We start from the raw sequence: 55,129 nt of genomic DNA, 5'->3' as shown, positions 1-55,129 counted from the left end.
TTGTGCGCGCTCGCGTCCAACTTGGCCTCCTGCGCCTACCACTTCTCGGGGTTGCATCAAAATCGCAAATTGCTGCGCCGTATTGATCACGCCGCGATTTATCCCAGCATTTGTGGGACGTTCACACCATTTTTCGTGCTGGCCGGGACAACATGGACGATGACCTTGCTTTGGGTGTGTTGGGGTCTGACCGCAGTGGCCGTGTGGAACAAAATCACAAACGAAACGGTTAAATCCCGGTGGTCGACGGCTTCATATCTTGGGCTGGGGGCAATCGGATTGAGTGCGATACCCGATCTTACAAGCGTACCCATCGCCACATTGTGGTGTATCGTGGGTGGGGCGGCCTGTTATGTCATTGGCACGGTATTCTACGCCCAAAAGGCTTTACCTTTCCGGTATGCGATATGGCACACTTGGGTGAATTTTGGCGGAATAATGATGTTTGCAGGCATTTGGATGGCCCTGTTCACACAAGGATAGAGCCACCCAAGCGGAGAGAGCTTTGCGCCATCTCCAATGCGACGGGCTTCAAAGCAGCCCTTCGCCTCGCAACAGTTCAAGCATGTTTGCCTCGGGGCGTGGTCCGATGTGGCTGATGACTTCGCGGGCACAGACATTGCCGATGCGCGCGCAAGTCTCGTAGTCCCGGCCTGTGGCCATACCAAACAAAAACCCGGCGGCGAATTGATCACCGGCACCTGTTGCATCCACTGGCACAACTTTTTCTACTGGAACGTCGATACGGCTACCTTTGCTTAGAACGGTCACACCATCGCCCGATCGGGTGCACACGATCAGCGGACAAATCTCGGCCGTTTTGGCCAATGCCTCTTCCAGGTCGTCGGTTTCAAACAGCGATTTGATCTCGGCCTCGTTGCCAATCACAAAATCCAATTCGTTTTCGATCAGCAGCAGGAAATCGACCCGGTGGCGTTCCACACAAAACGGATCGGAAATGGCGATCCCGGCCTTGCCACCGCCCTTATGGCAGTTGCGGGCCGCTTCAAGGAATGCGGCTTTGCCCTTTTCCTTGTCGAACAGATAGCCCTCAAGGAACATGATCTGGCTGTTGCCCGCCACGTCACTGGAAACGTCTTTCGAGGAAAGCTCGGACGAGATCCCCAAATAGGTGTTCATCGAACGCTCACCATCGGGCGACACAAAGATCATCGACCGGGATGTGGGCAATTCTCCACCCGGTACCGGAGGGTTGACGAAATCCACGCCATCTTCGTTCATCGCGTCGGCGTAAAACCGGCCCAGCGCGTCATCATGCACGCGCCCGATAAACGCGGCGTCCAGACCCAATGCACCCGCACCTGCAATCGTATTGGCGACAGACCCACCGGGTGTCTGAACCCGGGTTTCCATCGCGGCATACAGAACTTCACCGCGATCCCGTTCGATCAGCTGCATGATGCCCTTTTCAATGCCCATCAATTCAAGAAAACTGTCATCAGCCTGAGAAATAACGTCCACAACGGCATTTCCGATGCCTGTCAGTTGGTAGGTTTTCATAGAGTTTTGTCCTCAAATTCGCAGAGATCGCGGATGATACAGGTGGGGCATTGCGGCTTGCGCGCTTTGCAGTGATAGCGGCCATGTAGGATCAGCCAGTGATGCGCGTGCAGCTGAAAATCGGCCGGGATGTTGTCTTCGATGGCCCGTTCGACGGTGTCAACGTCTTTGCCCGGGCAAATTCCGGTGCGATTGCCGACGCGGAAAATATGGGTGTCCACCGCCTGTGCCGGCTGTCGCCACCACATATTTAGAACCACATTCGCAGTTTTCCGTCCGACACCCGGTAACGATTGCAGTGCGGCGCGGGAATTGGGGACCTCGCCGCCATAGTCTTCGACCAGAATACGGCTCAGCTTGATCACGTTTTTGGCCTTTTGGCGAAACAGGCCGATGGTCTTGATATGTTCGATCAGGCCCTCTTCGCCCAGGTCCAGCATCTTTTGCGGTGTATCGGCGACTTTGAACAGGTCGCGCGTGGCTTTATTGACGCCTGCGTCCGTAGCCTGCGCCGACAAGGCAACGGCCACAACCAGCGTATACACATTCACATGCTCCAGCTCACCCTTGGGTTCCGGGTCGGCGTCGTGGAAACGTGTAAAGATCTCGCGGATCGTGTGGTAGTCGAGTTGCTTTGCCATCCGGCCCTTAATGCCGCCGGTCTGGCCTTGGCACAAGCCCAAAGGCTTTGCGCAAGTTCCGGGTCGCGAGGTCGTGGCCTGCGCGCTATTGTTGTTTTAACGAGTGAGGTAAGTCATGAACATTCAGAATCCCGAGACCGGCTATCACTACAACGTCATGCGGCGGGCGATCGAGTTGATCGATCAAGGGGGCGAAACCCTGAGCCTTGAAGATCTCGCCCGCCAGATGGATATGAGCCCTGCACATTTTCAGCGGCTATTCTCACGCTGGACCGGCGTGTCGCCAAAGCGGTATCAGCAATATCTGACGCTGGGCCACGCCAAGGCGTTGCTGCGAGAGAGATTCACAACACTGGAAACGGCCCACAATGTCGGGCTGTCCGGCAGCGGCCGTTTGCACGATTTGTTCCTGAAATGGGAATCCATGAGCCCGGGCGAATATGCTCGCAAAGGTGCCGACCTGACCATCTATTGGGGGTGGTTCGAAAGCCCGTTCGGTCCGGCGTTGGTCATGGGGACAGACAAGGGCATCTGTGGTGTGGCCTTTGGTGCCGAGACCGGCGAAGAAAACGCGATGGAGGACATGTTGTCCCGCTGGCCAATGGCGGCATTTGTCGAAGACCCAATGCGTCTGCGGCCCTGGGCTCTTGGCGCCTTTGGCTCGGCCAGCGATCGGTTAGAACTCACACCGCTTTATCTGATCGGCTCACCCTTGCAGATCAAAGTGTGGGAGGCCCTGATGCATATCCCGTCGGGTCAGGTCACGACATATTCCGAGATCGCACAACGGGTTGGATCGCCGCAGGCGGTTCGCGCTGTGGGCACGGCTGTTGGGCGAAACCCTGTGAGCTGGCTGATCCCCTGCCACCGCGCCCTGCGCAAATCCGGTGGATTGGGCGGGTACCATTGGGGTCTGCCGGTCAAACGCGCCATGCTGGCCTATGAAGCGGCGCAGGTTGACGCTTAGGGCGAGAAAAGGTTTGGGCTTTCTAGGTCGGTTCATGTGATACTCGGCTGTTAATGACGCAAGATTCCTGGCCGACACCCCAAACATTTGCCGCATGGACCATTCCGGTATCCGTTGCCGTTCTGACATTAAAGCTTCTGGCCTGGTGGTTGACCGGGTCCGTTGCATTACTGTCGGATGCGTTGGAATCAATCGTCAATGTTGCTGCGGCTTCACTGGCCTACTTCGCCGTTTGGATTTCATCGAAACCACCCGACAAGAAACACCCGTTTGGCCACAAAAAGGCTGAATATCTGTCCGCCGTCGTCGAAGGCGTCCTGATCGTTCTGGCCGCAGTTCTGATCATCCGCGAGGCCATTTCGGCGTTGCCCAATCCACATCTGGATGATTCCCCTTTTCTTGGGCTGGCGATCAACATGCTGGCCACTTGCCTGAATGGCGCCTGGGCTTTTGTTCTTCTTCGGGTCGGGCGACGCGAGAAATCGCCGGCTCTGCAAGCCAGTGCCCGTCATATCTTCACGGATATTCTGACTTCGGTTGGCGTTGTCGCTGGATTGTTGTTTGCCATGGCAAGTGGATGGCTGATCCTGGACCCGATCATTGCGATTCTGGTCGCCCTGAACATCCTGTGGGAGGGGTGGAAGGTCATCCGGCACTCGGTCGACGGGTTGATGGATGTCTCTTTGTCTGATGCTGAATTACAGGCTGTTCGCAATGGTATTGAGGCAAATCTGGGCCCGGCGCTGCAATATCACGACCTGCGCGGTCGCCGGTCTGCAAATATGATTTTTGCTGAGTTTCATCTGGTGGTCGACGGCAAAATGTCCGTCGCTGCGGCGCATGATATCTGCGACGATATCGAAGCCGCCCTTCTGAGTGAGTTCCCGGGGTCGGTATTCGTTATCCATCTTGAGCCAGACAGTGAGTTGAAAAGCGCAAGCACTTGATTGACAGGACGTTCAACCGATGACAATACACCGCGCAGGTTCGGGTATCCTGCCGTTCGCGGTCAATTGGCCATGGTGAAACCCGAGTTTCCTGACATCTGTTGCCCAATCTCCCGGCGCACGGATGGAAATGCGAACCCCGTCCAGAATTCGCGCCCGTTCAAGGAAACGAGGCAAGACATGAAGACATCAGACATCGCTCGGATTGACGAGCTGAAAGCCCAGGCGAAACGATTGCGGGAAGACCTGCGACATGAGGGCGTTGAGATTTCACATAGCAGGGCGCTGGAATTGCTGGCCCATCAGCACGGCGTTCGCGATTGGAACACGTTGCACGCAATGGCCGGAAACCGGATGCGTTTGCGCGTTGGCGACCGGGTTTCCGGGCGCTATCTAGGGCAGCCATTTACTGCGGAAATCCGTGGAATGACCATGCTGGGTGACGGAGGACATCGCCGCGTTACTCTGCATTTCGACGCGCCCGTGGACGTTGTGCAGTTCGACAGCTTTTCGGCCTTTCGGCAGCGCGTCACCGGAGAGATTGGATGGGATGGTCGATCCAAGCGACATACGTCAAACGGCGAGCCGCAATTGGTGGTGCACCCGGTTTGATCGAATAAGGCGAGGGGCGAAAGGCCCTTCGCCAACCAAACACTGACCATTCCGACCCGTTTCCTGCGCAATCTTAACTTCGTAATCGCTTCGAGCAGTATCCGGGTCGCGGGATCATCGGGCGGTGTTTTATCGGTTCTCCTGCCAATAAACAGGAGACTTGGAATGGATTTTGCAGATCAGACACTCATTGTCACCGGAGCGAACAGCGGCATCGGCAAGGCCGCCGCTGAGGTGCTGGCGAAACAGGGTGCGCGACTTGTCCTTGGCGCCCGCCGATCCGAGCCGTTGGACAGCGTCGCACACGAGATTGAAAAAAAAGGTGGCCATGCGATCGCCGTGGCCGGGGATATCGGCGACCCAGACTACGCGGCAAAGCTGGTCAAGGCAGCTGAAGATCACTTCGGATCCCTGAACGGTGCCTTCAACAATGCGGGCATTGTTGGAGATCTGGCGGCGGCAGAAAACATGTCTTTGTCGACCTGGGAAGACGTCCTACGCACCAACCTGACCAGCGCCTTTCTGGCAGCGAAGGTGCAAATCCCGGCCCTGAAACGCGCGGGCAGCGGCACATTGCTGTTTACGTCGTCATTCGTTGGTTACTCAAACGGTGGCTTGCCGGGAATGGGGGCCTATGCTGCGTCAAAGGCTGGCTTGATCGGTTTGGTACAGTCGTTGGCCGCGGATCATGGCAAAGACAATATCAGGGTCAACGCAATCCTGCCCGGTGGTACCATGACCCCTATGGCCGGAGATGACCCGGATATTCATACCTATATCTCGGGCAAGCACGCGCTGGGGCGTTTGGCGCAGCCCGCGGAAATAGCGCGGACGGCGCTGTTCCTGTTATCTCAAAACGCCAGTTTCGTGACCGGCTGCGCGATGCTGGCCGATGGTGGCGTGTCCGTGCGTTTCGATTGAACAGTTTTGGCCGCCTGAATGAGGCGGCCAAAGTCCAACCTGCCGGTTATTCGGTGGCCCAGCCGCCAACTGCTTTGACCTCAAGGAAATCCTCCAGACCCCAGACGCCGCCTTCGCGGCCGTTGCCGGATTGCTTCATGCCGCCAAAGGGTGAACCCGCACTGCGCGACTTGCCGTTCATCTCGACCATCCCGGATCTCAGCACGCGCGCCATGCGATTGGCGCGGTCGCCGTCCTGCGTCTGGACATAGTTGGTCAGGCCGTAAGGCGTGTCGTTGGCGATCTCGACGGCCTCTTCTTCGGTTTCGAACGGGATCATGGTCAGCACTGGGCCAAAGATCTCCTCGCGGGCGATGGTCATCTGGTTGTTGGCGTCAGCAAAGACTGTGGGGCGCATGTAGTACCCCTTGTTCAGGCCCTCTGGCCGTCCAGTGCCGCCAGCAACAAGGCGGGCACCTTCGTCGATGCCTTTCTGGATCAGGTCCTGGATCTTGCCCCACTGAAGCTCGTTCACAACCGGGCCGATATGGCGACCTTCTTCCGACGCCGGTCCAACTGAAACCTTGTTGGCCACCTCTGCTGCCGTCTCTACGGCCTGATCATAGATCGGGCGCTGCACCAACATCCGGCTGGGGGCGTTACAGCTTTGACCGGTGTTGTTCATCATATGCAAAACGCCGCGTTTGACGGCCTTTTCATCGGCATCCGCAAAGACGACATTCGCGCCTTTGCCACCCAGTTCCAGATGCACCTTTTTCAACGTATCGGCGGCGGCTTTGGAAATCGCCGTTCCTGCACGGGTCGAGCCGGTAAAGCTGACCATATCCACATCCGGATGCGCCGAGAGTTGCGAACCAACACCCGCACCGTCCCCGTTCACCAGATTGAACACACCGGGCGGGAAGCCTGCCTCATCCATCATCTCGGCGAAGATCATCGCGTTCAACGGGCTTTGTTCGGACGGCTTCAGAACCATCGTGCAGCCCGCAATCGCCGCCGCACCAACTTTTAGCGTGACTTGATTCATCGGCCAGTTCCATGGCGTGATCAACGCTGCGACTCCAACGGCCTCATAGATGATCCGGTCATTGGGGGCATGCTCGCCCAGTGGGCGTTCAAACTCAAACGCTTTGGCGGCACGAACAAAACCATCAAGATGCCAGGACCCGGCCCCGACCTGTTGACTGCGCGCCATGTCAATTGGCGCGCCCATCTCCTGCGACATGGCTTGTGCCAGATCCTCAGTGCGGGTCTGGTAAATGCTGATCAGTTTTTCAACCAACGCAATACGATCAGCGGCGGGGGTTGCCATCCAGCCGGGCAGGGCCGCCTTGGCTGCAGCAACGGCCGCGTTGGTATCTGCTTCGGACCCCAGTGAAATCACCGCACACGGATCTTCGGTCGATGGGTTGATCACCTCGAAGTCATTCGCCGCAGATGGGGCAGCCCACTGTCCGTTGATATAGAAATTGCGTTTTTCGATCATGGCACGTCCTCCTGACCATACAGCCACTGGGGCAGTTTCGCGGCCACTCTGTCATCGGTATGCAGGGCGGGCAAGAGGGAGAAATCGAAATTTGATCAAATTATTTTGGGCGAAACAGAGCTAAATAAATTCGGCGGCTCCAAACGGATGGTTTAACCTGCGCGCAAAGTGTTTAGGTTTACAGCAACCGACTCGGTTTTTAACAGGAAAGGAGATGCCCCATGGGTTTGCGCATCAACGATACGGTTCCGAATTTCACGGCAGAAACGGATCACGGCACTATTCAGTTTCATGACTGGATTGGCGACAGCTGGGCCATCCTGTTCTCACACCCGAAAGACTTCACGCCTGTCTGCACCACCGAGTTCTCGGCCGTTGCCCAGTTGAACGACGAATGGGCCGCCCGGAACACCAAGGTGATCGGCGTGTCTGTGGATGGCGTTGAAGATCACAAAAAGTGGAAAAAGGACATCGAGGAATACGGCAAAGCCAATGCCGGATTTCCGATCATCGCCGACGACGGCCTGGCCGTGTCTAAAGCCTTCGATATGCTGCCCGCCGAAGCTTATCTACCCGACGGCCGCACGCCAGCCGACAGCGCCACGGTGCGCTCGGTTTTTATCATCGGGCCTGACAAGCAGCTGAAGCTTTCGATGACATATCCGATGACAGTTGGTCGGAACTTCGCCGAGATCCTGCGTGCGCTGGATGGTCTTCAGATGAGCTCAAAGGGTGTTGCGACGCCAGCAAATTGGGTGCCGGGTGAAGATGTCATTATCCCACCCAGCGTTTCGAACGAAGATGCCAAGGCGAAATTTGGCGAGTTCGAAACGATCTTCCCTTATCTGCGCAAAACCAAAGCGCCATCGTAATATGGAAGGGGGCCGCTGGCCCCCTGATCCTCGTTAGGCGCATTCCAAGTTTGGTGACATCGGCGGGAGTTGCGGATGTAGGTGCAGTTTTGTCCGGTACGCAGCACGTTTGAACTCGCGGGTCATCTTGTCACTGACAGGTGGATTCGATTGAATTGTCGAACCGCCGATTTCACCGCCACTTCCTGATTTCCGCTGCCCGATGGGGTTTGTAGCGAAGTTTCGCGCTGTTTGACCGGTATCTGGACATAGTGATCGGGCGTTGCAATCGGCCGCAGAATCTTCAGAACCTGCTTTATGCTGTCCAGGTCTACGCGTAGGCCTGCTTTGGCGATGATCGCGAGGCCGATCCGCTCTTCCATCATTTTTTGCCATATCTGGCGGTGGCTTTGAAAGGCCCCGATTTCTGCAGGTCGCAAAGCGAACGGAGAGTGGCGACGGTGCAGTTTACCGCGATGGATCCGGATACCCGCGACCTGATCCGTGTCCCGCCCATCTACAGCCTACAAGAGCTTGGCATTGGGCAAGTTTCTGTAAAGCTGTTCGGCATTGGGCCGTCGCGCTGTGCCGGTAGACATGTGGATGATAAAGGACCGCATGCCCACTGAGCTAGTTGGGGAAACGAAATCGGGGGTAAACACTGCCAGTTGATTGGGCCAAAAGCCATAGCGTCGGTCTAAACGGATACGGATCGTTCTAAGTTTGTTGTGGGCGAACCCGAGCGCCACGCCGACTGAGGTGCCCTGTGCCCAGCGGAACAGAAAAATCCCGTTTCAATAAACGCGCCTCGTACGGTTTCATTACAGGCAAAGCCGTCTCCCCATACCCAGCGTCCGTGGTCATCAGTTTAGGAAACAGGTCGTATAGTTCGCGCTTGGTCTCTGCGGCCAGCGCGCCGAGCGTAACGGCGCCGGGGAAGAAAGATTCAGACCAGATGCCTTCGACGTTCACCAACTCATGCTGGTCAAACAGGATGTGAATATATTCAACACCCCGGTCGGGCGGTTCTTGTGTGATTGTCGTACCATCAATCAGCCCCTTGGCCGGGGCGAGCATGACCGGATCCGCGTAGTAGAGCTCCATGCTAACGGACGAGACTGCAATCCGGTGTTGGGGTGAGACCAGAAGGTCGCGGCTTGGGCAGTCCTTTCCGAAACTGCCCTTCCTGATCCGAACGGGGCATAGATGTGGGTCCTGTTTCAACTCGGCCGCCGAGAGGCGCCGCCGCCCGATCCAGCGGACCGGTTTCACGCTGCCGTCGCCAACATATACCGGATCACCAGGATGAAGCGTCTCAATCCGACGCATGCCTGTTGCCGTCTGGATCAGTGAGCCTGCGGTGAAGCAAACAAATGTCGGTAGTGTATCGTAGTCAACAGGTGGGGCGGTTATGATTGAATTGTTGGTGCCCGCAATGACGTTGCCCACTTGCACCTGGCCTGAGGTAACGACAATGTACTGCGGGTTGGAGAATTGCAGCAAAGTAAACGTGACCGGATTTCCGCCCACATTTCCGCTATAGGTTTCGAAGGTCTGGAAGTTTGTGGAATTGCCGATAAATCCGGGAACGCCGCTGACATCAATCTGCTGGCCCCCGTCCGCATCAGGGTCTTCCAGCGCATCGTCACCGTCGACAATCGCAACCTGAAATGACTGCAGAACCGTGACATTTGTACTGCTTAGCGGGTCGTTATTGATCTCGTAGATCGTAATGAACTTCATGGCTGAAATACGCCTCAGGAAAACTCAAAAGTTTAAATGCTCCTACACTTATACACGCGTAACGTGCATACGCCTAGCGTTGTTCAGGACTATCAGCAGGTCAGGTATTGTGCCGTCGCAAAAGACAAGGCGTCGTGCATTGAGCTTGCAACGCCCTCCGCCGTCATGCTTGACGTTTGAAATCTACTGCGCGCAACAAAAAAAGACCCCGGTCAAAACCGGGGTCTTCCGCGTTTAAAAAGGAAGGACAGATTACTCTGCGCCTTCTTCTTTCTTTTCTTTCTTCTCAGGAGCGATCTCTTCGCCGGTTTCCTGATCAACGATTTTCATAGACAGGCGAACCTTGCCGCGATCGTCAAAGCCCAGCAGCTTGACTTTCACTTCCTGACCTTCCTTCAGAACGTCCGACGGATGGTTCAGGCGGCGGTTTTCGATCTGGGACACGTGAACCAGACCGTCGCGTTTGCCAAAGAAGTTCACGAAGGCACCGAAGTCGACGATTTTGACCACCTTACCTGTGTAGATCTGACCTTCTTCCGGCTCGGCGACGATCGAATGGATCATCTCATAGGCCTTCTTGATCGATTCACCATCGGGCGAGGCGATCTTGATGACGCCGTCGTCATTGATGTCGACCTTGGCACCCGAAACCTCAACGATTTCGCGGATGACTTTACCGCCCGAACCGATCACTTCACGGATCTTGTCGGTTGGGATGTTCATGGTCTCGATGCGCGGGGCGTGGACCGAGAATTCGTTGGTCTCGGACAGGGCTTTGCCCATCTCGCCCAGGATGTGCATCCGGCCGTCCTTGGCTTGCGCCAGCGCTTTCTCCATGATCTCGGGCGTGATACCCGCGACCTTGATGTCCATCTGCAGCGAGGTGATACCGTTTTCGGTACCAGCGACCTTGAAGTCCATGTCGCCCAGGTGGTCTTCGTCACCCAGAATGTCTGACAGGATGGCGTATTCGCCGTCATCTTCCAGGATCAGACCCATGGCCACACCGGCAACTGCCGATTTCAGCGGAACGCCTGCATCCATCATCGACAGCGAACCGCCGCAGACCGACGCCATCGAGCTGGAGCCGTTGGATTCAGTGATCTCCGACACGATACGGATCGTGTAGGGGAAGTCGGTTGCCGCAGGCAGAACCGCCTGAAGTGCGCGCCATGCCAGTTTGCCATGACCAATCTCACGACGTCCCGGAGGGCCCACACGACCAGCTTCACCAACCGAGTAGGGAGGGAAGTTGTAATGCAGGAGGAAGTTCGATTTGAAGTTGCCATGCAGCGCGTCGATGAACTGTTCATCGTCACCGGTGCCAAGCGTGGTCACGGCCAGTGCCTGCGTTTCACCGCGGGTGAACAGCGCGGAGCCATGGGTCCGTGGCAGCATCGAGGTTTCTGCGACGATCGAGCGGATGTCGGTGGTAGACCGACCGTCGATCCGCTTGCCACCTTTGACGACGTCGCCGCGCAGAATGCCAGCTTCCAGCTTCTTCATTGCGGAACCGAGGTTGCCGTCTTCCAACTGCTCTTCGGTCAGGGCTGCCATGATTGCTTCACGGGCCGCGGCAACAGCGGCGGTGCGCTCTTGCTTGTCGGTGATCGCGAAGGCTGCGCGCATCTGCTCTTCACCTGCGGCCTTAACGGCAGCGGACAGCTCAGAATAGTCGGGCGCCTGGAAGTCAAACGGCTCTTTCGCGGCGTCTTCGGCCAGTGAGATGATCAGGTCGATCACCGGCTGAATCTGCTCGTGTGCGAATTTGACAGCACCCAGCATCTCGGCCTCGGACAACTCGTAAGCTTCCGATTCAACCATCATCACGGCGTCTTTGGTGCCGGCAACAACCAGATCCAGTCGCTGTTCAGGGTTCAGGCGCAGGTCCTGCATGTCGTCAACGGTCGGGTTCAGGACGTAATCGCCATCCTCGAAACCCACGCGGCAACCGGCGATCGGGCCCCTGAACGGTGCGCCGGAAATGGTCAGCGCGGCAGAGGCTGCGATCATCGCCACCATGTCGGGGTCGTTGACCAGATCGTGGCTCAGCACGGTGCACATCACCAGAACTTCGTTCTTGAAGCCGTCAACGAACAGCGGGCGGATCGGCCGGTCGATCAGACGCGCGGTCAGCGTCTCCTTTTCAGTCGGGCGCGCCTCGCGCTTGAAGAAGCCACCCGGAACTTTACCGGCGGCATAGTATTTCTCTTGATAGTGGACGGTCAGCGGGAAAAAGTCCTGACCGGGTTTTTGCTTCCGCGCAAAGGTCACGTTTGCCATCACGCTGGTCTCGCCCAGCGTGGCAATCACGCTGCCGTCCGCCTGACGGGCAACCTTGCCGGTTTCCAGTGTCAGCGTCTCTTCGCCCCACTGAATTGATTTCTTTGTTACATCAAACATTTGCGTATCCTAGAAGGGAGCACTCCCGCCCCTGCGGGTCTCCCGTTTTGCATGGCGACCCCATTGCCGCCGACCCCATTTTAGCTTTCGTCTGAGTGCCGGGGTCAGGGCACAACGTCTCAGATGCAGCGCGCATACATGAGAATGGGCCGGATTGAAAGAGGTGTCACTTTCGTTAGCGACCATTGGTCTGGGTAAGTCTGGCTTGAACCGCGAAGGTCCCCAAGCTCAGAATGATCGCTCGCGAGATTTGCGCAGCCCCCGGATGTCGGTTGCCGTTTCCGTCTCGGGAGATGAGACCGGCGCGCGCGGGGTTTCATTGCCGTCAAATCTCAGCAGCGCAAGTGCAGCCACTGACCAAATCCACGAATTGAGCCAAAGAAGGGCGGTGCCCGAAGCTATCCCTTTCAGAATGGTGTCGAGATCGAAACTCGGCAACGACTGCGTGAGTACAAGAGACACAACCGACAGAATGAGGGGGAAGATCGCAAACAAAGAGGTAAAAACGTCGAAAAAGAACTGCAGGAAGATTGAAACGAAGAAGACGCAGAACAATGGAATGAAACTACGTCCGAACCCATTGAAAAAGCCTTTGCTTGGCGCACCTTGGCCTGATCCTCGGGCTGCGCTTGCCATTGGTACGGCCATGACGGCATAGGCAACCGCCAACAGAATGTATGCCACGACAACTTTGACGCCCACAGCGAGAAATGCGAACGAAATCTTGATGGGTTCTGCAGCATCCCTGAGCGCAGTCAGGGATATTGGCTCGCCTAACGTCCATAGGGAAAACAGCACAGCTACGATATTTGCAAAAACGGCTAAGCCACCTAATGCGACCATAAAGAAGACCCCGTACAGGAGTGAGTTCAATGCCAGCGTCGTTAGATCTGTGCGGCGTAAATCACCTTTGATTGCCAAGGCTACACGAATTCCGAACAGGCTGATGAACACCGCTGTGACCGGCCCGCTGATGTAGCCCGCCAACCCAAGGGTGACGATATTCAGAATAACCGACACAACCATAGAGGCGACGCTGATTAGAATGACTGGGAAAATCATGCGCACAAAAACACTGAATGAAAGGGGGATCGATTTGAGGATAATCGTCATGAAAAGAGCCTGTAAATATTGGGTTGTGTTTGCGCAAGGCGGGACTTTCGACCCGTCTGACAGAGTTCCGGGTTTAGGATAATACCTTGAGTCATTGAAAATTTTGCTTTGCAAGCATCTACCTACAGTAGATTTATTTGCAATAGGTCGGCGTAGGTATTTAAGCAGTTTCCCGACGTCAGCTCTCGCTGGTGTAGATTAGCCTCTTGTCTGGAAAGAGAGGCGACCGCTGTCTGCGCGACTGATCGTCCTACCAGGATTGTGACTATTTTCTGGATGGACGCGCTCGTCATTCGACTTAGGATCGTTGCCTGTGTAACATGCGCTGATTGCCCGAGGACGCCATGACCTTCCGCCTGCAGTTCATTACCTGGACCTTACTGGCCCTTTGGGGAGTTACAGCGGTGAATGCGTCGCCCGTGTCAGTTGGATGGCCCGATCTGCCGGATCCGGCGATGCAGGAGTTCGACGATCCCTACCGTGATCTCAGCCCGGAACAGTTCGACGATGTCCTTTTTGTGGTTCGCCTGCGCGGCAGGTTGCAGCAGGATGTCGGCACCGAGGAAGAACGACAAACGTGGCAGGAACTGCTTTTGGAAACCGAGGATGCGCTGACCTCGGACGACATAGATGTCGACTGGCTTCTCGAACAGGTTCCGGTCGTCACCGAACGCCGGGAACGGGCTGGCGCGGCCGGCAATCCGCAATTCGATGGCCAGACTGTCACGCTGAGCGGCTTTGCCATTCCGGCACCGCCAGAGGCAGATGGCCAGGAGGTTGCATATTTGGTGCCCCAGTTTGGAATGTGCAGTCACATGCCGCCGCCGCCGCCAAACCAGATGATCCGCGTGCCGTTGGATGGCACCTGGACCCCGGGTTACGCCCATGTTCCGGTTCGTGTAACCGGAACGCTGTCTATTGATCCGTCTGATCGTGAATTTGTCGTGGTAGATGGCTTGGTGCCGATGCGGGCGACGTTCAAACTGGACGTGACAGAGATTGAGGATTTGAGTGAGGCGGGCGATGCGCCCGGGGCGCAACTCAGCCTAACGGACCGAATTCGGGCAGCGGCGCACAAAAAAACAGGCGGTGGAAAAGCAACCGACTAGGGTTGTCAGCTAATGTGTTCGCCTCGGTCCGATCCGCTTGGAACCGGGCCGAGGTAGAGATGTCACAGGATCGCATGAGCCAGGACCATCACAACGCCGCAGCCCAACGCATAACCGGCATCGACCGTGATCGCGAAACTGCTTTTCTGCGCCCAAGCGCCAACCGAGACCGCCTGTGCTGCCACCGCAAGGATCGCCAGCAGGGCAACACTCAGACTGTTGGTGGTTTCGGTCACTGCAATCACCGCTGCCAGCAAGATCAGGAACACAATTTGCGCGGCCATTGCTGCCAGTGGTGGTGTGTCAGGCGGTGTTGGGTCAATCCGTGTGCCCTCGGCCCAGCGCTTTTGAAAACCGAGCGGTCCATAAACCAGATAACCCAACAAAAATGCCGCGATTACCCCTGTTGCAAGCGCGAACCAGTTGATCACAGCGCGTCCTCCAGCGCCACCAATATTGCGGTCCAGCCACCTTCGTGGTTGTCCCGGCTTTCCTGCGACGGGAACCGGATGTGATGCAGGCGCAACTGCGTACCTTTGTCAGTTGGGGTGAAATCCAGCGTCACGGTGGAATCATCCTGACTGTAAGGAGAGTTCCAGGTGAATTGCAGCCGGTTCGGGCGGTCGATGACCTTGTATTCGCCTTCATGCGGCAGATCACCGGCCTCGGGGGCGCGCATGACGATTTTGAACCGACCGCCGACCTTGGCGTCGGATTGCGCCTCGGACACCGTCATTCCTGGCCCGGGCAACATGAATTTGGCCAGCATTTCCGGGTTCAGCCACGCATCGAATACCTTGTCGGGCGGATGCGGGATGGCGCGTGTTATTTCAAGTGACAGATCCGTCATCTTCTGGGTCCTCCAATGCAGTTTCCAAGGCGTCCAGCCGAAGCGCCCAAATCGAACGCAACCCGGCAAACCAAGAATCAACGGCTGACAAGGGGGCCATCTGAACCTCGATCAGATGCTCACGCCATTCTGTCCTGCGCCGCACCAACTCGGCGTTTTCCAGCACCTTGATGTGCTTGGACACCGAATTGAGGCTCATATCAAACTGCCGCGCGATGTCCGTCACCCTCAAAGGTCCCTGTTGCGCAAGCATCGTCAGGATTGCGCGGCGGGTTGGGTCAGACGCGGCCTTCAATATCGCGTTGAGGTCATATCGACTCTCTCGTTCAACCATTTGGATGAATTACAACCTTATTCTGCTTCAGTCAACCACTTGGGTGAATAACACATCACCCGAACGCCTGGCCAGTCAATGTTGCGAATTGCTGCCACTGGATGTCGATGGCCGGTTGGCCTTGCCCTGATTGGCGCTCGGCACAGATGTTCCAGGTGACGGGCGACATGGTTTCGATCAGTTTGACCACCCTTTCGGCGACCTGCTCGGCGAAGGTCTTGAGACCCCCCCAAAACACAAACATCGCATCGATCAGCAGTGAGGCCAGAAAGGCATAGTCGCTTTCCACCTGCGGCATCGATCTGCCGACTTTCGAGCATCTCGATCAGGGCCTGCCGGTCGCTGAACACCATATTGCCGCGCGTTTGCGGTGAATCCTCCCATGCGCTCCGAAGTACCGGAGCGACAAGAGTTCGCGTCGTCAGGGACCCGAAACCGATATGCACCGCTTGTTCAGTTTCCGATCGAATGCGTTTGATCCGGCAGTGTTAGGCCGCAAACTCAGCCTGCGATTTCTGGGCAGTGGCCAGGGGCTTTTCGGATGACAGCTGTTGCTTCGCCTGGTTTGCACGGCTTGAAGATCCCGAAATAACCTCTCGTTGAAGACCAGTGGTGAACGTGAGGGTTGGCTATCGCTAACATAACAAAAAATGAATGCATTTTGTGAAATTTTGATGACAGTGTAGGCTGTTACCACTCAACCCGCGGTCGAAATGACGGAAACACGCCAAGGGGGTTACAATCTCATTCCCGTCCGTCGGCCGAATACCTTGGCGCTTGCACTTAGCGAACAAAGGGCAGTCGAATGGTACAAACGAAGAAAATGTTGGATCCGGATCCACGGATTTACGACTTCGAAACGGAATACGAATTGGGGCAGGACAACGTCCGACCGTTCGGTCTGGACATCCACAATCCGGTCTTTTTGATCTCGAGCATCCTGATTTTTGCGTTCGTTCTGATCGCTCTGGCAAACCAGGAAGCCGCCGCCACGTTTTTTGGATGGCTCAGGCCCTGGCTCACCAGCACATTTGACTGGTTTTTGGTTCTGTCTGTTGATGCAATCACCTTGTTTTGCCTGGCTCTTATTATCCTGCCGGTGGGTAAGGTTCGTATCGGCGGAAAGGATGCTAAGCCAGACTATTCCTATGCTGGATGGATCGCGATGATGTTCGCGGCTGGCATTGGTATTGGTCTGCTGTTCTTTGGCGTGATGGAGCCGGTTTACTACAACTTTGCCGAAGATGGTGGTGCCAGCCCCTTGGGTATCGATATCGCGGTACCAGGCAATGAATATGCCGGTATCGTCGGAACGATCCACCATTGGGGCCTGGAAGGCTGGGCGATCTATGCTGCTGTGGGCCTGAGTTTGGCGATCTTCAGCTACAATCTCGGGTTGCCACTGACGCTGCGATCCGCCTTTTACCCGATCCTGGGCGAACGTGTCTGGGGCTGGTGGGGTCATATGATCGACACACTGGCGGTGTTTGCGACGTTGTTTGGCCTGACAACCTCTTTGGGTCTGGGCGCGCAACAAGTCGCGGCGGGTCTCAATGAGGTCTTCGGCATCGAACCTAGCCCGACAGTCACCGTATTGCTAATCATCGGTATCACACTGATCGCTTTGGGATCGGTTCTGATGGGCATGGACGCAGGCGTCAAACGGCTGAGCGAGATCAATATGGTCATGGCCGTGGGTCTGTTCCTCTTTGTCATTGCTGTTACCGGCATTGGCACTGCGATTTCACGCTACTTCAGCGTGATGACGGACTATGTCACGCACTTGCCCGCCCTTTCGAACCCGTTCGGTCGAGAAGACACCAGTTACTTCCACGGCTGGACAACCTTCTATTGGGCCTGGTGGATTGCATGGTCACCTTTCGTAGGCATGTTCATCGCCCGCATCTCGAGGGGCCGTACGGTGCGTGAGTTCATCATTTGCGCCTTGCTGGCACCGACCGCAGTCTGTGCGCTGTGGATGTCCACCTTTGGTGGCGCAGCCATCGACATGCTGAACGCTGGTGGTGCAGAAGGTGTCCGCGCCACAGTGATCGACAGCTATGCCCCAGAAGGCGCGCTGTTCGGTTTCCTGAAGGAACTGCCGCTCTACGGTATCGTGGCCCCCATTTCGCTGGTCCTGATTGTGATCTTCTTTGTCACATCGTCAGATTCCGGTTCGCTTGTGATCGACACGATCACCGCGGGTGGCAAGATGGACGCGCCTGTGGTGCAGCGCGTGTTCTGGTGCACACTCGAAGGGCTGGTGGCCATTGCACTCTTGCTTGGCGGTGGCCTGTCGGCGCTTCAGGGTGCAGCGGTGTCAACGGGCATACCGTTTACGTTGGTGGTTTTGATGATGTGCTACTGTTTGTGGCTGGCGCTGAAATCGGAACGCGCAAAGATCTAAACCGTAGTTTCGAAACACATGAAACGCCCGCCAACCCGGCGGGCGTTTTCACGTGTGGGTGCGTGTTGGTCAAAGGGTTGCTTGCTTTACAGAGCGATGGCCCGACCTGTCAACGCCATCTTGAAAAGCGTACCCTATTCGGCCGGAGCAAACCCCGTAATCAGCTGACGCAGCCCAATGGCGGCCCCTGCGAAGATTGCGATAAAGGCAATTGGTGCGCTGAAGGCAAGCACCGAAAACGCAGAGATTCCCTGGCCAACGCTGCAGCCCACCGCAAGAATTGCGCCAGGGCCCATGATAGCGGCGCCTAGTAACTGGCGCCGCAATTCACGGGGGTCTTCACACGCTTCCCATCGGAAATGGCCCTTGGAATATGACCCCAAAACGGCCCCGATGACGACACCCACGACCGATCCGACGCTAAACGACAAGGCATTGCCCGAAGCGGTCATCCCATAGATGATGGTGTCTCCGATCGGGGCTGCGAAGGTGTGTGTTTCAATTGGCTCGGCATCAAACCCGGTTGTCGCGATCCAATAGGTGCCCACCCAGCCAGATACCACGGCAAGACCAACCACAGATGCCCAAAAGACTTGTTTGTACGATGGGCGCGTTTCGGCACGTGCGATGGCAAGCACAACAAGCCCGGTTCCGATGACGAGGCCGGTGACCAAAGGGGCCACACCGTAAACTTCAAACAACTGCGCGAACCCCTGAGGAGAAGTGGCACCCGTCACTTCGGGGAACAACCAAACGCGGGCATGAGCCAGCGGTCCGGACATCACGAAATAGGCGGATAACGCCATCACAACGACGATGACAAAAGACCGCAAGTCGCCTCCCCCCAGACGCGCCAAAGCGCCGTAGCCGCAATTTCCGCTCAGCGCCATGCCATAGCCGAACATCAGACCGCCGATGATGGTGCCAAGCGGGTTCCATACGCGATCAAGATAAGCGGTTTCCGACCCGTCAAGCATGCCGAACCCAATTGCCAGATGCGCCCCGACAATGGCGACACCGATGGCAATGGCCCACATTTTCAAGCGACGGTTGTCGGCCCCGTAAAGCGCGTCTTCGATTGCACCAAGCGTACAAAACCGCCCGATTCTGGCGGCAAGGCCAAGTGCGATCCCACCGATCAAACCGATCAGTGCGGCAGTGTTTGCTTCTCCGAGTGTCTCCAGCACCTGGGTCCTCCCCCGACCAAATACCAGTTCCCTATCCGGTCAGTCTGTACGACAGAACAGATCGTACACGACTTCCATGATTTGTCTTGGTCGGTCGTCCGCCAGGCTGTAGTAGATGGCCTTGCCTTCGCGCCTTGGCACAACGAGCCCCTCATAGCGAAGGCGCGACAATTGCTGTGAAACAGCGGCTTGTCGGGCGGAGAGCAGCTCCTCAAGCTCAGTCACCGATTTCTCGCCCGATGCCAGATGGCACATAATCATCAACCGGCCTTCGTGGCTGATGGCCTTCAGAAAGTTGGATGCGCGTTGCGCATTTTCCATCATGCGCTGCATGTCTTCTGCACAGATGTTCTTGTCGAACACCGGCAGACGCGAAACAGTTTGAGGTGTGCTTTCAGTGTTGTAGGTCACAAAAAGGTTTCCTTTACCCGGTTTGTTTCAAGTCTATTCCTGCGCGTTCGAACATCATGGCCAGCAGGCCCCAGAAAAAGTCTTCCCCCGGGTATCCCTCAATTCGCCCGACTTCACGACCATTTTCAACCAGAATAAATGTTGGAGTAAAGTGAACCCTGCGATCGAACGCAACGTCGGGTGCTTCGCTGTGCACGTCATAACGCTGCAACGGGGCGGTGCGCCCTTCTGCGGTTTTCGGATAGATATGTGCGATTTCCTCGTTCCATTTGGCGCACCAATAGCACCCCTGTTCCTCTGCCATCAGCAGATAGGGGTCAGCTGTTGCCGAAACCGGCAACATCAGAGCTAAACAGGCGATCAACGCCTTTATCATTTTCAGACGTCCTAAATTGACGAGCACTGGTTCTTTCATCATAATTATATTTTTGAATATCTCAAGCTGTGAGGCCAGAGCGACATGTTTGACGTGACGATTATGGGTGCAATTGTCGCCGGGCTGCTGTCCTTTCTGTCGCCTTGTATCTTACCCATCGTGCCTTTCTACCTGAGCTATCTTGCCGGCGTTGGGATGAACCAGATTTCGGCAAAGGCTGAAATTTCGCAAGCGGTGCGGGTCAGGGCTGTTCTGGCCGCGTGTTGTTTCGCGTTGGGCGTCGTTACGGTTTTTGTGGGACTTGGTGCAACCGCGACCGTGTTCGGCGGCCTGCTGAGAGAGTACTTTGATCTACTGCGCTGGGTTGCGGCCGCCATCATCATTGCGATGGGCCTGCATTTCCTTGGGGTGATCAAGATCGGCTTTCTGTACCGCCAATTCCGCGCCGATGCTGGCGACACCTCGAATGTTGGCCTGTTGGGGGCCTACGTCATCGGGTTGGCATTTGCCTTTGGTTGGACGCCCTGTGTTGGGCCGGTTCTGGCGGCAATCCTGTTTACGGCTGCGGGGCAAGACACTGCCGATCAAGGGGCGCTGCTGCTATTGGCATATGGGCTGGGCATGACCTTGCCCTTCGTCGTTGCCGCCTTGTTCATCGGGCCATTCATGTCCTGGATGGGCCGGTTTCGAAAACACCTTGGCTTGATCGAGAAACTGATGGGGGCGTTCTTGATCCTTTTTGGCATTCTGATCGCTACCAACTCGATCAACTACATTGCTCAATGGATGCTGGAACATGTGCCTTGGTTCAGTGCGATTGGATAAATCCCAGGAGGAGATCATGAAAAGACTAGTCCTAACGTTGGTTTTGATGCTGATGGTTCCGGCTGCCCTTGCGGCCGAGCTTGGCGATGATGGCCTGCACAAGGCGCCCTGGATGCGCGATACATTCATGGATTTGCGCGAAGACCTGGCCGAGGCTAATGCGGAAGGTAAGCGCCTGATGATCATCATCGAGCAGCGCGGCTGCATCTATTGCAAGAAGATGCATGAAGAGGTGTTTGTCATCCCGGAAATCGAACAATTCATCGAAGACAACTATTTTGTTCTACAGATCAACATGTTCGGGGATGTCGAGGTGACCGATTTCGATGGCACTGTGCTGCCCGAAAAGGACATGGTCAAACGCTGGGGCGCCTTGTTTACACCCAGCATCTATTTCTTTCCATCTGCGGTGGGCGATGACCTGACTGCTCCGCAAGCTGCAGTGGCCAACATGCCCGGTGCCTTTGGTCGGTGGACAACCTTCAATATGCTGAACTGGGTTGTCGAAAAAGGATATGAAGGGGACGAGCCGTTCCAAAAATATCATGCCCGCAAGTTTGAAGAGCAAAACGGCTGATGATCCGTTGGCTTTGAAATTTTAGTGCGAAATTTTCTGCATCAGCAAAGTAATTGAAAAATTCATCTAAATGAATTTATTGTTGCGAACTGCCGAATGTGTGCATTAGTGTGCAGAAAACGACCGACAAGAATCGTCTTTGGGAGGAGGCATGAGAAACGCGTTGAAGCTAGGCTTTGCCATGATGCTATGTGCATCAACCGCCACAGCGGGTGAACTGAAACCGATGGACGTGTCCTTTACGGATGGCGCGGTTGAAACATCCTTGACCGGCGTCGCCGGTGATCCAACAACGGGCAGGGCGGTTTTTGCAAACCGCAAAGAGGGTAACTGCCTCGCCTGCCATACGAACTCGGAAATACCCGAAGAAGGCTTCCACGGCGAAGTTGGCCCACCAATGGACGGCGTAGCGGATCGTTGGACCGAAGCTGAACTCCGCGGGATCGTTTCGAACTCGAAGAATATGTTCGAAGGGACGATCATGCCCGCTTTCTACATCGACAGCGGCTATGAGCGGCCACTGGATGATTTCGCAGGCCAGAGCATTTTGACCGCGCAGCAGGTCGAAGATGTCGTGGCCTACCTGATGACGCTGAAAGAACAGTAATCCACGAAATTTGGAGCATGATATGGAACTGACACGGCGAAAAATCCTCGCGATCGGCTCCGGTACGCTTGCCCTGGCAAGCTTTACCGGTCTTCCGGCGTTTGCCAGCCTGACGGACGAAGCGATCGCAGCCCTGACCGGGGGCGCTGACATTGGGGAAGGTGTGGTTGTACTGACCGCGCCGGAAATCGCAGAGAACGGTAATACCGTACCCGTCAAGGTCGAAGCACCCGGTGCCGTTTCGATCACGCTGTACGCAGACGGCAACCCGGTGCCGAACGTCGCAACGTTCAACTTTGGCCCGCTCAGCGCGTCACGCAGTGCATCAACGCGTATCCGCCTTGCCGCAACACAGAACGTTGTTGCCATCGCCAAGATGGAAGACGGTTCATTCCAGATGGCGAAAGCCAATGTCAAAGTAACAATCGGCGGTTGCGGCGGCTGAACTCACGAAACGCAAGGAGAGACACTATGGCATCTGGTGTAAAACCCCGGGTCAAAGTCCCAAAAACGGCGGCAGCAGGTGAGACGATCACCATCAAGACCCTGATCAGCCACAAGATGGAAAGCGGGCAGCGTAAAGACGATGATGGCAACATCATCCCACGCTCGATCATCAATCGCTTCACCGCTGAATTCAATGGCCAGAACGTGATCGATGTGACGTTGGAACCGGCGATTTCAACCAACCCCTATTTCCAGTTCGAAGCTGTTGTCCCGGAAACCGGTGAGTTCAAGTTCACCTGGTATGACGATGACGGGTCCGTCTACGAGGAAAGCAAAAAAATATCGGTCTCGTAAGAAGACAAGGGTGCAGAGCCAGGGAGGTAGCCACATGCGCGCGACATTATGGATTACGGCAGCAGCGATTGGGTTGGCCGGCGCCGCGACTGCTCAGGACAGCAATTCGCTGAGCATTGACGGTGAGGCAATGATCACTGAGGTGGCAGCGCCGGATCATTTGGAAAACATCGACACGATCTATTCCGGATGGCGGTTTCGTTCGCCGGAAACTCAGGCCCTGGAAGTGGACGACTTTGACAACCCGGCATTTGTGTTCGTTGAGCAAGCCGAGGATCTGTGGGAGCAGGTCGATGGGTCAGCCGAGAAATCATGCGCGTCCTGCCATGAGAGTGTTGAAGAGTTCGCAGGGCTACGAGCTCAGCTACCACGTGTTGAAAACGGCGAACTTGTTACGCTGGAGGATCTGATCAACCGCAGCCGCGTCGAACATATGGGTGCCGAGCCCTGGAAATGGTCGGGCGGCCAGATGACGGCGATGACCGCGCTTATTGGCGTGCAATCACGTGGTATGCCTGTCGAAGTTGCCATCGACGGCGATGCCGCGCCTTTCTGGGAAAAAGGAAAGGACCTGTACTATACGCGTGTCGGTCAGCTGGACATGGCCTGCTCGAATTGTCACGAAGACAATTATGGCGTCATGATCCGGGCGGACCACCTGTCCCAGGGCCAGGTCAATGGCTTTCCCACCTATCGTTTAAAGAACGCAAAGCTGAATTCCATCCACGGGCGCTTCAAAGGGTGCATGAAGAACATTCGGGCCACACCCTTCAAAGAAGGCGGTGAAGAGTTCAAAGCGCTGGAGCTTTACATAGCGTCGCGCGGCCAGGGCCTGTCGGTCGAGACGCCTTCTGTAAGAAACTGATGATCTGACTGGCCCCGTGTCATGCACGGGGCCATTGCACTAACTTAAAATTCAAACATGCGCATGTGTTTACGGGAGCAGGCAACTATGATTTCGCGTCGGGACTTTTTGCAGGTCGGGATGGCAGCCTCAGCCATTGTCGGCGCGTCCGGTTTCGGGAATTGGGCGCGGCTTGCAGCACAACAGTCTCTTACACAGGACCAGTTGTTAGAGTTCGACACGTTCGGCAATGTTTCCCTGATCCATGTCACGGATATTCATGGACAGCTGAAACCGATCTATTTCCGCGAGCCGTCAACAAATATTGGCGTCGGCGGCAACAAGGGCGTTGTACCACATGTGACGGGTGCTGACTTCCGGAAACTCTATGGCATCGCCGATGGCAGCCCCAGCCACTATGCGCTGAGTTCCGGGGATTTTTCATCGCTTGCACAGACCTATGGGCGTGTTGGCGGGCTTGATCGGGTTGCAACTGTGATCAAGGCGATCCGCGCAGATCGTCCAGACGCCATTCTTCTGGATGGCGGCGATACCTGGCACGGTTCTTACACCTGTCTGAAGACGCAGGGCCAGGACATGGTCAATGTGATGAACGCCCTGGCGCCGGACGCCATGACATTTCACTGGGAATTCACCTTAGGCAGTGATCGCGTCGCCGAGTTGGTTGAACAGCTGCCCTTTGCGGCCTTGGGGCAGAATATCTTTGACGCGGAATGGGACGAACCGACCGAGCTGTTCCCCCCCTACAAAATGTTTGAACGCGGCGGCACAAAGGTTGCGGTCATTGGGCAGGCGTTTCCGTACATGCCCATCGCAAATCCCGGCTGGATGTTCCCTGAATATGCCTTTGGCATTCGTGACGAACACATGGCCGCGATGGTGGAAAAGGTGCGCGCCGCCGGGGCGGAATGTGTCGTCGTGCTGAGCCATAATGGTTTCGACGTTGATAAGAAGATGGCGAGCGTTGTCCCCGGAATCGACGTCATCCTGTCTGGCCATACGCACGACGCCCTGCCCGAGCCGGTACAGGTTGGTGAAACCATCATCGTGCCGTCAGGCTCGAACGGAAAATTCGTAAGCCGTGTCGATCTTGATATCCGTGACGGTCGGATGATGGGGTATCGGACGAAACTGATCCCAATCTTCTCGGATGTGATAACTCCGGACGCCGAAGTGGCCGCCCTGATCGACGAACAGCGCGCGCCCTATCTGGCCGAGATGTCCGAAGTCATCGGGCAGACCGACAGCCTTTTGTATCGGCGCGGGAATTTCAATGGCACCTGGGACGACCTGATCTGCGACGCACTGCTCAGCGAGCGTGACGCGGAAATCGCGCTCAGCCCCGGTGTACGCTGGGGCCCGTCGCTGGTGCCCGGTCAGGATATCACCCGCGAAGATATCTTTGGCGTGACTTCGATGTCTTATGGTGAAGCCTATCGCACCGAGATGACAGGGGATTTCCTGAAAGTCGTGCTGGAAGATATTGCTGACAACATCTTCAACCCGGATCCCTATTACCAACAAGGCGGCGATATGGTGCGCACTGGTGGGCTTGGCTATCGGATCGACGTGTCCAAGCCGCAGGGCGAACGTATCTCGAACATGACGCTTGTGAACACGGGCGAGGCGATCGATCCGGCCAAATCCTATGTGGTTGCCGGATGGGCGTCGGTTAATGAAGACACCGAAGGTCCGCAGATCTGGGATGTCGTCGAAAGCCACATTCGAAAGCTGGGTACCGTGACGGTACAGGATAACACCAATGTCGACGTTGTCGGCGTTTAAATAAAACTGGAGACTTGAGACATGGATGAGATGTTCAAGCCGTCCCGCCGAGCCTTCCTGAGAGGCGGCGCCGCGATCGCGGCCGGCTCGGTTGCTGGCTCGGTTGCCGCCCAATCCGCTGACCCGTTGATCACCGAGCTGCAGGACTGGGCCTCGTACACCGGCGCAGGCGTTGACGAAACGCCCTATGGCCTTCCGATTCACTTCGAAAGCGATGTGGTACGTCGGAACGTGGAATGGTTGACGGCTTCGCCGATATCATCGATCAACTTCACGCCGATTCATGCGCTTGACGGGACGATTACGCCTCAGGGATGCGCATTCGAACGGCACCATTCCGGCGCGATCGAACTGAGCAAAGGTGACTATCGCCTGATGATCAACGGGTTGGTCGATCAGCCGCTGGTCTTCACCTATGACGATCTTCAGCGGTTCCCGCGCGAAAACCATGTCTATTTCTGTGAATGCGCCGCCAATACCGGCATGGAATGGGCAGGTGCACAGCTGAATGGTGTGCAATTCACCCATGGCATGATTCACAACATGGAGTATACCGGTGTGCCGCTGCGCCTGTTGCTGCAAGAGGCCGGTTTGGATGCGGCCGGGGACTTTGCGGACAAATGGGTCTATGTCGAAGGCGCGGATGCGTCGTCCAACGGCCGGTCGATCCCAATGGAAAAAGCGCTGGATGACGTTTTGGTCGCGTTCAAGGCCAACGGCGAGGCGCTGCGGATGGAGCATGGCTATCCTGTGCGTCTGGTCGTGCCCGGCTGGGAAGGCAACATGTGGGTCAAATGGCTCCGTCGGGTTGAGGTGACGGATGCAGCCGTGGAAAGCCGCGAAGAAACGTCGAAATACACGGATGTGTATGAAAACGGAGTTGCGCGGAAATGGACTTGGGTCATGGACGCGAAATCGGTCATTACCTCTCCCAGCCCTCAGATGCCGATCAAACATGGCCAAGGCCCGTTGATCATTTCCGGTCTTGCATGGTCCGGCCACGGTCAGATCACCAGGGTCGACGTCTCCAAAGACGGAGGCATTACCTGGGACACGGCGCGGCTGGGGAAACAGGGTGACACAAAGGCCCTGACTCGGTTCTATCTGGATACGGACTGGGACGGCGCGCCGATGCTGCTGCAAAGCCGGGCGATGGATGAAACCGGATATGTCCAACCGACCAAGGAACAGCTGCGTGAAAAGCGCGGCGAAAACTCTGTCTATCATAACAATTGTATCCAGACCTGGTACGTGAATGGAGAAGGGATCGCCGAGAGTGTCGAAGTCTCTTAGTAGTATCTATCTTCCTGTATTTGGTGGCATCGCGCTGGTTTCCAGCCTCGCTGTGGCGGTTGCAAATCGCGGGTATGGCGACGGCCAGATTGACACGCTGAAGACACGGCTGTCGCAGGTCGAGACCCATGAGGCCGCAGCGCGGGCATTGGCGGACGAAAATGCGGCGCGGGTTGCCGAACTGGAAACGCAATTGCAGGAGGTGCAGGCCAATAGCAGCCCGGCCCCTGCCAGTATGGGCGTTTCAGAACAGGCGCCCGCACATGACGGGAAACTTGGGGTTGGACGTGAAGCTCTGCCCGCAGAGATCGCTGCATGGGATGTAGATGTTCTTCCGGATGGGCGTGGTCTGCCGGAAGGTTCAGGCGATGTGTTCACGGGGGAAGAGGTCTTTGCCGATAAATGCGCCTCCTGCCACGGAGATTTTGCCGAAGGCGTCGACAATTGGCCGGTTCTTGCTGGCGGTTTTGACACGTTGGCCGACAAGGATCCGGTTAAAACCGTCGGCTCGTACTGGCCGCATTTGTCTACGGTCTGGGACTACGTGAACCGCTCGATGCCTTTTGGCGAGGCCGGAACGCTAAGCGCTGACGAAACCTATGCAATCGTTGCATATATTCTGTACTCCAACGATTTGGTGGATGATGAGTTCGAGTTGACCCAGGACAATTTCTCAGCGTTCGAGATGTACAATAAGGACGGCTTTGTCATCGATGATCGGCCTGATCTGGAATACGCCGAATGGTCCGTCGAGCCCTGTATGGAGAACTGCAAAGACAGCGTGGAAATCACCATGCGGGCCACGTTCCTGGACGTAACGCCGGAAGAGGGCGGAGAGTCGGTGATGAATGACGCAACCACGTCCGATACGCCGACGTTCACTGCGACCTCGACGTCATCCGCTGACACCGAAACACCCGCAGTTTCCGTAGATGGCACTGCCAGCATCGCCGGAATAGACCCTGAATTGGTCGCGGCGGGCAAAAAAGTCTACAAGAAGTGCAAGGCCTGCCATGCTGTCGGGGAAGGGGCCACCAACAAGGTGGGCCCGCAGTTGAACGCTTTGATCGGACGGGAATTCGGTGCTGTTGATGGGTTCAGTTACTCGTCTGTCTTCAAAGCGGCACATGACGAAGGCCGTGTTTGGGACGAGGTTACGCTGGACGAATTCCTGGCAAAGCCAAAGGCCTATATGAAAGGCACCAAGATGAGCTTTGCCGGGTTGAAGAAAGAGCAAGACCGGGCCGCAATAACAGCGTATCTCAAATCAATCGGTGAATAGTAGATGGTGCCATTTTTGCGACTTTATTTCTCAGTTCTCGCCATGACGGTTTCTACGGTCGCGGCGGCGAATACGCTCGGGGATCCCGAGGCTGGAGAGAAGGTTTTCGCAAAATGCAAAGGCTGCCATCAGGTCGGCGAAGGCGCGCGGAACCGTATTGGACCGCATCTGAACGGCTTGTTCGGCCGCCCCGCCGCCGGGTTGAAAGAGTTTACCTATTCCAAAAGCATTCAGCGCGCTGGATCCAGTGGGCTGGAATGGCATGCTGAAACCCTGGATGCGTTCTTGGAAAACCCACGGTCTTACGCGTCTGGAACGCGGATGAGCTTTCGTGGGCTAAAAAACCCTGAAGACCGGCACAATGTCATCGCGTATCTGCGGTTGTTTTCGGATGACCCCGCAAACATTCCCGAAGCGGACCCTACTGCAACGGCAACCGATCATGACATCGATCAGGCCATTTTGACAATTCAGGGCGATCCCGAATATGGAGCGTATCTGAGCAGTGAATGCACAACCTGCCATCAGGCGGACGGAGGGGATGCGGGCATCCCATCAATCGTACTATGGCCGGAAGACGAATTTGTTGTCGCCATGCATGCCTACAAGACCAAGCAACGCAACCATCCTGTCATGCAAATGATAGCAGGACGGCTCAACGATGAAGAAATCGCCGCCTTGGCGGCGTATTTCAACAGCCTCGAAAACTGAGGCAAAACAGGGAGGAGACTGCAATGAAGATGAACAGGAGGATTTTTCTGGGCAAAACCGCCGTGGCGACGGCCGCCGTGGCAGCGCCAATGGTTTTGGCGGATGGCCATGCCAAACCACGCGTCGTCGTTGTCGGAGGGGGTGCAGGTGGTGCGACCGCAGCCCGCTATATCGCCAAAGACAGCAAAGGCGAGATCGACGTAACACTTATCGAGCCGACGCGGACCTATTACACCTGCTTCTTTTCAAACCTCTATCTTGGAGGCTTCAAAGAGATCGAGGATATCGGCCATTCATATGGCGGCCTTGCAGCCGGTGGTGTAAATGTCGTGCATGACTGGGCCGTAGGCGTCGACCGAGATGCCAAGACAGTATCGCTTGCCGGTGGTGGCAGCGTGAAATACGACAAGCTGATTATCAGCCCCGGTATTGATTTCGTCGACATGGCCGTCCCCGGTTGGGACATCTCGGCACAAAATGCGATGCCCCACGCGTATAAGGCCGGATCACAAACCGAACTGCTGAAAGCGCAACTGATGGCGATGCCCGAAGGCGGCACATTTGCAATGGTGGCCCCGACAAACCCGTATCGTTGCCCGCCCGGCCCGTATGAGAGGGTCTCGATGGTCGCGCATTATTTGAAAGCCAATAACCCGACTGCCAAAATCATCGTTGCGGACCCCAAGCCAAAATTCTCGAAAATGGCGCTGTTCCAGGAAGGTTGGGCGAACCATTACGAAGGGATGATCGACTGGATCGGTGAGGATTTCGGTGGCGGCAATGTCAGTGTGGACCCGGCTGCAATGACTGTGACGATTGATGGTGAAGAAACCAAGGTTGATGTCTGCAATGTTATCCCGGCCATGAAAGCCGGTCGTATTGCCGAGATTGCGGGTGTGACCGATGGCAACTGGGCTCCGGTCAACGCGGCGGACATGTCCACCAAGGCCGATCCCGACATCTATGTGCTGGGGGATGCCTCGCAACAAGGGGACATGCCCAAATCGGGGTTCTCGGCCAACAGCCAGGCCAAGGTGTGCGCCAATGCCGTGCGTGGTGCGTTGACCGGATCCAAAGTGTTCCCGGCCAAGTTCTCGAACACCTGCTGGTCCCTCATCGAAACCAATGATGGCGTCAAAGTTGGCGCTACTTACGAGGCGACACCCGAAAAGATCGCCAAGGTGGATGGGTTCATTTCCCAAACAGGCGAAAGTGCTGATTTGCGTAAAGCCACCTACGAAGAATCTGAGGGTTGGTATTCAGGAATTACCGCCGACATGTTCGGTTGAGGCGATTGGACGTCCTTTTTGCGCATCAGGCATCAAGGGCGTCTCTTTGAACTCTCCGGATAACGTTTAAAGGCCCCGGCCGCAGATCTGACGGCGCTGAACGAAGAAGGAGCTGCAATATGAAGACGACACTCTTGGCACTTGCCCTGACCGCTGGTGCAGCCGCCGCCGAGCCAATACTGGTGCCATTTGATGGCAGCTTCGATGACGCAACCTTTGCCGTCGAAAGCGCGATTGTCGGCAAAGGGCTGGTGATCGATTCCGTCAGCCATGTTGGTGACATGCTGAACCGCACAGGTCAGGATGTGGGCAGCGAAGTGACGATTTTCGACGATGCCGATATATTCCTGTTCTGCTCGGCCGTCATCTCGCGCGAGGTGATGGAAGCGGACCCGATGAATATCGAGTTTTGTCCTTATGGTATCTTTGTCACAGATCGGGAAGGCCAGGTCATGGTAGGGTATCGATCATACCCAGATGGGCCGATGCAGAAAGTGCAAGCCCTTCTCACTGACATTGTTGCTGAGGCAGCGGGGAACTAATGAACTACCAAGGCTTCTTCCGATCCAAACTGACGCGCTTGCGTGATGAAGGCAATTATCGCGAGTTTGCCGAGCTTGAACGCCACAGGGGGCAATTCCCCAGCGCGACCTGTCACAATGGGCCGGGCGAGGTCACTATATGGTGTTCGAACGACTATCTGGGCATGGGACAATCCCCCAAGGTGCTGCAAGCCATGCATGACGCGCTGGATCGCACCGGAGCCGGGGCAGGAGGAACGCGCAACATCTCCGGCACCACGCATGATCACGTGTTGCTCGAAGATGAGCTGGCTGATCTTCATGGCAAGGAAGCCGCGCTTTTGTTCACCTCGGGATATGTGTCCAACTGGGCCGCCCTGGGTACTCTGGCCTCAAGCATTCCGGGCTGTGTCGTCCTGTCTGACGCGCTGAATCACGCGTCGATGATCGAAGGGATTCGTCATTCCCGCGCTCAAAAGGTGATCTGGAAACACAACGATTTGTCCGATCTGGAATCGAAGCTGGCCGCACTGCCGATTGACCAGCCGAAACTGATCGCGTTTGAAAGCGTCTACTCGATGGACGGAGACGTCGCCCCGATCAAAGAGATCTGCGATCTGGCCGAGCGCTACGATGCGATGACCTATCTTGATGAGGTCCACGCCGTTGGTCTTTATGGTCCAAGGGGTGGCGGTATTGCCGAACGCGAAGGTCTTATGGATCGGCTAACGGTCATTGAAGGCACCTTGGGCAAGGCCTTTGGCGTCATGGGCGGTTACATCGCAGCCTCGGCCGAGGTTTGTGACTTTGTGCGTTCATTCGCCAGTGGATTCATATTTACCACCGCGCTGCCACCCGCCATTGCGGCCGGGGCGGCGGCCTCGATCCGGCATCTGAAGGACAGCGATCAGGAACGCGCGATGCAACAAGAGCGGGTGACCGAAGTGCGGGCCAAGCTGGATGCGATTGGTTTGCCCCATATCGACAACCCCAGCCATATCATTCCCGTGATGGTGGGCGACCCGATCAAGTGCAAGTTCATCTCGGACACGCTGCTGAAGGACTACGGCATCTACATACAGCCCATCAATTACCCGACTGTGCCGAAAGGTACCGAGCGTCTGAGGATCACGCCGTCCCCTGTTCACACGCAGCAGGACATTGATCGATTGGTCACCGCACTTGAAGACCTTTGGTCCCAGTGCCAGTTGGCCCGGCAACCTTTGGCAGCGCAATAACCAGTTAGATCGGACTACGAATTGACCGATCTGGCGTCGCGTCCCCAGGTCATCAGGACATGGGTTCCAGTCGCACCGATCCACATGCAAAAGACGGCAACCCATGCCGTCAGTGCAAGAATGGCGCCGCCCGACATACCGGCCCCAACGGCGCATCCGCCTGCCAGCATGCTGCCAAACCCCATCAGAACACCTCCGGCCAGGTATTTCTCCATCGGTGTGTCGGCCTCGAACCGTTGGATCTTGGCCTCACCGGTGACAAGCGCGACGCTCAGGGCACCCATAAAGACGCCGGGAACCAGCCCCAGTCCGAAACTCATGGGCTGCACGCGTTCATTGACCAATGCCATCAGGGTGTCGGCGGACGGTCCTGTGAAGGTGATGGATTGAACGGGAACCACCTCGAAGGAAACCGCAGCGACCCGGTAAGTCAGGAACCAGCCCGCAAAAACCGCCGTGCCCACAAGCGCTGCTGAGAGCAGTTCTGATTTTCGCAGGTTCTGCGACATGCCAAATGCTAGGGCTCCCAGCAAGGCCAGCCCACAAGCGATCCCGACAACAGGCGTGGTTTCGAGCAGCAACCTTTCTGACCCGCCGGAAACTGTCCAGATCCCGGCCAGTTTTTCGCGCACCGGGGCCAGAACGCCGCGATACGATGCCTGCGCCGTCAAGGTCAGAACAAGGCCTGTCACAATTGTCCGAAGGTTGCCTGAGGCAGACAGAACCAGGAGTCGGCTGGCACAGCCCCGCGCAAGGATCATGCCGATTCCGAACAACAGACCCCCTATTACGGCGCCAGACAGGCTGCCGGTTCCGGCAAGTTGCCGCGCGGTGCTCACATCCAGATGACCTGACAGAATTGCGATTTGAACCATTGCCAGCCCGGCTGCAAAAGCCACAAGCCAGATCGCCAGTTTTGGCCCAAACGAAAGTTGCGCAACCTCTACCGTCGCAGCCCGTAAGCAAAACCGCGAATGGTAGGCGGTCGCGCCAAAGACAAGCCCGACACCAGCTCCTGACGCCATCAGAAGCTTTGGTTCACCGAACTGATCAATGAGTTGTTCCATTCAAACCGCTGGTTCGTCATCATTTGAACCACCATGCATCGGCTGTTTGAGAGCGTCCTTGACTTCGCGCAATTGTGGCGTGTCTAACCGGCAGTCAAATCATCAATCTCGGGATATTCAATGCTGAAACACCCAGTGGCACCTGCTTACTCGAACTCCATCTGCTCGTAGACGCGTCCGGCATTGCGGGTCGCCAGTTCTTCGAACGTATCCAAATTTGCGTAGGGGCTTTGGTCAACATAGTAGGCCTCGGCCAGATCCCCGCCATTGTCCAGATGTTCGCCGACTTTCTCGCGCAGATAGACAAGATAGTCGTGCGTGTATCGGCGGACCTGATCCATGTTGGTCGGATGGCCGTGCCCCGGAATGACATAGGTGGCATTCAAGGGCTCAAAGGCTGTTTCCCAGGTTTCGATCCAGTCCAGCACGATTGTGTCCTCAAAAATGGGTAGTATACGCTCGTGAAAGGCCATGTCCCCGGCAATGACCAGACCCTGATCGGGCAGCCACACCTGGGTATCACCCGGCCCGTGCGCGGGGCCCAGATGCAGCACGTCAATCCGGAACCCTCCCATTTCGATGGTTTTCTTGTCTTCGAACGTCTCGGTCGGGGCGGCAATGAACGTGCCTTCGGCCTTGTCCCGGTTGTAGCCCTTCATTTGCTCAAGCAACCGGTTTCCCTGTTCCTCGACCTCATGCGCTGCGTCGACATGTGCCAGGATCGGTACACCCTGTTCGGCCCAGTACGAATTGCCCAACACAGCATGACCCTGACCGTTCTCGTCGATGACCAGTTTCACGGGTTGGTCCGTGATGGCCTTGATTTCTTCGTGCAATGCCCGTGCCAGAATATAGGCCGCCCCGCCATTGATCACGATGACGCCGTCCCCCGTCACAATGAAGCTGAGGTTATTGTTGTGACCACTGTTGTCGTAGGTTGGCGGGGCAGTTGCACCTATCGCGGACCATACATGTGGAATGACTTCGACCGGTTTGGAGTACAGCGGGGATCCCGGATACTGATCTGCAATATCTTCGCTGGCAAAAGCCGGCGACGCCAGAAGGATCAGAGAGATAGTTTTGTGCATGATCAACCCTCGATAAACCGATAACCGTCACCGTCTGCAACGGCGCGACCAATGCCTCCGTTGGGCAGGTGAAATCCAACAAGGCTCAGGTCTTCGTGCGTCAGGCGATCAAACAGCATCTGCCGGGTTGTCGCAGCCAGCTCGGCGTTCTGATCAGACCCGCTGAGCCAGCTTGGTTTGCGAAACGCCACGTGGTGATTGCCAATCGCATCGCCTGCAATCATCGCGGCTGAATTTCCCTGCCTGATCTCAAAGGACATGTGCCCCGGCGTATGTCCGGGCGTCGCGACGGAAGCGATCCCTGGCAGTATCTCTTGATCGGTATCGAACAGTTGAACGCTGTCTTCGATCGCTTCCATTCTACGCTTGGCACCCACGGCAAAGGCAGCGCGGGCCTCACCGATGTCAGACACGGTTTCCGGGTTCCACCAGTAATCCCACTCGGCTCGTCCCATCATATAGGTCGCGTTGTAGAACACAGGCTCGTCAAACTCATCCAGAAGGCCCCAGATGTGATCGGGATGGGCATGGGTGAACACGACATGTGTGATGTCTTCCGGTGCCGTCCCAACAGCGTCCAGACTGTCCAGCACCGTCCCGGCGGAAGGCATGAAATCCGCGCCGGATCCCACATCAAAAAGAACCGTATTCTTCCCATCGCGATAAAGGGTCAGGTTGCACTCGGGCAGGAGCGTTTCGCCCGACACACCATACTCGGCCAGGATCGGCGCAAGGTCGTCTTGCGGCATGGGCGCAAACAGGAAGCTGCCGGGCAATGTAAGGTAGCCATCGCTTATGGTTGTAAGGGTTGCGGACCCAATTGAAACTTCGGCTTTCGAAAGAGTTGGAAAGGTGCTTACCAACGGCGCAACCGTGGTGGCCTGCAGAAACCTGCGGCGCGAAAATGACATCACATCCCTCCATTGAATTCTCTTATACGAATATGAATGAATATCAATTGGATCGCAAGAAAACTATATCGCTTTGGGACTGGATGTCCGGGCTAAGTGCCGGGCTGTTCGGCGTTTAAATCATCAGACGGATGGATAAAGCGACGATTGCCAAGACAGCGACCCCGGCCAGCCAAAGCCCGGCAAACCAAAGCCACTTGGACAACGAAGACCGCTTGGCCATTAATGGTACCCCTCATTTGGGTCCATCTTGCCGCGGAACACCCAATAGGCATAGGCCGTGTAGGCTAGGATAATCGGGATCAGGATCACGGTTCCAACCAATGCAAACGCAAGGCTTTCATCCGGTGCGGCCGCTTGCCAGATTGTCAACGATGGCGGGATGATCATCGGGTAGAAGCTGATTCCAATCCCGATGAAACTCAGTACGAAGAAACCAAGCGCCGACAGGAAGGGTTGCAGATCCTTCCGGTCATTGAGCCCGGCAAAAAACGTCCAGGTTAGGGCCAGCATAAGCAATGGAACCACCATCGAAATCAGGCTGCCCGGAAGGTTGAACCAGCGCTGGAAATAGACCGCGTCCTGAAACGGTGTCAGGATGCTGACCAGTCCGATCAGTGCAAGTGTCATGGCCCCCAGCCACCACGAATAGCCGCGCATTTGGAGCTGCAAGTCGCCTTCGGTCTTCAGAACCAGCCATGTCGCGCCTAGCAGGGCATAGCCGATGACAACAGCCAGCCCGGTCAGGATTGAAAACGTCGTCAGCCAGTCAAACCAGCCACCCGCATAGGCGCGGTCGGCGATATCGATGCCTTGCACCAAAGCACCAAGTGCAACGCCCTGACAAAACGCTGCCAGCACCGAGCCGCCGAAAAAGGCCATGTCCCACACACCCTTCCAGCGTTTGGTACGCCAGCGGTATTCAAAGGACACACCGCGAAAGATCAGGCCTAACAGCATCAGGGTGATCGGGATGTAGAGCGCTGGCATCAAGACGGCATAGGCCAGCGGAAAGACCGCAAAAAGCCCGCCACCGCCCATCACAAGCCAGGTCTCATTGCCGTCCCAGACTGGCGCGACCGAATTCATCATCAGATCTCTGTCGTGGTCGGATTTTCCAAAGGGGAACAGTATGCCGATACCCAGATCAAAACCGTCAAGCACCACATAGGTAAGAACGGCAAAAGCGATAATACCGGCCCAGATAAAGGCAAGATCGAATGGCATGATCAATTCTCCTTGGGCTGAGCGCCGGGAATGAAAGTGGGATCAACTTGTGCTGCAGGTGTAATACCTGCGGCGCGGACTGGCCCGTCGTGAAGACCAGTCTTCGGAGTCGCTGGGCGTTGGTTCATCATGCGCAGGATGTAGAAGACGCCCGCCCCGAAGACGAAGAAATAGACCACCACAAAAGCCACTAGTGATGTGGCAACAGCCGGAGCGTCCACAGGGGCCAAACTGTCCGATGTGCGCAGCAGGCCATAAACTGTATAAGGTTGTCGGCCGACCTCGGTCGTGATCCACCCCGCAAGCACGGCGACGAACCCGCTTGGCCCCATCACAAGCGCTGCGCGATGTAACCATGGCCAGTCATACAACCCGTTGCGCCAGCGTGCCCAAAGGCTCCACAGGCCCAGGCCCAGCATCGCAAAGCCGATCGCGACCATCACCCGGAAGCTGAAGAACACAATCGCGACCGGTGGCCACTCTTCCCGGGCGAACTCGTTCAAACCCTTGATCTGCTCGTCAATGGTATGGGTCAGGATCAGAGAGCCGAGATACGGAATCTCGATCGCATGATCCAGCCGACCGTCTTTTTCGTTTGGGATGCCAAACAAGGCAAAGGGCTGATGATCACCTTCCCGGTCAAAATGACCTTCCATCGCGGCAACTTTGATAGGCTGATGTTCCAGCGTGTTCAGGCCGTGAAGATCGCCCGCCATGATCTGCATCGGCGTGACCACAACCGCCATCCACATGGCCATCGAAAAGGCGCGGCGGGATTCTCGATCCGCCCGGTCGCGCAGCAAATGCAGCGCACTGACAGCGCCGACCACAAAGGCGACAGTCAGAAAGGCGGCCAGCACCATATGTATCAACCTGTAAGGGAATGAGGGGTTGAATGTGATGGCCCACCAATCCAGCGGAATGAACTGCCCGTTTTCGCCGATACCAAAGCCAGCAGGTGTCTGCATCCAACTGTTCACAGCCAAAATCCAGGTGGCCGACATCAACGTGCCAACCGCCACCATGGCTGTCGCGAACATGTGCAGCCTGTCGCCTACGCGGTCCCGGCCAAACAGCATAATGCCTAGAAACCCGGCCTCGAGGAAAAAGGCCGACAGCACTTCATACGCCATGAGCGGCCCAACAACCGGCCCGGCTTTGTCGGAAAACACCGACCAGTTTGTGCCGAACTGATAGGACATCACAATGCCCGAGACGACGCCCATTCCAAACGCCATGGCAAAGATTTTTTTCCAGTAGTTGAACAAGTTCAAATAGGTTTCGTCCCGCGTTCGCAGCCACAATCCGTTCAACACTGCCAAATAGCTGGCCAGTCCAATTGAAAACGCCGGGAAGATAATGTGGAACGAGACTGTGAACGCAAATTGCACCCGCGCCAGGGTCTCTGCACTAAAACTTTCAAGCATTAGATCGGTTCCTTTTCGACAAGGCGAATGGCCGCCATCGCAGAGGACAGGCGCCGCAGCGCCCACTTGGAGCATGTTGAGATTTCAGATGAGACGATCAGAGCAACATCACCAGGAATTCGTGACATGAGTCTTCCTTTCCGATCTTGTCGTTTGCAATCCACATAGGTGGGTTCAGCATCGTCTTCAGTGACAAAATCACTGGACTTGTAGAAAAGTTATATTCTTTTTAGAGTTTTGTTCGAGAGGACAAAATGAAGCTGACATCTTATTCGAATTATGCGCTGCGATCCTTGCAACTTGCGGCACTGAAGGCCCCTGATCGTATTCGGGTAGACGATGTCGTTCGCGTCCATGGGTTGGCCCGACCTCACATAGTGAAAATCGTGCACGAGCTTGGGCGCGCCGGATACCTTAAGACCTTGCGCGGTCGGGGCGGCGGGTTTTTGCTGGCCAAGCCACCGGGTGAAATTGTCATCGGCGATGTCATCAGATTGACCGAGGGCCCGCTGGATGTTGTCGAGTGTTTCAATCCGGAGAAAAACACATGCCCATTGATCGGCATTTGCAAGCTGTCACTTGCGATGCAGAAGGCAACTCATGCATTCTTGGCCGTGCTGGATGATCTGACCCTGGCGGATATCGCTTCGAACAAAGGGGAACTGCTGGCGCGCATTGCTCCGATTGAGGGCGGCATAGTGGCGCCCATCAGGAAAGCGCGATGACGATCACGGACTGGACCGAACGTTTTCAAGGCACAAGCAGGCTGCCGCGGTCCGTCCGCGATCGCCTTGTGTCGGCTGCGCGCATCGTGCGGTTTTCCAAAGGTAGCCAGGTTTTTGGTCCGGATAACGTGCCAGATAGCCTGTTTTTCCTCTACGAAGGCAGAATCCGGGTGTCGCAAAGCTCGGAATCAGGGCGCGAGATAGTGCTTTACCGGGTCGAGGCTGGTGAAAGCTGCGTTCTGACCACCGCCTGCATGTTGGCCGAAGAAGCGTATAATGCTGAAGGCGTCGCTGAAACAGACGTGACGGCGATTGTGCTGCCAAAACCCGCCTTCGACCGGCTGGCTGCCGAAGAGGACACGTTTCGCAATTTCGTGTTTGCGGCCTATTCCCGTCGTCTGATCGACCTGCTGCGGGTCGTGGACGACGTTGCCTTTGGGCGCATCGATGTCAGGCTGGCCGAACGTCTTCTGTCCCTTGCCAGCGACAAGGCCGAAATTCTAGCCACACATCAGCAGCTTGCCAGCGAGTTGGGAACCGCTCGCGAAGTGGTGTCGCGGGTCTTGCATGATTTTCAAAAGCGCGACTTGGTCGCTCAGTCGCGTGGCCAAATCTCATTGATCGACAAGCCCGCATTACGTGCGCTGGCGCAAAGCGATTGAGGTATCGTGGAATATTTCTGAGTTTGGGTGACATTGTCACTGAAGATCTGTTCTCAAAGTTATATTTTCAGACGAGCTTTATAAATAGGAGAACGAGATGACCGCCAATGTCGGAGCAATCGACCGAGTGCTGCGCGCCGCGCTGGGTCTGGCCCTGCTGTACCTTGCCTTCTTCAGTGCCCAGCCTTTGTTTGCCGAACCGCTGTACAAATATGGCGCGGCGGTCATCGGAGGCGTCGTTTTGTTGACCTCGGCCATGAAAATCTGCCCGCTGTATTCGCTGCTCGGCATCAAGACCTGCAAGGCCTGCTGATATGGAAACCGCATTCACCCCATTTGCGTCTCTGAGCGGCGGCTTGATGATTGGGTTTGGGGCCGTGTTGCTGATGCTGGGCCTTGGGCGCATCATGGGGGCCACCGGCATCATGTCCGGACTGGTCTTTGCTGAAAACACGGCCGAGTTTTCCTGGCGGGCGGTACTGGCGGCAGGGATGATCCTTGCGCCGGGCCTGATCTATGCAGTGACTGGCAACATGCCTGCAATTGACGTTCCGATCAGTCCCCTGATGATCGTCATCGGCGGTGTGATTGTTGGGCTGGGCGCGAGCCTTGGGTCCGGATGTACATCCGGTCACGGTGTATGTGGCCTGTCGCGCATGTCCGTGCGCTCGCTTGTGGCCGTGCCGACCTTCATGGTGACTGCTGCAATCACCGTCTTTGTGATCCGCCACATGTTCGGAGGGTAGGGGATGCGACTGATCTTTGTATTTGTGACCGGCCTTGTGTTCGGCCTCGGGATTGCGATCTCGGGCATGATGAATCCGGCCAAGGTGCTTAACTTCTTCGATCTGGCCGGAACTTGGGATCCCAGCCTGGCCTTTGTGATGGGGGGTGCCTTGGTGGTTACCTTTGTCGGCTACCGCCTTGTCTGGCGCCGCGATGCGCCGTTGTTTGCAAGCCTGTTTCAGATCCCGACCTCGAAGGTTGTCGACACAAAACTGATCGGTGGGTCGGCCCTGTTCGGAATCGGTTGGGGGATCGCAGGGTTCTGTCCCGGTGCCGCCATTCCAGCAATAGGAACAGGCCGGTGGGAGGTCTTGTTGTTTCTGGGCGCGGTCGCCATGGGTCTGGCTTTGGCCCGTATCCTGCAAGGCCAACCGTTGTTTTCCCGCTCAGCCAACGCCTGAACAGCGATCAGCAGGCGACAGCCAGCACTCAGACTCCAAGCCGCAGCCGCTGCACCAGCGCCTTTAACCGGGCGCGGCAGGCCGCCATGCGCATTGCACGAATTGATTATGGATCAGGGCCGAGGTCACCGATCCGCCCTGACCAATAACAGGAGAACTGAAATGATTGACTACCCCATTGATATGAATGTCAAACCCGACGTTCAGGCGTTTTTCGATGAGGCCACGAATACAATCAGTTACATCGTGAAAGACCCGACATCCAATGCTTGCGCCATTGTCGACAGTGTGATGGACATTGATTATGCCGCCGGTCGCATCACCTATGATCACGCGGATGAACTGATCCGTCAGGTCAAAGCACAAGGGCTGGTTCTGGAGTGGATCATCGAAACCCATGTGCATGCCGACCACCTTTCGGCGGCGCCCTATATCCAGCAGCAACTGGGCGGCAAAATCGGAATCGGCGACAAGATCATGGTCGTTCAAAACACGTTCGGCAAAGTATTCAACGAAGGCACCGAGTTTCAACGTGACGGCAGCCAATTTGATGCGCTGTTCAAGGATGGCGATACCTACATGATCGGCAACATGCGCGCGTTTGCCATATACACACCCGGCCATACCCCCGCCTGCATGGTCCATGTCATGGGGGATGCAGCCTTCGCCGGGGACACGTTGTTCATGCCTGATGGTGGATCGGCGCGGGCGGACTTTCCGGGAGGCGACGCCGGTACGCTATACGACTCGATCCAGAAAGTGCTGAGCCTGCCGGACGAAACACGTTTGTTCATGTGCCACGATTACGGCCCCAACGGGCGCGATATCAGATGGGAAACTACAGTTGCCGAGGAGAAAACACATAATATCCATGTAGGCGGTGGCAAAACAAAGGAAGAGTTCGTCAAGTTTCGGACTGAACGCGACGCGACGCTGGCCATGCCGAAACTGATCATTCCATCTTTACAGGTGAACATGCGGGCTGGTGAAGTTCCGACCGACAAGGACGGAAACCCGATGCTCAAAGTGCCTGTGAATGCGCTGTGAAGAGGATACGAGCATGGAGATGAAGAAGATATCTGATACGCTCTCGGTTTCCCCTCAGATCGTGCAGGATGATATCGCGGTTATCAAAGCGGCTGGGTTTCGCGCAATCATCTGCAACCGACCCGATGGTGAAGGGGCCGATCAACCCACGTTTGAAGAGATCGAAGCCGCGGCCGAGCGCGTCGGTATCGAGGCGCGCTATGCCCCGGTGCAAAGTGGGTTGGTCAAGGATGAAGATGCCAAAACGTTTGGTATCGCGATGACCGAATTGCCGGGGCCTGTTCTGGCCTATTGCCGAACTGGGACACGGTCGGCGACGCTGTGGTCGCTGAACGAGGCGGCACACAAGCGCCCGGTCTCTGAAATCCTGGCCGCAACAAAAGCCGCTGGTTATGACATGAGCGGCGTGGCCCGCCGTATCGCAAATGGTGGCCGCACCCCGACGGATACTGGCGATGCGTCTTTCGATGTGGTCATCGTGGGTGGAGGCGCCGGAGGGATCGCGACAGCGGCCAGCCTGCATGCACGCAAATCCGACCTTTCGATCGCCATCATCGATCCTTCGGATGTGCACTATTACCAGCCCGGCTGGACCTTGGTCGGGGGCGGTGTTTTTTCACCGGAACAGACAGCAAAGACCATGGGGTCTCTGATCCCGCGCGGTGTCAAATGGATCAAGGCCGCTGTGGCCGCCTTTGAGCCGCAGAACAACGCGGTCATTCTGGACGGCTGCCGGGTGGTGAAATACGGTCGTCTGGTTGTTTCACCGGGGCTCAAGCTTGACTGGGGTGCGGTTGAGGGGCTTGAGGAAACGCTGGGTCGCAACGGAGTGACGTCCAACTATCGCTACGACCTGGCGCCTTATACCTGGCAATTGGTTAAAGAGATGAAAGAAGGTCGCGCGCTATTCACGCAACCGCCAATGCCCATCAAATGCGCTGGCGCGCCGCAAAAGGCGATGTATCTGTCCGGTGACGCCTGGTTCCGAAGCGGCGTTCTGAGGGATGTTGACATTCAGTTCATGAATGCGGGCGGCGTTTTGTTTGGCGTCAAAGACTACGTTCCGGCCTTGATGGAATATGTTCAGAAATACGACGCGACGCTGAACTTTTTCCACAACCTGACCGCCGTGGATGGTGCCGCAAAAAAGGCGACATTCACTGTGGGCACGCCGGACACTAAACCACAGCAGGTCACCGTCGATTTCGACATGATGCATGTTTGCCCGCCGCAGGTTGCACCCGATTTTATCCGCGTCTCGCCCCTGGCGGATGCTGTGGGGTGGGTCGATGTGGATCAGGCAACGCTGCGCCACAAAAGCTTTGAGAACATCTGGTCGCTCGGCGATGTTATGAATGCGCCAAATGCCAAAACGGCCGCCGCTGCGCGCAAGCAGGCCCCAACCGTGGCGGACAATATCGTGGCTGACATCAATGGCGGTTCGCCTGTTTCAGCCTATGATGGCTACGGGTCCTGCCCCTTGACGGTCGAGCGCGGCAAGATCGTATTGGCCGAGTTCGGCTATGGCGGTGTGCTCAAGCCCAGCTTTCCAAAGTTTTTTGTCGACGGGACCAAGCCGACACGGGCGGCCTGGATCTTGAAGGAAAAGCTCCTGCCGCCGATCTATTGGTCGGCCATGCTGAAGGGGAAAGAGTGGATGGCGAAACCTGAACCTTTGAACGTGGCGGCCGAGTAGCCCGACGCCTGGCCAAAACAGCGCCGAAATCCAGAACGGCTGATCTATTCGGGCCCATCCTCATTTTGTCCAACCATTGTCAGGTGGTCAGAGCTGTAAGGCTCTGACGGCCGCCGTTTCAGGGCGTTGATCCGATGCAAAGTTTTCTTCGATACCTCCCCATCCTTGAATGGGGCCGTCAGTATGATCGGGCAGCGCTGTCCAACGATCTGATTGCGGCAGTGATTGTCACGATCATGCTCATCCCGCAATCGCTGGCCTATGCGTTGCTGGCCGGGCTGCCGCCCGAAGCGGGGATTTACGCGTCGATCGCGCCGATCATTCTATACGCGATATTTGGCACCAGCCGGGCGTTGGCGGTCGGACCGGTGGCCGTCGTGTCCTTGCTGACAGCATCAGCAGTGGGGCAGGTGGCGGAACAGGGCACGGCGGGTTACGCGGTGGCTGCGCTGACGCTGGCCTTTCTATCGGGGGGGTTTCTGATGTTGCTTGGTGTGTTTCGCCTTGGTTTTCTGGCCAACTTCCTCAGCCATCCGGTCATCGCCGGGTTTATTACTGCGTCCGGTATTCTGATCGCAACCAGCCAGCTTAAGCACATTCTGGGCGTCGAGGCGCACGGGCATACTCTGCCCGAAATGCTGGGCTCAATCCTGGGCCATCTTGATCAGGTCAACGGCATTACGGTGATCATTGGTGTCTTGGCCACGGGGTTCCTGTTCTGGGTTCGTAAGAACCTAAAGCCAATACTGCTCCGTCTAGACATCCCACCCCTTTTAGCGGATGTGATGACCAAGGCCGGCCCTGTGGCGGCCGTCGTTGCAACAACAGTTGCCGTCTGGGCAATGGGGCTGGCAGGCCATGGCGTCAAGATTGTAGGCGAGGTTCCGCAAAGTCTGCCACCGCTGACAATGCCCGGGTTTTCGCCCGATCTGGTCAGTGCATTGCTGATGCCCGCGATCCTGATCTCGATCATCGGCTTCGTCGAAAGCATTTCGGTCGCGCAAACGCTGGCTGCCAAAAAGCGGCACAGGATCGATCCAGATCAGGAACTGATCGGGTTGGGCGCGGCCAATCTGGGCGCCGCCTTTAGCGGTGGTTATCCTGTCACGGGCGGATTCGCGCGATCTGTTGTCAATTTCGACGCAGGCGCCGAAACCCCCGCTGCCGGAGCCTACACCGCGATTGGTCTTGCGTTCGCGGCCGTGTTCCTGACGCCGCTTGTCCACTTTCTGCCCAACGCGACGTTAGCCGCAACGATCATCGTGGCCGTGCTCAGCCTGGTGGATATGTCGATCCTAAAAAAGACCTGGCGGTATTCCCGAGCCGATTTCACCGCTGTTGCTGCAACCATCGTGCTGACTCTTATGATGGGGGTCGAGGTTGGTGTGGCCAGTGGCGTCGCCACCTCGATCCTGCTGCACCTCTACAAAACGTCGCGACCTCACGTGGCCGAGGTTGGACTGGTGCCCGGTACTCAGCATTTCCGCAACATCCTACGCCACAAGGTAGAAACCGACCCTAAACTAGTGACGCTGCGGGTGGATGAAAGCCTGTATTTCGTCAACGCACGGTTCCTTGAGGATCTGACCCAATCGCGTGTGACCGACGGGTGTGAGATCCGCAATGTCGTGCTGATGTTTTCGGCGGTGAACGAGGTTGACTACTCGGCGCTGGAAAGCCTTGAGGCAATCAATCACCGGCTGCGCGACATGGGTGTCGGACTGCACCTGAGTGAGGTCAAAGGGCCGGTCATGGATCGGCTTAAGACCTCGCATTTTCTGGATGAGCTGCACGGTCAGGTGTTTCTGTCGCAATATGATGCGTGGAAAACCCTCGCGTCCAGAATTTAGTTTGCGACAACCAGATCGATGTCACGATCCCGAAGCATTGTGGCGATCTCGGCAGGGGGGTCTTGATCTGTCACCAGAACATCCAGTTGCACCGAGTTATCCAACGCAATCGGCGCGCGTTTGTTGAACTTTTCACCATCGGCGACGGCAATGCGAATCTGGGCGTTCTTCGCCGCGATTTTGGTCAGGTTGGCCTCTTGCAGGTCGTGCAGCATAAAGCCCATTTCAGCACTGATTGCGCCGATCGAAAGTATCGCAAACTGAACATTCAGTTTTTGCACAAGCTCAATCGCCTCGGCGCCAAATGCGCCCCCATCGTGCTGACGCAGCTCGCCGCCCGCCAAAAAGACTCGATTGCTGTTATGTGAGCTGAGGGTATACGCGACAAAAACCGAGTTGGTCACGATCAGCAAATTTGATCTGACTTTGAGTGCAGTTGCCACATATGCCGTCGTCGATCCGATGTCCAGAAACACAGAATCTCCATCGCTTATCATCTCAACGACGGAAGCGGCCAATCTGGCCTTTTCCTGTGCATGCGTGTCCATTCGGCTTTGAAAAGGTTGCTCTGTGACAGATTCAACAAGATGAACACCGCCATGGACCTTGCGAACGGCCTGCGCATCCTCAAGCGTTCGGATGTTCCGGCGGATCGTCTCGTTCGAAACATCCAGTCGATTTGCCAAATAGCTGACGCGGCACGAACCACCAGCGCGCTGCAATTCCCGCAGAATCTCTTCCTCACGCTGGTTCGTGGTTTTTCTTGGTCTCGTCATGGTGCCTCCGCACGGTGTGATAAGAAGCGCTGTGGTGAAACGCAACAAAAAGCCTAGTTTCCGGTGCCAAACTCCAGAATATTGAGGCTTTTAGGTGATAATTTGTGACATTATGTGGTTTTAATTGACTGATATGCAAATTTTCCGCAGTCTGTTTTCAATAAGAAGAACAATACTCACAAAAAGCCACAACCGGGAGCAAGAGATGACACGAAAAATCAGTGCCTTGGGCGCATTCGCCTTCGCAGCAACGACATCGATATCCGCAGTTTGGGCGGCAGAATCATCCGATCCGATCAAGCTGACGCTGCACGACTGGTCGGGCCAATTGATCAACACCAAGATCATGGGCTCGATCCTGCAAGAGGCGGGATACAACGTTGAATATGTGCAAGCCGACTACATCGCACAGTTTGCGGGTCTTAAGACCGGCGACCTGCACCTGGCAATGGAAATCTGGGAAACCACTGGTCGCGAAGCGTTGGACGAAGCCACCGCCACCGGCAATGTGGTCAATGTGGGTGAGACCGGGCTGATGGCGATCGAAGAGTGGTGGTACCCCTCGTACATGAAAGACCGCTGCCCCGGCCTGCCGAATTGGGAGGCGCTGAAAGACTGCGCAGAAGAATTCGCCACAGCTGAAACCGATCCGATGGGACGCTACGTAGGTGGCCCCGTAACCTGGGGTGGCTTTGACGAAGAACGTGTTGAGGCGTTGGAGCTTGAATTCGAAGTTGTCCACGCCGGCACTGATGCCGCCTTGTTTGCCGAGTTGGAATCTGCGTACCAGCGCGAAGATCCAATCATGCTTTGGGTCTATGTCCCGCATTGGGCTCCGGCAAAATACGATGGCGAATTCGTCGAATTCCCACCGTTCTCAGCGGAATGCTATTCGGACCCATCGGTCGGCGTGAACCCAAATATGGCCTATGATTGCGGCAAGCCCCGAGGCCCGATTTGGAAAGCGGCCTGGTCGGGTCTGCAGGAAAAATGGCCCGGCGCTTATGACATCATCGAAGCCTACACCATCGAAAATGACGAAATGAGCGCCATGGTCGGCAAGGCAGACCTGGAGGGGGTCGAAATCGACACTGTGGTTGCGGATTGGATGCAGACCAACAAAGATCGCTGGTCTGGTTGGGTCTCGAAGTAATCCGTATGGCCGGGGCAGCCTCCTCTCTCTCGCCCCGGTCCTTTTCCAGCCTTTCGACCGGAACGCAAAATGACTCCGAAGACGAAATTGTCCTGCCGTAATGTTTGGAAACTCTACGGTGCCAACGCTGCGTCTTTGTTGCAGCGATCCCCTGATCCGACTGAACAGGATATCCGCTCGGCCGGTGTCATAGGCGCAGTGCGTAAGGCGAATATCGAAATTGCCGAGGGTGAGATTTTTGTCATCATGGGCCTGTCCGGGTCTGGCAAATCCACCCTTGTGCGGTGCCTGTCGCGCCTGATCGAACCCACCGGTGGTGAGGTGTTGTTTGACGGGATTGATCTGCTGCGCGCCAGCGATGCCGAGCTGATCGAAATCCGACGCCACAAGATGGGCATGGTATTTCAGCATTTTGCACTGCTGCCACATCTGACTGTTCTGCAAAATGTTATGTTCCCTTTGACGATACAGGCCGTTCCGAAACCGGACGCCGAATCAAAAGCGCGCGAGGTTGTCGAACTGGTCGGCCTTGAAGGGCGCGAGGACAATTACCCGCGCGAACTGTCCGGCGGGCAACAGCAACGTGTGGGCATCGCCCGCTCATTAGTCACTGAGCCGGACATTTGGTTTCTGGATGAGCCCTTTTCCGCACTTGATCCGTTGATCCGACGTGAAATGCAGGATGAGTTTCTGCGTCTTCAGGAACGACTGCATAAGACAATTGTCTTTATCACCCATGATTTCGAAGAGGCCGTCCGCCTCGCTGATCGCATCGCGATCATGAAAGATGGTGAAGTGATCCAGATCGCCACCCCCGAACAATTGGTGATGAACCCTGCCACAGATTACGTGGCCGAATTCACCCATCACATTCCGCGATCCAAGGTCCTGACCGTCGGCGGCGTGATGAGTGGCGAATTGCGTGGCGAAGGCGATCCCATCCCGCTGAATACAAAAGTGTCTGATGTCGCCGAACAGATCATCGCCGCAGACGCGCCCCTGCCGGTATCAGACGGGGCAGGGCAAGTGGTTGGGTCAATCGACCGCAAAGCAGTTGCACGTGTGCTGTTCGGCAAGGGCGATCCCGCATGATCGGTCTGACTCGAAATCAGACAGTCATTCTGGGACTGGTGATCTTTACGATCCTGCTTGGGTATTTCGGGCGCGACCTGTCCAAGACGCTGGATGCCCGATGGCTGACAAAGTTCCCATCGGCTTGGGTGATCCCGTTCAAAACGTATATCTCGTCGGCGATGGCGTGGTTGATCGAAGATGCCGCCGTCGGGCCGGTGTCTTTCACCGATGTGACGCGGGCCATCGCTTGGATCATTGAGCAGCCTTACAACCTTGTTCTGTCCCTCTTGGCGGACGGGTTTGTCCGCGGTCAGGGGAATGACGCGCGGGTCCTATTGCCCGCAATCAGCTGGATCGTAGTGACGACCGCCGTTGTTGCATTGGGCCAGTATTGCCGCGATTGGGGATTGGCCATACTTGTCGGCGCGTGCTTCCTGTATCTGGCGATCTTTGGCCAATGGGACAGCGCCATGGTCACGTTGGCATCGGTTTTGATTGCGGTGCCGATTGGCGCGGGTGGCGGGTTGATGCTGGGCATTCTGGCCTATCGCCACCCGGTGTTCGAACGCATCATCTCGCCTATCCTCGACCTGATGCAAACAATCCCGATCTTTGCCTACCTTGTGCCTATTCTGTTCATGTTTGGGTTTGGCCCAATCTCTGCACTGGTTGCGACAATCATCTATGCCACACCACCCATGGTGCGCATCACCACCTTGTCGCTGAAAGCCGTTGACCCCGAAATTTTGGATTTTGGCCGCACGGCGGGTTCCACCAAGCGGCAATTGATGTGGAGGATTCTTGTGCCTTCGGCCCGTCATAGCCTGATGGTCGGCGTGAACCAGGTTATCATGCTGACACTGAACATGGTTATCATCGCCTCGATGATCGGCGCGGGCGGGCTGGGGTTTGACGTGCTGGCTGCATTGCGTCGGCTTGATATTGGCGCCGGGTTCGAGGCTGGCATCGCCATCGTTGTCCTGGCCATCGCCGTAGACCGGCTGAGCCAGGCCTTTGCCGAGCGTATGGGTCAGGTCCATAAACCTGCCGCTGGCACGTGGGTGCACAGGCACCGCCGCACAACACTGGTTCTGATCTTGCTGGTTCTGACCTGGGTGCTTGGCCAATTCTCGCCCCTATTGCTGGAATACCCCGAGAGCCAGACAATCACCACTGGTGCCTTCTGGGATGACACGGTCAAATACCTGAATGTGAACTATTTCGACACGTTCGAAGCGATCAAAGTCTTTTTCCTGAACTGGTTTATGATCCCGATCAAAAAGGTTCTGCTGGGTATCCCGTGGCTTTGGGCAATTGCAATGCTGACCTTGCTGGGCTGGCATGCGGGGGGCTGGCGGCTGGCACTGCTGTGTGGCGGCATGGCGTCGTTGATCCTGCTGTCGGGCCTATGGGCTAAGGCAATGGTCACGGTCTATCTGTGCGGCGCGTCGGTGATCCTGGCGACGTTGATCGGGGTTCCGATGGGAGTTCTGGCGGCATTGAACAAACGTGCGGGCACCGTGATCAACCTGCTGATCGACACGCTGCAAACCTTGCCCAGCTTTGTCTATCTGATCCCGGTGGTGATGCTGTTCCGCGTTGGGGATTTCACAGCGCTGATCGCCATCGTGCTATACGCGCTGGCCCCGGCGGTGCGCTATGCCGCCCACGGGGTGCGATCAGTCAGCGAGGATCTGATCGAGGCCGGGCTTGTCTCGGGCTGCACACCCGGACAGCTGTTGCGCCATATCCGTTTGCCAATGGCTCTGCCCGAGATCCTTCTGGGTATCAACCAGACGATCATGCTGGCCCTCTCCATGCTGGTGATAACCGCCCTGGTGGGCACGCGCGATCTGGGTCAGGAGGTCTATATTGCCCTGACCAAGGCAGATACCGGCCGGGGGCTGGTTGCAGGGCTGTCCATCGCATTCATTGCAATTATCGCCGACAGGTTGATCAATGCCGGTGCACGTCAGGCCCGCATCCGCTTTGGACTGGAGAGTTGAGATGAATCAATCCGATCTGATGACCCGCATCCGCGCGTTGCCCATCTGGCAGGGTGACATCACAGCCCAGCCTCTGGTTGGTGGCATCACCAACATCAATTATCTGGTTCAGGACAGGGCAGGCAAATTTGTCGTGCGTGTGGGCGCAGATATTCCTCTGCATCAGGTCATGCGCTTTAACGAATTAGCGGCAAGCAAGGCAGCACATGCCGCAGGGCTTTCACCGGCGGTGGTTTATGCTGCGGGCGATCTGACGGTTCTGGATTATGTCGAAAGCCGCACGTTGACCGAAGAGGATGTGCGCCAGCCCGATATGCTGCCCCGTATTCTGGAGTTGGTGAAATCTTGCCATCGCGATGTTCCCAAATATCTACGCGGCCCATCGCTGGTGTTCTGGGTGTTTCATGTCATCCGGGACTATGCCGCAACGCTGAAAGACCGAGGAAGTTCGCATCTGTCACTGGTGCCCGAGCTTGTCGAGGCGGGCAATCACCTCGAACAGGAGGCCGGGCCCTATGACATTGTGTTCGGCCATAATGACCTGCTGAGCGGCAATTTTCTAGACGATGGGAGCCGACTGTGGCTGATCGATTTCGACTATGCCGGGTTCAACTCACCGCTGTTCGATCTGGGTGGTCTGGCCTCGAACAACGGCCTGTCTCCACAACAGGAAGACTGGATGCTGCAGACCTATTTTGAGGCTCCGGTGACGGCTGATCTGCGCCGCCGTTACAGCGCAATGAAATGCGCTTCTTTGTTGCGGGAAACCATGTGGAGCATGGTTTCCGAACTGACATCTGACATCGACTTTGACTACGCGGCGTACACAGCCGAAAACCTCGTGCGGTTCCGCACGGCCCTGGCAGATTTCAAAAATACCTGAGGACAGATATGACAGAACTCCCCTCTTCTGCAAAAGCGGTCATTATTGGAGGCGGTATCATCGGTTGCTCGACTGCTTACCATCTGGCCAAACTGGGCTGGACCGACACCGTTTTGCTGGAACGTAAAAAGCTGACCTCGGGCACGACATTTCATGCGGCGGGGCTGGTGGGCCAGCTACGCTCGAATGCCAATATCACCCAGCTGCTGGGATACTCGGTGGACCTGTACAAGAAGCTCGAAGAAGAAACCGGGCTTGGCACGGGGTGGAAGATGAATGGTGGGCTGCGTCTGGCCTGCAATCAGGAACGCTGGACCGAGGTGAAGCGACAGGCCACGACGGCCCATAGTTTTGGTCTGGACATGCAGTTGCTGACGCCGAAAGAGGCACAGGATTTGTGGCCGCTGATGGACATCTCTGACGTCATTGGCGCGGCCTTCCTGCCAACCGATGGGCAGGCGAACCCGTCTGACATCACGCAGGCTTTGGCCAAAGGGGCCCGCATGGCAGGTGCCAAGATATTCGAGGATACCAAAGTCACGGACTTGGAGGTCGAGAACGGCAAGATCCGTGCTGTTGTCACCGAGAATGGGCGCATCGAATGCGAAAAGGTCATTGTCTGCGCCGGTCAATGGACTCGCGATTTTGCATCGCGATTTGGTGTCAACGTGCCGCTGGTGCCGATGGAGCACCAATACATGGTGACCGAGCCCTTTGGCGTTCCCGGTGACCTGCCAACCCTGCGCGACCCCGACCGGCTGACCTACTACAAGGAAGAGGTCGGCGGGCTGGTCATGGGCGGCTATGAACCCAACCCGATCCCCTGGGCGAAGGACGGCATTCCAAAGGGCTTTCACTACACTTTACTCGATAGCAGTTTCGATCACTTTGAACAGATCATGGAGCTATCACTTGGCCGCGTGCCAGCGCTGGAGACGGCTGGGATCAAAACCCTGACCAACGGACCCGAAAGCTTTACTCCGGATGGCAATTTCATCGTCGGCGAAGCGCCCGAGCTCAAGAATTTTTTCGTGGGCGCGGGGTTTAACGCCTTTGGTATCGCGGCAGGTGGCGGGGCTGGCATGGTGCTGGCGGAATGGGCTGCAAAGGGTGAACCTCCGTTCGATCTTTGGTCTGCGGATATCCGTCGCTTTGGGCGCCCGCATTTCGACACGGATTGGGTACGCACCCGCACCGTCGAGGCCTATGGGAAGCACTACACCATGGCGTGGCCGCATGAGGAACATGACTCGGGCCGGCCCTGCCGGAAATCTCCTTTGTATGACGCGCTGAAACAGCGAGGCGCGTGTTTTGGCGAGAAGCTGGGCTGGGAACGGCCCAACTGGTTCGCGGATACAGCTGCGGGTGAGGTCGCCAAAGACGATTACAGCTTTGGCCGTCAAAATTGGTTCGCCGCCGTGGGTCGTGAACACAAGGCTGCACGCGAGGCTGCGGTGCTGTTCGACCAGACCTCATTCGCCAAGTTTTCTTTGAAGGGTTCAGATGCGCTAGCGGCTATGAACTGGATTTGCGCCAATGACGTGGACAAGCCGGTGGGCGCACTGATCTATACACAGATGCTGAACGACAAAGGCGGGATCGAATGCGATCTGACCGTCGGTCGTGTGGCGCATGACGAGTTCTACATTGTCACCGGCACCGGCTTTGCCACCCATGATTTTGACTGGATCAGCCGCAACATCCCCGACGGCCTGAATTGCCAGCTGTTCGACATCACCTCGTCCAATGCAGTTTTGTCCCTGATGGGGCCCAAGGCGCGGGAAGTTCTGACGGCTGTAACACGCGACGATGTCTCGAATGACGGGTTCAAATTTGGCACCATCCGCACCATTGGCATCGCCGGATGCCCGGTCAAAGCGCTGCGCGTAACTTATGTGGGTGAGCTGGGGTGGGAATTGCACTTGCCGGTTGAATACGCCCACACCGTCTATGATGCGTTGATGCAAGCAGGCAAACCGCACGGATTGGTGAATGCTGGCTACCGCGCCATTGAAAGCCTGCGCCTGGAGAAAGGCTACCGCGCATGGGGGTCGGATATCGGCCCCGACCATACCCCGTTTGAGGCTGGTCTCGGATGGGCGGTCAAGCTGCGCAACAACACAGATTTCAAAGGTCGTGCAGCGTCCGAGCGGCAAAAAAGCGAGGGCGTCAAGAAGGTGCTGGCCTGCTTTACCGTCGATCCCGACGTCGTTCTGCTGGGTCGCGAGACGATCTATCGCAATGGCGAGCGGGTTGGGTGGCTGACCTCGGGTGGCTACGGATACACAGTTGGCAAATCGATTGGCTATGGCTATGTGCGCGATGCGGATGGCGTGACATCCAACGACGTTCTGTCCGGAGCTTATGAACTGGAGGTTGCAACAGAACGTGTCGCGGCCAACGTGCAGTTGGAGCCCCTATATGACCCCAAAATGCAGCGGGTCAAACTATGACAAGACTTTCTTCGCACGGCGGGCATGCTTTGCCTCTTTCTGATCCGAACAAGGTTACGCATCTAGAGCCGCTTGCCGATTTTGGCGCGCATGCCAAACAGATCACCCAAATTGCTTCAGAGATTGCGATGGACCACTTTCGCAATACTCTGGATGTGTCCTTCAAGTCTGATGAAAGCCCGGTGACACAGGCAGATAAGGCTGTCGAAGCGGCTGTGCTTGCCTATCTGGAAGGTCATTTGCCTGATCACGGGGTTTATGGCGAAGAATACGGGCAAATGAGGCTGAACAGTGAATACCTGTGGGTTGTCGATCCGATTGACGGCACGCGATCTTTTTTGTCCGGCCATCCCCTGTTCGGCTTTTTGCTGGCGTTGTTGCAGAACAGCGAACCTCAGATGGGCATCGTCGCGATGCCAGCCTTGAACGAGGTCTATATGGGCGTGAAAGGGAAAGGTGCGTGGTTAAATTCTGACCCGATATCCGTTTCAAATGCCACCCGTATGGACCGCTCGATCCTTTACATCAACGAGGGCGACAAGATTTTTCAGAGTGAACCACAGCTGTTCAATCGGTTGATGCAATCCGGGCAGACCCGCCGCTTCGCATATGATTGTTATCCGCATGCACTGTTGGCGGCGGGTCACATCGATTTGGTGTTCGACTATGACCTTCAGCCCTATGACTTCATGGCGGTTTCTGCGTTGGTTCACGCCGCCGGTGGTGTGGTGACTGACTGGGAAGGTAACCCGGTGGATTTATCCTCGGACGGTCGGATCATTTCCGCGTCAACGCCAGAATTGCACCAGCAGGCGCTTGCGTTGGTCAACGCGTAAGGCGCGGTGGGTCTGCTCAACCATTGCCTATGGACCGAACTGGTGCCTTTGTCGGGGTCGGCACTTCTTGTAAGACTTTAGAACTCCAACCGAAACGTGGCGCCGGTTTCGACCGGCAATGCTTCGATCCGCGCGCCAGCCTGATCAAGTATCGCCGCAACGATGGCCAGCCCCATTCCGGTCCCACCTGCATCCCGTCTGGTTGTGAAGAAAGGTTCCGCAATGCGCGCACGGTTTTTCTGGGAAATCCCGCTGCCATTGTCCGCTATCAGCAGGCTGTTTGAGATGACATCAAAGGTCATTGTCACTTCGGTCGCGCCATGTTGCAGCGCATTCTGGAAAAGATGATGCAAAACGATCTGACCTTGGTCTTTCGACAGCGGAAGGCATGTATCCGGATCAACCTGCAGATGAACCTCTAGGTCGGAAAACTCGACTGAGGCTGCCGCAACCATGTCGCTAAGCAGCGTAGGTGTCCGGTCAGTCTGAACACTTACCCTGGCCAATTCGCGCATCCTGCCAAGAAGCGCATTCATGCGCTGACCTTCTTCCTGAATGTTGGACACCAGCTTTTTGTACCTGTCGCCCGCCATATCCGGATTACTGTCGGCCAGCAGTTCCGCCGCGCCGATGATGGCGGTGACGGGGGATTTCAGCTCGTGTGTGACATGGGTTGTGTAGGTTTCGATTGCCGCGGACCGCTCGGACAAAGTTGACGCCATGGATACAACGTTGTCACCCAAATCTGCGAGTTCCTGAACGCCGTAGTGGCGCACCGGGCTTGGGACTTGTTTCACCCCGCTTGCAACATCTCTGCTCTGTCTGCTGAGGTCATGGATCGGGCGCGAAATAAGGCGCCACAGAAGCGCGCCAACCAATGCGGCTGACAGCACCATAAAAATCGCCAACAACCCCAGCGTATATCGTTCCTGAAACAGGAATTTCCGCAGGTCCATTGGTGTCCGCGACAGGTAAACGGCGCCGATAACGCGGTTCTCCAATACAACAGGGTGGGCCACAAAAACCCGGTACGAGGTGTCCCGGCTTAGGGAATTCATCACATGTCGTTTGGTCTGATCGTCCCGGAATCGCAGCAGCGTCCCGGTATCGCCGCGCAAAGCTTGCGCAACCTCGGGGACATGCGCGAAGGACCCTGCCATGGATCCGCTGCTGGCAATGATCTGACCGGAGTGATCCAGGAAAAGATAACCTGAAAGCGTGGTTTTCTTGGCCTTCGCGGCCAGATGCGACAGCTCGTCGGATATTTTGGCATAAGGCGGATCAACCTCGTCCGACGTGGTCACCGGGTCTGGGCGGGGGGGTGATACCTGTCCGTGGAACAAATCTAACTTGGGCGGAATCGGGTGATAGTCCTGCGCAAGAAACGC

58 protein-coding genes (2 of these 58 running past the window's edge) are annotated in these 55,129 nt (G+C 56.4%); 35 read left to right on the top strand and 23 right to left on the bottom strand.

Annotation, left to right across the window (positions count from 1 at the left end):
- Positions 1 to 483, top strand: partial view of a PAQR family membrane homeostasis protein TrhA gene (gene trhA, locus ACR0BU_RS10145; RefSeq protein WP_299889465.1) — the 3' portion only. It extends 165 nt beyond the left edge of the window; only the last 483 of its 648 coding nucleotides appear in the window; its start codon lies beyond the left edge, outside the window; its stop codon occupies positions 481 to 483.
- Positions 484 to 531: 48 nt separating this feature from the next.
- Here trhA and ACR0BU_RS10140 read toward each other — a convergent pair whose 3' ends face one another.
- Together ACR0BU_RS10140 and nth are read right to left on the bottom strand one after the other, a co-directional pair.
- Positions 532 to 1,521: an adenosine kinase gene (locus tag ACR0BU_RS10140; protein WP_298934336.1), complete on the bottom strand. Its 990-nt coding sequence runs from the start codon at positions 1,519 to 1,521 to the stop codon at positions 532 to 534.
- Positions 1,518 to 2,162, bottom strand: a complete 645-nt coding sequence (gene nth / locus ACR0BU_RS10135; protein WP_298934338.1) for an endonuclease III — start codon at positions 2,160 to 2,162, stop codon at positions 1,518 to 1,520. The genes ACR0BU_RS10140 and nth overlap by 4 nt, the downstream gene beginning before the upstream one ends.
- A gap of 115 nt (positions 2,163 to 2,277) precedes the next feature.
- Here nth and ACR0BU_RS10130 point away from each other — a divergent pair, with 115 nt between their 5' ends.
- From ACR0BU_RS10130 to ACR0BU_RS10115, 4 genes are all read left to right on the top strand, one after another.
- Positions 2,278 to 3,129, top strand: coding sequence for a methylated-DNA--[protein]-cysteine S-methyltransferase (locus ACR0BU_RS10130; RefSeq protein ID WP_300069179.1), 852 nt, complete (start codon positions 2,278 to 2,280; stop codon positions 3,127 to 3,129).
- Positions 3,130 to 3,182: 53 nt separating this feature from the next.
- Positions 3,183 to 4,076, top strand: coding sequence for a cation diffusion facilitator family transporter (locus ACR0BU_RS10125; RefSeq protein ID WP_480737147.1), 894 nt, complete (start codon positions 3,183 to 3,185; stop codon positions 4,074 to 4,076).
- 180 nt (positions 4,077 to 4,256) lie between these two features.
- A complete protein-coding gene (locus ACR0BU_RS10120) occupies positions 4,257 to 4,688 on the top strand; it encodes a glyoxalase superfamily protein (RefSeq protein ID WP_480737145.1) in 432 nt (143 codons plus the stop codon).
- Between the two features lie 165 nt (positions 4,689 to 4,853).
- Complete coding sequence (locus tag ACR0BU_RS10115) at positions 4,854 to 5,609, top strand: SDR family oxidoreductase (protein WP_480737143.1); 756 nt, start codon at positions 4,854 to 4,856, stop codon at positions 5,607 to 5,609.
- Between the two features lie 46 nt (positions 5,610 to 5,655).
- Here the strand turns inward: ACR0BU_RS10115 and ACR0BU_RS10110 are convergent, their stop codons facing one another.
- Positions 5,656 to 7,095 carry an aldehyde dehydrogenase family protein gene (locus ACR0BU_RS10110; RefSeq protein WP_480737142.1) on the bottom strand — a complete coding sequence of 480 codons (1,440 nt, stop codon included), beginning with the start codon at positions 7,093 to 7,095 and terminating at the stop codon, positions 5,656 to 5,658.
- Between the two features lie 221 nt (positions 7,096 to 7,316).
- Here ACR0BU_RS10110 and ACR0BU_RS10105 point away from each other — a divergent pair, with 221 nt between their 5' ends.
- Complete coding sequence (locus ACR0BU_RS10105; protein WP_298934350.1) at positions 7,317 to 7,967, top strand: peroxiredoxin; 651 nt, start codon at positions 7,317 to 7,319, stop codon at positions 7,965 to 7,967.
- A 122-nt stretch (positions 7,968 to 8,089) separates the two neighbouring features.
- Here the strand turns inward: ACR0BU_RS10105 and ACR0BU_RS10100 are convergent, their stop codons facing one another.
- The 4 genes from ACR0BU_RS10100 to ACR0BU_RS10085 form a co-directional block, all read right to left on the bottom strand.
- Positions 8,090 to 8,329, bottom strand: a complete 240-nt coding sequence (locus ACR0BU_RS10100) for a hypothetical protein (RefSeq protein WP_480737140.1) — start codon at positions 8,327 to 8,329, stop codon at positions 8,090 to 8,092.
- 334 nt (positions 8,330 to 8,663) lie between these two features.
- A complete protein-coding gene (locus ACR0BU_RS10095) occupies positions 8,664 to 9,689 on the bottom strand; it encodes a Hint domain-containing protein (protein WP_480737138.1) in 1,026 nt (341 codons plus the stop codon).
- A gap of 252 nt (positions 9,690 to 9,941) precedes the next feature.
- Positions 9,942 to 12,092 (bottom strand): polyribonucleotide nucleotidyltransferase, encoded by a 2,151-nt coding sequence (gene pnp, locus ACR0BU_RS10090; RefSeq protein WP_298934356.1) that lies wholly within the window; start codon positions 12,090 to 12,092, stop codon positions 9,942 to 9,944.
- 228 nt (positions 12,093 to 12,320) lie between these two features.
- Positions 12,321 to 13,205, bottom strand: a complete 885-nt coding sequence (locus ACR0BU_RS10085) for a hypothetical protein (RefSeq protein WP_480737137.1) — start codon at positions 13,203 to 13,205, stop codon at positions 12,321 to 12,323.
- 344 nt (positions 13,206 to 13,549) lie between these two features.
- On the opposite strand from ACR0BU_RS10085, the gene ACR0BU_RS10080 reads away from it, so the two are divergent.
- Complete coding sequence (locus tag ACR0BU_RS10080; RefSeq protein ID WP_480737135.1) at positions 13,550 to 14,314, top strand: DUF3299 domain-containing protein; 765 nt, start codon at positions 13,550 to 13,552, stop codon at positions 14,312 to 14,314.
- Positions 14,315 to 14,376: 62 nt separating this feature from the next.
- Here ACR0BU_RS10080 and ACR0BU_RS10075 read toward each other — a convergent pair whose 3' ends face one another.
- From ACR0BU_RS10075 to ACR0BU_RS10060, 4 genes are read right to left on the bottom strand one after another with little or no spacing between them, the layout of a single operon-like run.
- On the bottom strand, positions 14,377 to 14,745 hold the full coding sequence (locus ACR0BU_RS10075) for a DUF1761 family protein (RefSeq protein WP_480737133.1): 369 nt from the start codon (positions 14,743 to 14,745) through the stop codon (positions 14,377 to 14,379).
- Entirely contained in the window at positions 14,742 to 15,164 is a 423-nt protein-coding gene (locus ACR0BU_RS10070) for an SRPBCC family protein (protein WP_299079159.1), read from the bottom strand. Before ACR0BU_RS10070 ends, ACR0BU_RS10075 begins: the two co-directional genes overlap by 4 nt.
- Positions 15,145 to 15,498 carry an ArsR/SmtB family transcription factor gene (locus tag ACR0BU_RS10065; RefSeq protein ID WP_480737132.1) on the bottom strand — a complete coding sequence of 118 codons (354 nt, stop codon included), beginning with the start codon at positions 15,496 to 15,498 and terminating at the stop codon, positions 15,145 to 15,147. Before ACR0BU_RS10065 ends, ACR0BU_RS10070 begins: the two co-directional genes overlap by 20 nt.
- Positions 15,499 to 15,553: 55 nt before the next feature.
- The gene (locus ACR0BU_RS10060) at positions 15,554 to 15,796 is read right to left on the bottom strand and encodes a hypothetical protein (protein ID WP_480737131.1); all 243 of its coding nucleotides are present in this window, start codon (positions 15,794 to 15,796) and stop codon (positions 15,554 to 15,556) included.
- 507 nt (positions 15,797 to 16,303) lie between these two features.
- Between ACR0BU_RS10060 and ACR0BU_RS10055 the strand changes: the two genes are divergently transcribed.
- The gene (locus ACR0BU_RS10055; RefSeq protein ID WP_480737129.1) at positions 16,304 to 17,905 is read left to right on the top strand and encodes a BCCT family transporter; all 1,602 of its coding nucleotides are present in this window, start codon (positions 16,304 to 16,306) and stop codon (positions 17,903 to 17,905) included.
- A gap of 134 nt (positions 17,906 to 18,039) precedes the next feature.
- Here the strand turns inward: ACR0BU_RS10055 and ACR0BU_RS10050 are convergent, their stop codons facing one another.
- The 3 genes from ACR0BU_RS10050 to ACR0BU_RS10040 form a co-directional block, all read right to left on the bottom strand.
- Positions 18,040 to 19,092, bottom strand: coding sequence for a YeeE/YedE family protein (locus ACR0BU_RS10050; RefSeq protein ID WP_480737127.1), 1,053 nt, complete (start codon positions 19,090 to 19,092; stop codon positions 18,040 to 18,042).
- A gap of 39 nt (positions 19,093 to 19,131) precedes the next feature.
- Positions 19,132 to 19,425: an ArsR/SmtB family transcription factor gene (locus tag ACR0BU_RS10045; RefSeq protein ID WP_299079526.1), complete on the bottom strand. Its 294-nt coding sequence runs from the start codon at positions 19,423 to 19,425 to the stop codon at positions 19,132 to 19,134.
- A 91-nt stretch (positions 19,426 to 19,516) separates the two neighbouring features.
- Positions 19,517 to 19,879 (bottom strand): hypothetical protein, encoded by a 363-nt coding sequence (locus ACR0BU_RS10040; protein WP_480737126.1) that lies wholly within the window; start codon positions 19,877 to 19,879, stop codon positions 19,517 to 19,519.
- 84 nt (positions 19,880 to 19,963) lie between these two features.
- Between ACR0BU_RS10040 and ACR0BU_RS10035 the strand changes: the two genes are divergently transcribed.
- The 13 genes from ACR0BU_RS10035 (at position 19,964) to hemA (ending at position 31,673) form a co-directional block, all read left to right on the top strand.
- A complete protein-coding gene (locus tag ACR0BU_RS10035) occupies positions 19,964 to 20,704 on the top strand; it encodes a cytochrome c biogenesis CcdA family protein (RefSeq protein ID WP_480737124.1) in 741 nt (246 codons plus the stop codon).
- 16 nt (positions 20,705 to 20,720) lie between these two features.
- Positions 20,721 to 21,281, top strand: a complete 561-nt coding sequence (locus ACR0BU_RS10030; protein WP_480737122.1) for a SoxW family protein — start codon at positions 20,721 to 20,723, stop codon at positions 21,279 to 21,281.
- Between the two features lie 151 nt (positions 21,282 to 21,432).
- On the top strand, positions 21,433 to 21,888 hold the full coding sequence (gene soxX / locus ACR0BU_RS10025) for a sulfur oxidation c-type cytochrome SoxX (RefSeq protein ID WP_480737120.1): 456 nt from the start codon (positions 21,433 to 21,435) through the stop codon (positions 21,886 to 21,888).
- A gap of 22 nt (positions 21,889 to 21,910) precedes the next feature.
- On the top strand, positions 21,911 to 22,333 hold the full coding sequence (gene soxY / locus ACR0BU_RS10020; RefSeq protein WP_298934380.1) for a thiosulfate oxidation carrier protein SoxY: 423 nt from the start codon (positions 21,911 to 21,913) through the stop codon (positions 22,331 to 22,333).
- A 26-nt stretch (positions 22,334 to 22,359) separates the two neighbouring features.
- Positions 22,360 to 22,689 (top strand): thiosulfate oxidation carrier complex protein SoxZ, encoded by a 330-nt coding sequence (gene soxZ / locus ACR0BU_RS10015; RefSeq protein ID WP_298934382.1) that lies wholly within the window; start codon positions 22,360 to 22,362, stop codon positions 22,687 to 22,689.
- A 34-nt stretch (positions 22,690 to 22,723) separates the two neighbouring features.
- Entirely contained in the window at positions 22,724 to 23,554 is an 831-nt protein-coding gene (soxA, locus tag ACR0BU_RS10010) for a sulfur oxidation c-type cytochrome SoxA (RefSeq protein ID WP_480737118.1), read from the top strand.
- 87 nt (positions 23,555 to 23,641) lie between these two features.
- A complete protein-coding gene (gene soxB / locus ACR0BU_RS10005) occupies positions 23,642 to 25,339 on the top strand; it encodes a thiosulfohydrolase SoxB (RefSeq protein ID WP_480737116.1) in 1,698 nt (565 codons plus the stop codon).
- Positions 25,340 to 25,360: 21 nt separating this feature from the next.
- A complete protein-coding gene (gene soxC, locus ACR0BU_RS10000) occupies positions 25,361 to 26,632 on the top strand; it encodes a sulfite dehydrogenase (protein ID WP_480737114.1) in 1,272 nt (423 codons plus the stop codon).
- Positions 26,616 to 27,914 carry a c-type cytochrome gene (locus ACR0BU_RS09995; RefSeq protein WP_480737112.1) on the top strand — a complete coding sequence of 433 codons (1,299 nt, stop codon included), beginning with the start codon at positions 26,616 to 26,618 and terminating at the stop codon, positions 27,912 to 27,914. The genes soxC and ACR0BU_RS09995 overlap by 17 nt, the downstream gene beginning before the upstream one ends.
- A gap of 42 nt (positions 27,915 to 27,956) precedes the next feature.
- Positions 27,957 to 28,625, top strand: a complete 669-nt coding sequence (locus tag ACR0BU_RS09990) for a c-type cytochrome (RefSeq protein WP_480737111.1) — start codon at positions 27,957 to 27,959, stop codon at positions 28,623 to 28,625.
- A 23-nt stretch (positions 28,626 to 28,648) separates the two neighbouring features.
- Entirely contained in the window at positions 28,649 to 29,914 is a 1,266-nt protein-coding gene (locus ACR0BU_RS09985) for an FCSD flavin-binding domain-containing protein (RefSeq protein WP_480737109.1), read from the top strand.
- 119 nt (positions 29,915 to 30,033) lie between these two features.
- Complete coding sequence (locus ACR0BU_RS09980) at positions 30,034 to 30,456, top strand: DUF302 domain-containing protein (protein ID WP_480737107.1); 423 nt, start codon at positions 30,034 to 30,036, stop codon at positions 30,454 to 30,456.
- A complete protein-coding gene (hemA, locus tag ACR0BU_RS09975) occupies positions 30,456 to 31,673 on the top strand; it encodes a 5-aminolevulinate synthase (RefSeq protein ID WP_480737105.1) in 1,218 nt (405 codons plus the stop codon). The genes ACR0BU_RS09980 and hemA overlap by 1 nt, the downstream gene beginning before the upstream one ends.
- Before the next feature lie 14 nt (positions 31,674 to 31,687).
- Here hemA and ACR0BU_RS09970 read toward each other — a convergent pair whose 3' ends face one another.
- The 7 genes from ACR0BU_RS09970 to ACR0BU_RS09940 form a co-directional block, all read right to left on the bottom strand.
- Complete coding sequence (locus ACR0BU_RS09970) at positions 31,688 to 32,740, bottom strand: YeeE/YedE family protein (RefSeq protein ID WP_480737103.1); 1,053 nt, start codon at positions 32,738 to 32,740, stop codon at positions 31,688 to 31,690.
- A gap of 146 nt (positions 32,741 to 32,886) precedes the next feature.
- A complete protein-coding gene (locus tag ACR0BU_RS09965; RefSeq protein WP_480737101.1) occupies positions 32,887 to 33,828 on the bottom strand; it encodes an MBL fold metallo-hydrolase in 942 nt (313 codons plus the stop codon).
- Positions 33,829 to 33,830: 2 nt separating this feature from the next.
- The gene (locus tag ACR0BU_RS09960) at positions 33,831 to 34,739 is read right to left on the bottom strand and encodes an MBL fold metallo-hydrolase (RefSeq protein ID WP_480737100.1); all 909 of its coding nucleotides are present in this window, start codon (positions 34,737 to 34,739) and stop codon (positions 33,831 to 33,833) included.
- Positions 34,740 to 34,854: 115 nt separating this feature from the next.
- Positions 34,855 to 34,962 (bottom strand): DUF2474 domain-containing protein, encoded by a 108-nt coding sequence (locus ACR0BU_RS09955; protein ID WP_480737099.1) that lies wholly within the window; start codon positions 34,960 to 34,962, stop codon positions 34,855 to 34,857.
- Complete coding sequence (cydB, locus tag ACR0BU_RS09950) at positions 34,962 to 35,966, bottom strand: cytochrome d ubiquinol oxidase subunit II (protein ID WP_480737098.1); 1,005 nt, start codon at positions 35,964 to 35,966, stop codon at positions 34,962 to 34,964. Before cydB ends, ACR0BU_RS09955 begins: the two co-directional genes overlap by 1 nt.
- A gap of 2 nt (positions 35,967 to 35,968) precedes the next feature.
- Positions 35,969 to 37,393, bottom strand: coding sequence for a cytochrome ubiquinol oxidase subunit I (locus ACR0BU_RS09945; RefSeq protein ID WP_480737097.1), 1,425 nt, complete (start codon positions 37,391 to 37,393; stop codon positions 35,969 to 35,971).
- On the bottom strand, positions 37,393 to 37,521 hold the full coding sequence (locus ACR0BU_RS09940; RefSeq protein WP_299079108.1) for a hypothetical protein: 129 nt from the start codon (positions 37,519 to 37,521) through the stop codon (positions 37,393 to 37,395). Before ACR0BU_RS09940 ends, ACR0BU_RS09945 begins: the two co-directional genes overlap by 1 nt.
- A 126-nt stretch (positions 37,522 to 37,647) precedes the next feature.
- Here ACR0BU_RS09940 and ACR0BU_RS09935 point away from each other — a divergent pair, with 126 nt between their 5' ends.
- From ACR0BU_RS09935 to ACR0BU_RS09900, 8 genes are all read left to right on the top strand, one after another.
- Positions 37,648 to 38,118 carry an Rrf2 family transcriptional regulator gene (locus ACR0BU_RS09935; protein ID WP_480737096.1) on the top strand — a complete coding sequence of 157 codons (471 nt, stop codon included), beginning with the start codon at positions 37,648 to 37,650 and terminating at the stop codon, positions 38,116 to 38,118.
- A complete protein-coding gene (locus tag ACR0BU_RS09930; protein ID WP_480737095.1) occupies positions 38,115 to 38,780 on the top strand; it encodes a Crp/Fnr family transcriptional regulator in 666 nt (221 codons plus the stop codon). The genes ACR0BU_RS09935 and ACR0BU_RS09930 overlap by 4 nt, the downstream gene beginning before the upstream one ends.
- Before the next feature lie 97 nt (positions 38,781 to 38,877).
- The gene (locus ACR0BU_RS09925; RefSeq protein ID WP_298934414.1) at positions 38,878 to 39,093 is read left to right on the top strand and encodes a YgaP family membrane protein; all 216 of its coding nucleotides are present in this window, start codon (positions 38,878 to 38,880) and stop codon (positions 39,091 to 39,093) included.
- A gap of 1 nt (position 39,094) precedes the next feature.
- Complete coding sequence (locus ACR0BU_RS09920) at positions 39,095 to 39,526, top strand: YeeE/YedE family protein (protein ID WP_299079099.1); 432 nt, start codon at positions 39,095 to 39,097, stop codon at positions 39,524 to 39,526.
- 3 nt (positions 39,527 to 39,529) lie between these two features.
- Complete coding sequence (locus ACR0BU_RS09915; RefSeq protein WP_480737093.1) at positions 39,530 to 39,967, top strand: DUF6691 family protein; 438 nt, start codon at positions 39,530 to 39,532, stop codon at positions 39,965 to 39,967.
- Positions 39,968 to 40,129: 162 nt separating this feature from the next.
- Positions 40,130 to 41,014 (top strand): MBL fold metallo-hydrolase, encoded by an 885-nt coding sequence (locus ACR0BU_RS09910; RefSeq protein ID WP_480737091.1) that lies wholly within the window; start codon positions 40,130 to 40,132, stop codon positions 41,012 to 41,014.
- A gap of 13 nt (positions 41,015 to 41,027) precedes the next feature.
- Entirely contained in the window at positions 41,028 to 42,710 is a 1,683-nt protein-coding gene (locus ACR0BU_RS09905) for a bifunctional protein tyrosine phosphatase family protein/NAD(P)/FAD-dependent oxidoreductase (protein WP_480737090.1), read from the top strand.
- A 134-nt stretch (positions 42,711 to 42,844) separates the two neighbouring features.
- Entirely contained in the window at positions 42,845 to 44,560 is a 1,716-nt protein-coding gene (locus tag ACR0BU_RS09900) for a SulP family inorganic anion transporter (protein WP_480737088.1), read from the top strand.
- Here the strand turns inward: ACR0BU_RS09900 and ACR0BU_RS09895 are convergent.
- On the bottom strand, positions 44,557 to 45,336 hold the full coding sequence (locus ACR0BU_RS09895; RefSeq protein ID WP_298934427.1) for a DeoR/GlpR family DNA-binding transcription regulator: 780 nt from the start codon (positions 45,334 to 45,336) through the stop codon (positions 44,557 to 44,559). The two genes, ACR0BU_RS09900 and ACR0BU_RS09895, sit on opposite strands and share 4 nt — an antisense overlap.
- A gap of 205 nt (positions 45,337 to 45,541) precedes the next feature.
- Here ACR0BU_RS09895 and ACR0BU_RS09890 point away from each other — a divergent pair, with 205 nt between their 5' ends.
- From ACR0BU_RS09890 to ACR0BU_RS09865, 6 genes are all read left to right on the top strand, one after another.
- Entirely contained in the window at positions 45,542 to 46,489 is a 948-nt protein-coding gene (locus ACR0BU_RS09890; protein WP_298934430.1) for an ABC transporter substrate-binding protein, read from the top strand.
- 69 nt (positions 46,490 to 46,558) lie between these two features.
- Positions 46,559 to 47,581, top strand: a complete 1,023-nt coding sequence (locus tag ACR0BU_RS09885; RefSeq protein WP_480737085.1) for a quaternary amine ABC transporter ATP-binding protein — start codon at positions 46,559 to 46,561, stop codon at positions 47,579 to 47,581.
- On the top strand, positions 47,578 to 49,569 hold the full coding sequence (locus tag ACR0BU_RS09880) for an ABC transporter permease (RefSeq protein WP_480737083.1): 1,992 nt from the start codon (positions 47,578 to 47,580) through the stop codon (positions 49,567 to 49,569). The genes ACR0BU_RS09885 and ACR0BU_RS09880 overlap by 4 nt, the downstream gene beginning before the upstream one ends.
- Position 49,570: 1 nt before the next feature.
- Positions 49,571 to 50,452 carry a phosphotransferase gene (locus tag ACR0BU_RS09875; RefSeq protein ID WP_480737082.1) on the top strand — a complete coding sequence of 294 codons (882 nt, stop codon included), beginning with the start codon at positions 49,571 to 49,573 and terminating at the stop codon, positions 50,450 to 50,452.
- Between the two features lie 8 nt (positions 50,453 to 50,460).
- Positions 50,461 to 52,905: a GcvT family protein gene (locus tag ACR0BU_RS09870; RefSeq protein WP_480737080.1), complete on the top strand. Its 2,445-nt coding sequence runs from the start codon at positions 50,461 to 50,463 to the stop codon at positions 52,903 to 52,905.
- Positions 52,902 to 53,741, top strand: a complete 840-nt coding sequence (locus ACR0BU_RS09865; protein ID WP_480737078.1) for an inositol monophosphatase family protein — start codon at positions 52,902 to 52,904, stop codon at positions 53,739 to 53,741. The genes ACR0BU_RS09870 and ACR0BU_RS09865 overlap by 4 nt, the downstream gene beginning before the upstream one ends.
- Positions 53,742 to 53,818: 77 nt before the next feature.
- Here ACR0BU_RS09865 and ACR0BU_RS09860 read toward each other — a convergent pair whose 3' ends face one another.
- A protein-coding gene (locus ACR0BU_RS09860) for an ATP-binding protein (protein ID WP_480737077.1) crosses the window boundary here: on the bottom strand, positions 53,819 to 55,129 show its 3' portion. It continues 246 nt past the right edge of the window; the window shows 1,311 of its 1,557 coding nt (coding positions 247–1,557); the start codon falls outside the window, past its right edge — the gene reads right to left on this strand; it ends in the stop codon at positions 53,819 to 53,821.

Source organism: Ruegeria sp. CK2 (assembly GCF_056536585.1).
The sequence above is the reverse complement of the archived record's forward strand: the minus strand, read 5'-3'. Positions and strand labels throughout refer to the sequence as shown.

What these genes read in the sequence shown, in the direction of transcription:
- ACR0BU_RS09910 (WP_480737091.1), top strand. Translation starts at nt 40,130, where the DNA reads ATGATTGACTACCCCATTGATATGAATGTCAAACCCGACGTTCAGGCG.
- ACR0BU_RS10055 (WP_480737129.1), top strand. Translation starts at nt 16,304, where the DNA reads ATGGTACAAACGAAGAAAATGTTGGATCCGGATCCACGGATTTACGAC.
- ACR0BU_RS10115 (WP_480737143.1), top strand. Translation starts at nt 4,854, where the DNA reads ATGGATTTTGCAGATCAGACACTCATTGTCACCGGAGCGAACAGCGGC.
- ACR0BU_RS10140 (WP_298934336.1), bottom strand. Translation starts at nt 1,521, where the DNA reads ATGAAAACCTACCAACTGACAGGCATCGGAAATGCCGTTGTGGACGTT.
- ACR0BU_RS10045 (WP_299079526.1), bottom strand. Translation starts at nt 19,425, where the DNA reads ATGCAGCGCATGATGGAAAATGCGCAACGCGCATCCAACTTTCTGAAG.
- cydB (WP_480737098.1), bottom strand. Translation starts at nt 35,966, where the DNA reads ATGCCATTCGATCTTGCCTTTATCTGGGCCGGTATTATCGCTTTTGCC.
- soxZ (WP_298934382.1), top strand. Translation starts at nt 22,360, where the DNA reads ATGGCATCTGGTGTAAAACCCCGGGTCAAAGTCCCAAAAACGGCGGCA.
- ACR0BU_RS09925 (WP_298934414.1), top strand. Translation starts at nt 38,878, where the DNA reads ATGACCGCCAATGTCGGAGCAATCGACCGAGTGCTGCGCGCCGCGCTG.
- ACR0BU_RS09905 (WP_480737090.1), top strand. Translation starts at nt 41,028, where the DNA reads ATGGAGATGAAGAAGATATCTGATACGCTCTCGGTTTCCCCTCAGATC.
- ACR0BU_RS09880 (WP_480737083.1), top strand. Translation starts at nt 47,578, where the DNA reads ATGATCGGTCTGACTCGAAATCAGACAGTCATTCTGGGACTGGTGATC.
- ACR0BU_RS10035 (WP_480737124.1), top strand. Translation starts at nt 19,964, where the DNA reads ATGTTTGACGTGACGATTATGGGTGCAATTGTCGCCGGGCTGCTGTCC.
- ACR0BU_RS10125 (WP_480737147.1), top strand. Translation starts at nt 3,183, where the DNA reads ATGACGCAAGATTCCTGGCCGACACCCCAAACATTTGCCGCATGGACC.
- ACR0BU_RS09945 (WP_480737097.1), bottom strand. Translation starts at nt 37,393, where the DNA reads ATGCTTGAAAGTTTTAGTGCAGAGACCCTGGCGCGGGTGCAATTTGCG.
- ACR0BU_RS10030 (WP_480737122.1), top strand. Translation starts at nt 20,721, where the DNA reads ATGAAAAGACTAGTCCTAACGTTGGTTTTGATGCTGATGGTTCCGGCT.
- ACR0BU_RS10065 (WP_480737132.1), bottom strand. Translation starts at nt 15,498, where the DNA reads ATGGTTGAACGAGAGAGTCGATATGACCTCAACGCGATATTGAAGGCC.
- ACR0BU_RS09920 (WP_299079099.1), top strand. Translation starts at nt 39,095, where the DNA reads ATGGAAACCGCATTCACCCCATTTGCGTCTCTGAGCGGCGGCTTGATG.
- ACR0BU_RS10110 (WP_480737142.1), bottom strand. Translation starts at nt 7,095, where the DNA reads ATGATCGAAAAACGCAATTTCTATATCAACGGACAGTGGGCTGCCCCA.
- ACR0BU_RS09870 (WP_480737080.1), top strand. Translation starts at nt 50,461, where the DNA reads ATGACAGAACTCCCCTCTTCTGCAAAAGCGGTCATTATTGGAGGCGGT.
- ACR0BU_RS09885 (WP_480737085.1), top strand. Translation starts at nt 46,559, where the DNA reads ATGACTCCGAAGACGAAATTGTCCTGCCGTAATGTTTGGAAACTCTAC.
- ACR0BU_RS10130 (WP_300069179.1), top strand. Translation starts at nt 2,278, where the DNA reads ATGAACATTCAGAATCCCGAGACCGGCTATCACTACAACGTCATGCGG.
- soxA (WP_480737118.1), top strand. Translation starts at nt 22,724, where the DNA reads ATGCGCGCGACATTATGGATTACGGCAGCAGCGATTGGGTTGGCCGGC.
- ACR0BU_RS10085 (WP_480737137.1), bottom strand. Translation starts at nt 13,205, where the DNA reads ATGACGATTATCCTCAAATCGATCCCCCTTTCATTCAGTGTTTTTGTG.
- ACR0BU_RS10070 (WP_299079159.1), bottom strand. Translation starts at nt 15,164, where the DNA reads ATGACGGATCTGTCACTTGAAATAACACGCGCCATCCCGCATCCGCCC.
- ACR0BU_RS09900 (WP_480737088.1), top strand. Translation starts at nt 42,845, where the DNA reads ATGCAAAGTTTTCTTCGATACCTCCCCATCCTTGAATGGGGCCGTCAG.
- ACR0BU_RS09970 (WP_480737103.1), bottom strand. Translation starts at nt 32,740, where the DNA reads ATGGAACAACTCATTGATCAGTTCGGTGAACCAAAGCTTCTGATGGCG.
- nth (WP_298934338.1), bottom strand. Translation starts at nt 2,162, where the DNA reads ATGGCAAAGCAACTCGACTACCACACGATCCGCGAGATCTTTACACGT.
- ACR0BU_RS10105 (WP_298934350.1), top strand. Translation starts at nt 7,317, where the DNA reads ATGGGTTTGCGCATCAACGATACGGTTCCGAATTTCACGGCAGAAACG.
- ACR0BU_RS10060 (WP_480737131.1), bottom strand. Translation starts at nt 15,796, where the DNA reads ATGCCGCAGGTGGAAAGCGACTATGCCTTTCTGGCCTCACTGCTGATC.
- ACR0BU_RS10100 (WP_480737140.1), bottom strand. Translation starts at nt 8,329, where the DNA reads ATGGAAGAGCGGATCGGCCTCGCGATCATCGCCAAAGCAGGCCTACGC.
- ACR0BU_RS09895 (WP_298934427.1), bottom strand. Translation starts at nt 45,336, where the DNA reads ATGACGAGACCAAGAAAAACCACGAACCAGCGTGAGGAAGAGATTCTG.
- ACR0BU_RS09875 (WP_480737082.1), top strand. Translation starts at nt 49,571, where the DNA reads ATGAATCAATCCGATCTGATGACCCGCATCCGCGCGTTGCCCATCTGG.
- ACR0BU_RS10080 (WP_480737135.1), top strand. Translation starts at nt 13,550, where the DNA reads ATGACCTTCCGCCTGCAGTTCATTACCTGGACCTTACTGGCCCTTTGG.
- ACR0BU_RS10095 (WP_480737138.1), bottom strand. Translation starts at nt 9,689, where the DNA reads ATGAAGTTCATTACGATCTACGAGATCAATAACGACCCGCTAAGCAGT.
- pnp (WP_298934356.1), bottom strand. Translation starts at nt 12,092, where the DNA reads ATGTTTGATGTAACAAAGAAATCAATTCAGTGGGGCGAAGAGACGCTG.
- hemA (WP_480737105.1), top strand. Translation starts at nt 30,456, where the DNA reads ATGAACTACCAAGGCTTCTTCCGATCCAAACTGACGCGCTTGCGTGAT.
- ACR0BU_RS09985 (WP_480737109.1), top strand. Translation starts at nt 28,649, where the DNA reads ATGAAGATGAACAGGAGGATTTTTCTGGGCAAAACCGCCGTGGCGACG.
- ACR0BU_RS09960 (WP_480737100.1), bottom strand. Translation starts at nt 34,739, where the DNA reads ATGTCATTTTCGCGCCGCAGGTTTCTGCAGGCCACCACGGTTGCGCCG.
- ACR0BU_RS10120 (WP_480737145.1), top strand. Translation starts at nt 4,257, where the DNA reads ATGAAGACATCAGACATCGCTCGGATTGACGAGCTGAAAGCCCAGGCG.
- ACR0BU_RS10040 (WP_480737126.1), bottom strand. Translation starts at nt 19,879, where the DNA reads ATGATAAAGGCGTTGATCGCCTGTTTAGCTCTGATGTTGCCGGTTTCG.
- ACR0BU_RS09935 (WP_480737096.1), top strand. Translation starts at nt 37,648, where the DNA reads ATGAAGCTGACATCTTATTCGAATTATGCGCTGCGATCCTTGCAACTT.
- ACR0BU_RS09980 (WP_480737107.1), top strand. Translation starts at nt 30,034, where the DNA reads ATGAAGACGACACTCTTGGCACTTGCCCTGACCGCTGGTGCAGCCGCC.
- ACR0BU_RS09965 (WP_480737101.1), bottom strand. Translation starts at nt 33,828, where the DNA reads ATGCACAAAACTATCTCTCTGATCCTTCTGGCGTCGCCGGCTTTTGCC.
- ACR0BU_RS09955 (WP_480737099.1), bottom strand. Translation starts at nt 34,962, where the DNA reads ATGGCCAAGCGGTCTTCGTTGTCCAAGTGGCTTTGGTTTGCCGGGCTT.
- soxX (WP_480737120.1), top strand. Translation starts at nt 21,433, where the DNA reads ATGAGAAACGCGTTGAAGCTAGGCTTTGCCATGATGCTATGTGCATCA.
- ACR0BU_RS09990 (WP_480737111.1), top strand. Translation starts at nt 27,957, where the DNA reads ATGACGGTTTCTACGGTCGCGGCGGCGAATACGCTCGGGGATCCCGAG.
- ACR0BU_RS09865 (WP_480737078.1), top strand. Translation starts at nt 52,902, where the DNA reads ATGACAAGACTTTCTTCGCACGGCGGGCATGCTTTGCCTCTTTCTGAT.
- soxY (WP_298934380.1), top strand. Translation starts at nt 21,911, where the DNA reads ATGGAACTGACACGGCGAAAAATCCTCGCGATCGGCTCCGGTACGCTT.
- soxB (WP_480737116.1), top strand. Translation starts at nt 23,642, where the DNA reads ATGATTTCGCGTCGGGACTTTTTGCAGGTCGGGATGGCAGCCTCAGCC.
- ACR0BU_RS09915 (WP_480737093.1), top strand. Translation starts at nt 39,530, where the DNA reads ATGCGACTGATCTTTGTATTTGTGACCGGCCTTGTGTTCGGCCTCGGG.
- ACR0BU_RS09930 (WP_480737095.1), top strand. Translation starts at nt 38,115, where the DNA reads ATGACGATCACGGACTGGACCGAACGTTTTCAAGGCACAAGCAGGCTG.
- ACR0BU_RS09940 (WP_299079108.1), bottom strand. Translation starts at nt 37,521, where the DNA reads ATGTCACGAATTCCTGGTGATGTTGCTCTGATCGTCTCATCTGAAATC.
- soxC (WP_480737114.1), top strand. Translation starts at nt 25,361, where the DNA reads ATGGATGAGATGTTCAAGCCGTCCCGCCGAGCCTTCCTGAGAGGCGGC.
- ACR0BU_RS09890 (WP_298934430.1), top strand. Translation starts at nt 45,542, where the DNA reads ATGACACGAAAAATCAGTGCCTTGGGCGCATTCGCCTTCGCAGCAACG.